Below are 44625 nucleotides of genomic sequence, written 5' to 3'. Positions count from 1 at the left end.
CATTTCGGTCGCGCCCCGGAGGCCGATGGCGGCTTCTCCTGGGAGAAGACCGATCTGGTCGAGGCGCTGAAGAAAGCGGTCTGAGGCGAGAGCTTTCAGGAATTTGCGACGGGCAGGGGGAACCTCTGCCCGTTTGCTTTTGCAGGGATGGTGCTGAGGGTCGGGCGCGGCCTTGGGGCTGGTCGGCCCAAGCGGTTCGTGCGCGCAGACGAGCAGACCGAACGCTTCGCGATCCAGCTTGCGCCTTCCGACCTTCCGCGCCACTCTCCGCCGCAAAACAACAGGAGACAGACCATGCCCGACGCCCTGCGCTATGCCGCCATCATGCTTGCCGCCGGGATCGGGATTCCGGTGCTGGCCGCTCTCAACGCCCAGCTTGGCGCGCGGATCGCATCGCCTGCGGTCGCGGCGGTCGTCCTGTTCTGCGTTGCGCTGTCGGGTGCGGTGATCGTGATGTTCTTCACCGTCGGTCCCGCGCCGCTCGCACGTCTGCCGGGTCAGCCTTGGTATCTGTTTCTCGCGGGACTCCTCGTTGCCTTCTACGTGATCTCGATCACCTTCATCGCGCCGAAATTCGGGGTCGGCAATGCGGTGTTCTTCGTGCTGCTGGGCCAGATGATCGCCGCCGCCGCGATCGACCAGTTCGGACTGTTTGGCGCGTTGGTCCGGCCGATCACTCTGATGCGCGGGGCGGGGATCGGTTTCATGTGCCTGGGGCTCTTCCTCATTCAGAAGGCTTGAACCTTTCGAGAGACGCCGCTAGAGGCCCCTCCCATGAGCGAGAATGACACCCCCGAACAGCCCTGGCGCAACTTCTATGGTCGCCGCCACGGCAAGACGTTGAACAAGGCGCAGAAGGAATATCTGCGCGAGGACCTGCCGGGCCGTCTGCCCGGTCCCGTCGGTTGGGAGGAGAACCCCGACCGCGAGCCGCTCGACATGGAGACGCGGTTCAAGGGCAAGCCGGTCTGGCTTGAAGTGGGTTTCGGCGGGGGCGAACATCTCGCCCACATGGCGCAGACCTATCCGGACGTGGAATTCATCGGCTGCGAGCCTTTCGTCAATGGCGTGGCGATGCTTTTGGGTAAGCTGCGGCGCGAGAAAATACCGAATGTCTCGGTCCATCCCGGCGATGCGCGCGACCTGATGGATGTGCTGCCCGAGGGCTCGATCTCGAAGGCGTTTCTCCTCTATCCAGACCCGTGGCCGAAATCGAAGCACCATCGTCGGCGCTTCGTGACGCAGGAGCATCTCGAACCGCTGCACCGCGCGCTGAAACCGGGATCGGAATTCCGCGTGGCGACCGACATCCCCGACTATGTCCGCCAGACGGTCGAGGAAGTCCCGCAGGCCGGATTCGAGCCGCTGTTCGAGGTGCCCGCCGCCTTCGATTTCGACGATCCGCAGCCGGTTTCCGGCGATTGGGATACACCGTGGGCGGACTGGCTCTCGACGCGCTACGAACAGAAAGCGCTGCGTGAGGGCCGCAAGCCGCATTACCTGACCTATCGGCGGATCTGAGCCCTTCCGCCTCCCGCCAGATCGCGCTAACAGGGGCGCGTTGAAATTAGGGAGGCATCATGTCCGGCCACGGCACACCGATCAAAATGACCTCGCACGCCTGCGGTCCCCTCAAGGGCACGGCGGAGGTTCCCGGCGACAAGTCGATCAGCCATCGCGCGCTGATCCTCGGCGCGCTCTCGGTGGGCGAGACGAAGATCACCGGCCTGCTCGAAGGCGAAGACGTGCTCGACACGGCCAAGGCGATGCGCGCCTTCGGCGCCGAGGTCACGCAGCACGGTCCCGGCAGCTGGTCGGTGCATGGCGTGGGCGTGGGCGGCTTTGCCGAGCCTGAGGATGTCATCGATTGCGGCAATTCCGGCACCGGCGTGCGCCTGATCATGGGCGCGATGGCGACCTCGCCGATCGTGGCGACCTTCACCGGCGACGGGTCTTTGCGCAAACGCCCGATGGGCCGCGTCACCGACCCGATCCGTCTGTTCGGCGCGCAAGCTTTCGGGCGTCATGGCGGTCGTCTGCCGATGACCATACTCGGCGCGCCGAGCCCCGCTCCCGTGCGCTACGCGACGCCGATGGCCTCTGCGCAGGTGAAATCGGCGGTGCTGCTGGCGGGGCTGAACGCGCCGGGTCAGACCGTCGTGATCGAGAAGACCCCGACCCGCGATCATACCGAGCGGATGCTGCGCGGCTTCGGTGCCGAGATCACCACCGAAGTGACCGAGCAGGGCCATGTCATTACGCTGCAGGGCCAGCCGGAACTCAAAGCCCAAGAGGTCGCCGTGCCGCGCGATCCGTCTTCGGCCGCTTTCCCGGTCTGCGCTGCGCTGATCGTGCCGGGCTCGGAGATCGTGGTGCCGGGCGTCAGCCAGAACCCGACCCGCAACGGGATCTTCATCACGTTGCGCGAGATGGGCGCGGACCTGACCTTCGAGAACGAGCGCGAAGAGGGGGGCGAGCCGGTGGCCGATCTGCGCGTGCGCTATTCCAAGCTGCACGGGATCGACGTGCCCGCCGAGCGCGCCTCGGCGCAGATCGACGAATATCCCGTTCTTTCGGTCGTCGCAGCCTTTGCCGAAGGCGTGACGCGCATGCCCGGCGTGCATGAGCTGCGCGTGAAGGAAAGCGACCGGATCGACGCGATGGCGCGCGGGCTGGAAGCCAACGGCGTCAAGATCGAGGAAGACGAGGATACGCTGATCGTGCATGGCTGCGGCCCCGAAGGCGTGCCGGGCGGCGGCACCGCCGTGACCCATCTCGACCACCGCATCGCGATGAGCTTCATGGTACTGGGCATGGCTGCGCAGAAGCCGGTCTCGGTCGATGACGGCTCGCCCATTGCAACCTCCTTCCCGATCTTCGAAGATTTGATGGCGCAGCTGGGTGCGGAGATCGTCCGCGAAGGTTGAGCCGGGCAGGGCGGCTGTCCGCGTCGCTGTGAGAAGAAAGGACCGTTCATGCGCTTTACCGTCGCCATCGATGGCCCCGCCGCGGCTGGCAAGGGCACGATCAGCCGCGCCGTGGCCGAGCGGTTTGGGCTGGCGCATCTCGATACCGGTGCACTCTATCGCGCGGTCGGCATGAAATCCGAGACCGAGGGCCTGGAGCCCATCGCCGCGGCCAAGGCGCTCCGCCCCGAGGATCTGGAGCGCGACGATCTGCGCACGATGGAAGCGGGGCAGGCGGCCTCGATCGTCGCCGCGATCCCCGAGGTGCGCGCGGCTCTGGTGGCGTTTCAGCGCGATTTCGCGGCGCGAGAGGGCGGTGCGGTGCTCGACGGGCGCGACATCGGCACGGTGATCTGCCCGCAGGCCGAGGTGAAGCTGTTCGTCACCGCCTCGCCGGAGGTGCGCGCGCATCGGCGCTGGCTGGAACTGGGTGGCGATGAGGCCGACGTGCTGGAGCAGGTGCGCGAGCGCGACGCTCGCGACATGGGCCGCGCCGACAGTCCGCTGCGCCCGGCCGTGGATGCGCTCGTGATCGACACGTCGGATCTCAGCATCGAAGAGGCGGTCGCCCGCGCCGCCGATCAGATCGAGGCCCGCCGCGCGGGCGATCTGGACTAGGGGGCGGCGATGCTGCGCTGGGGGCTCCTCTTGCTGGTTCTAGCCTCTCAGGCGACCGCCGAGGAGCGCCCGCAGGGCCTGTTATGGAGCGAGACGGACCTGCCGCGCACCATGCCGTTGCAGATCAAATCCGCCCCGGATCGCGATCTCTACATCGTGCTGCGCGATGCCATGACCGGGCAGGACGTGATGGGGGCCTATGCGCAGGGTGGGGAGTTCTTTCGCCTGTTGGTGCCGCCGGGCCGGTTCGAGCTGCAGGTGGCGCTTGGGCCTGCCGGGGATTGGAAAGGCGGTGCGACGCTCTTCGGTCCCGACACCGAGCGCTTGCGCCTCGATCCGCCGCTCGATTTCGGCGTCACGGGCTTCGCGCGAAAGGGCGGGCATCTGGTCGATCTGAGCGATCTGGGGGCGATAGCGCAGAAAAGCCTCGGAATTTGCCAGCGCCTCGCGCTCGATTTCGACAGCGTGACCACCGCACCGGAAGCGGTGCGCCCTGGCGTAAAGCCCCGTGATCCCATGGAAATACCGGAATTCCCGGTGCCGAAATATCGCCGCGTCGATCGCATTTGCGATTGAGGAAAAGAAACATCCGAAATATATAATCACGAAATGGTGAACCTTTTCCCGCCTCGCTGCGTTAGCGGTACGTGGAAACTACATGAGGAAGGTCCGATGCGCTTGCCCCTGGCTTTGGCCTGCATCTGTCTTGGCGCCGCGTCCCTGACCGCTCCGGCGTGGGCCGACAGTCCGCTTCCCGAACCGCTCCGGGTCAAGGCGCACTCCGCGACGCCGGTGCCGGGCGATCTGTCCTTCGATCTGGTCGAAGGCGGAAAAGTGTCGCTCTCCGATTTTCGTGGCAAGGTCCTGCTCGTGGTCAACACCGCATCCAAATGCGGCTTCGCGCCCCAGTTCACCGAGTTGCAGAAACTGTCCGAGACCTACGGACGCGACGGGCTGGTCGTTCTGACCGTGCCGTCGAACGATTTCCATCAGGAACTCTCCACTGCGCAGGAGGCCAAGCGCTATTGCGCGTTGACCTTCGGGGCCGAGTTGCCGATGGCGCAGCTGGCCAAGGTGAAGGGGCCGCAGGCGCATCCGTTCTACCGCTACATGCATGACACCGAGGGGTTCGAGCCGAGCTGGAACTTCAACAAGGTGCTGCTGGGCCGCGACGGATCGGTGATCGCGACCTATCCCGCCAGCGCGGCCCCGCTTTCGTCGTGGATGCTGGGCGACGTCAAGGCCGCTCTCGCCAGTGCGAGCCACGGTTGAGCGAGAGGCCGCCACGGCCTGCTCAGGACGCAATAAATGCTTGCGATAATGGTTGATCGCGCCTATATCGGCGCGGTCTGAGGCAGGTCGGGACTCACCCGGCCTGTGCGCTATTGCAGCACGGACATTCCAACGAAAGACCGGCGGAGCCAACCGCAAGGCCAGAAAACCGAAGATGAAAAGGAAAATCTGAACGCATGTCGCAAAATGCAACCATGGACGAATTCGAAGCCCTTCTGAACGAGAGCCTCGAAATCGACACCCCGAACGAAGGTTCGGTTGTTAAAGGCAAGGTCATCGCCATCGAGGCGGGCCAGGCCATCATCGATGTCGGCTACAAAATGGAAGGCCGCGTCGAACTGAAAGAATTCGCCAACCCCGGCGAGGCTCCGCAGATCGAAGTCGGCGACGAAGTCGAAGTGTATCTTGACCGTGTCGAGAACGCCCGCGGCGAAGCCGTGATCTCGCGTGAGAAAGCCCGCCGCGAAGAGGCATGGGATCGCCTCGAAGCAGCTTACGCCAAGGAAGAGCGCGTCGAAGGCGCCATCTTCGGTCGCGTCAAAGGCGGCTTCACCGTCGATCTGGGCGGCGCTGTCGCGTTCCTGCCCGGCTCGCAAGTTGACGTGCGCCCGGTGCGTGACGCTGGCCCGCTCATGGGTCTCAAGCAGCCGTTCCAAATCCTCAAGATGGACCGTCGTCGTGGCAACATCGTTGTCTCGCGTCGTGCGATCCTCGAAGAGAGCCGCGCCGAACAGCGCGCCGAAGTCATCGCCAACCTCTCCGAAGGTCAGGTCGTCGATGGTGTGGTCAAGAACATCACCGAATACGGTGCGTTCGTTGATCTGGGCGGCGTCGACGGTCTGCTGCACGTCACCGACATGGCATGGCGCCGCGTGAACCACCCGTCCGAGATCCTGTCGATCGGCGAGACCGTCAAGGTCCAGGTCGTCAAGATCAACAAGGAAACCCACCGCATCTCGCTCGGCATGAAGCAGCTGCAGTCGGATCCGTGGGACTCGGTGGAATCGAAGTACGCTCTGGGTTCGGTGCATACCGGCCGCGTGACCAACATCACCGACTACGGCGCGTTCGTCGAGCTGGAGCCGGGTGTCGAAGGTCTCGTGCACGTGTCCGAGATGTCCTGGACCAAGAAGAACGTCCACCCCGGCAAGATCGTTTCGACGAGCCAGGAAGTCGACGTCATGGTCCTCGAGATCGACACCGCGAAGCGCCGCGTCTCGCTGGGTCTCAAGCAGACCATGCGCAACCCGTGGGAAGTCTTCGCAGAGACCCACCCGGTCGGCACCGTCATCGAAGGCGAAGTCAAGAACATCACCGAGTTCGGTCTGTTCGTTGGCCTCGAGAACGACATCGACGGCATGGTTCACCTCTCGGACCTCAGCTGGGAACAGCGTGGCGAGGATGCGATCCAGGACTACCGCAAAGGCGACATGGTCAAGGCCGCTGTCACCGAAGTGGACACCGACAAGGAGCGTATCTCGCTCTCGATCAAGGCGCTCGACGCCGACACGTTCTCGGATGCCGTTGACGGCGTGAAGCGTGGTTCGATCGTGACCGTGACCGTGACCGCGATCGAAGACGGTGGCGTCGAGGTGGAATACAACGGCATGAAGTCGTTCATCCGCCGTTCGGACCTCGCCCGCGATCGTGCCGACCAGCGCCCCGAGCGCTTCCAGGTTGGCGATCACGTCGATGTCCGCGTGACCAACGTCGACTCCAAGACCCGCAAGCTGGGTGTGTCGATCAAGGCGCGCGAGATCGCTGAAGAGAAAGAAGCCGTGGAACAGTACGGCTCGTCGGACTCGGGTGCGTCGCTGGGCGACATCCTGGGCGCCGCGCTCAAGGGCGACAAGTAAGAGATCGGACCGCTCGGTCCATCCGGAGGCCCCGCCGTTTGGCGGGGCCTTTTTCGTTCCTGCAAAGTCTTGGCGATGTGCAACAGCGATTCGCGCACAGGGTGACGCGTGGGCGGGCGATCGGCCGATTTTCTGCGATTGCGAAGGCGGTTCTATCGGCGGCAGACCGCTAGGGGCTCGATTTTACGTGGATTTTCCGGGTCTTTGCTGTTCCGCGCTGACCCGATTGGTCCTATAATTGCACTCTGACGCATGTGAGAGCCGGGAGCTCACCCGGCCAAGCCCGTGGGGGAGATAACAAGATGATCCGCTCTGAGTTGATCACGAAGATTGCCGAGGAGAATCCGCATCTTTACCAGCGGGATGTCGAGAAGATCGTGAACACGATCTTCGACGAGATCACCGAGGCGCTCGCCTCGGGCGACCGCGTCGAGCTGCGCGGCTTCGGGGCTTTTTCCGTCAAGAAGCGCGACGCGCGCACCGGTCGGAACCCGCGCACCGGCGAAGCGGTTGAGGTCGAGGAAAAACATGTACCCTTCTTCAAGACCGGTAAGCTGCTGCGCGACCGGCTGAACGGGAAAGAGGAATAAGAGCTAATGATTCGAGCGCTTCGGCTGCTGTTTCTCGGCCTGCTCGCCGTGGTCCTGATCGGACTGGCGCTGGCCAATCGTCAAATCGTCACGCTGCGGGTGCTGCCGCTCGAGGCGGGCAGCTTCCTTGGCTGGGACTGGGCTGTTCAGGTGCCGCTGTTCCTCGTGATCCTCGCGGGCGTTCTGATCGGCCTGCTGATCGGTTTCGTCTGGGAATGGGCGCGCGAGGCGCGTCTGCGCCGCGATGCCCGCCAGTCGAACCGCAAGGCCCGCAAGCTCGAGGCGGAGGTTCAAACCCTGCGCCACGACAAGACCGGCCCGAAGGACGACGTGCTGGCGCTGCTCGACCAGCCCTCGCGCTGAGATGCCGACCGTCGCCATAGACCGCAACGCGCAGGGTCTCGCCCGGGTCAAGATCTGCGGGCTGCGCAAGGCCGAGGATATCGCCGCCGCCGTCGAGGCGGGGGCGCGCTATGTTGGCTTCGTTTTCTTCCCGAAATCCCCGCGTCATCTGGAGATCGCCGAGGCGCGCGAGTTGGCGCAGGAGGTGGAACCCGGCATCGCCAAGGTTGGCCTGGTTGTGAACCCGAGCGACGAGCTTCTCACCGAGATCACGGAGGCCGTGCCGCTTGACATGATCCAGCTTCACGGCTCCGAGACGCCGGAGCGGGTATCCGAGATCCGCGCCAAGTTCGGTCTGCCCGTAATGAAGGCGGTGGGCGTCGCGGATGCGGCCGATCTGCCGAAGATCGCGGACTATGAGGCGGTGGCCGACCAGATCCTGCTCGACGCAAAGCCGCCGAAAGAGGCGGAGCTTCCGGGCGGTAACGGGCTTTCCTTCGACTGGCGGCTGATCGCCGGGCGCAAATGGGAAAAACCGTGGATGCTGGCCGGAGGGCTGACGCCCGAAAACGTGGCCGAAGCGATCCTGCTGACCGGCGCGCGGCAGGTCGATGTCTCTTCCGGGGTGGAAAGCGCGCCGGGCGTGAAAGACCCCGAGAAAATCCGCGCCTTCGTGCACGCCGCGCGTCAGGGGGCCGACGGGGCGTAGCCGGGCCCGGCGCAATCGAGTATTTTTGGTCTGAGGCCGGGGCAGGGATTTATCTTGCCCCGCTTTGACGCTAGACCCGTCGTCACGAAAAGCGCGAGGTGAGCCATGGCTGACGATCTGATCAATTCCTTCATGAATGTGCCCGACGAGAATGGGCGGTTCGGCATTTTCGGTGGCCGCTTCGTGTCCGAGACGCTGATGCCGCTGATCCTCGCGCTCGAAGAGGAATACGAGAAGGCCAAGACCGATCCCGATTTCTGGGCCGAAATGGACGATCTGTGGAAGCACTATGTCGGCCGTCCGTCGCCGCTGTATTTCGCGCCCCGCATCACCGAAGAGCTGGGCGGCGCGAAGGTCTATCTCAAGCGCGACGAGCTGAATCACACCGGCGCGCATAAGATCAACAACGTGCTGGGGCAGATCCTGCTGGCACGGCGCATGGGCAAAACCCGGATCATCGCCGAGACCGGCGCGGGCCAGCATGGCGTGGCCACCGCGACGGTCTGCGCGAAATTCGGCCTCAAATGCGTGGTTTATATGGGGGCGACCGATGTCGAGCGTCAGGCGCCCAACGTCTTCCGGATGCGCCTGCTGGGCGCCGAGGTCGTGCCCGTCAAATCGGGCCGCGGCACGCTGAAAGACGCGATGAACGATGCGCTGCGCGACTGGGTGACCAATGTGCGCGACACGTTCTACTGCATCGGCACGGTGGCCGGTCCGCACCCCTATCCGGCGATGGTCCGCGATTTCCAGTCGATCATCGGCAAGGAAGTGCGCTGGCAGCTTGAAGAGCAGGAAGGCGAGGGCCGTCTGCCCGACACCGTGATCGCGGCGATCGGCGGTGGCTCGAACGCGATGGGCCTGTTCTACCCGTTCCTCGACGACAAATCCGTGCGCATCATCGGCGTCGAAGCCGGCGGTCACGGCGTGGACGAGAAGATGGAGCATTGCGCCTCGCTCACCGGCGGGCGTCCGGGCGTGTTGCATGGCAACCGGACCTATCTGCTGCAGGACGAGGACGGACAGATCCTCGAAGGGCATTCGATCTCGGCCGGGCTCGACTATCCGGGAATCGGGCCGGAGCATAGCTGGCTGCACGACACGGGTCGCGCGGAATATGTGAACATCACCGACAAGGAAGCGCTGGAGGCGTTCCAGTTCTCCTGCCGTCTCGAAGGGATCATCCCCGCGCTCGAGCCCTCGCACGCGCTGGCCCATGTGATGAAGATCGCTCCCGATCTGCCCAAGGACCATATCATCGTGATGAACATGTGCGGGCGCGGCGATAAGGACATTTTCGCCGTCGCGAAGCATCTCGGCTTCGATATGCAGGCATAAACTCAGGTTTATGTCCTGCAACGGCAGGCCGAATGTGCTGACATAACCCAATTGTCAATGGACCGGCGGGCCCTGTCCGCCGACCCTCTCCCCCGACGTCGCAGCCCGCGGCGCAATTCCCATCGGAGGAGAGAGACGATGAAGATGAAATCTACCCTCGCCGTACTCGCGGCATTCGCGGTCTCAGCGCATATGGCGCAGGCTGAAGTGTCCACGGACGGCATCGCCGCCGATCTTCAGGCCAATGGCTTCACCAGCATCGAGATCAAGGTCGGCCCGACCCAGGTCAAGGCCGAGGGCTACAACCCCGACGGCACCAAGATCGAAGTGGTCTATGACCGCGAGACCGGCAAGATCCAGAAACAGGAAACTTACCGGACGCGCGCGGGCGAGGACATGACGCAGGGCGTCAGCGTCCGTCAGCAATCGGAAGATTTCTACGACGGCAGCGAAGACGACCATAACGGTAGCGACGATCAGGGCATGGATGACAGCAGCGACGGCGATCACACCATGTCGGATTCCGATCACGGTTCGGACGACCACGGCTCGGACGATGGCGGCTCAGATGACAGCGGTTCCGACGACGGCGGCTCGCATGACAGCGGGTCGGATGACGGCGGCTCGCATGATAGCAACGACGATTGATCCGAACGGACTTGCCCGGCGCTCCCTGCGCCGGGCATAATCCCCGCAAGAGCCGCGTATCCGCGCGGGAGGAGGAGCCGATGAGATTGCGCAGAGACTTGGCGATAGCCGCGTTGATCGGCGCGTTGAGCGTGCCTTTCGCGCCCGGCCTCGCCCGTGCCGAGAGCGCCAGCGAGGCGGTCACCCGACAGCTCGAAGATTACGGCTATCATGGCATCGACGTACAGCGGACCCTGTTGGGCCGCGTGCGCATCACCGGCACCCGGGCAGGCGTCGAGCGCGAGATCGTCCTCGATCCGCGCAGCGGCGAGATCCTGCGCGATCTGTCACGCTCCAGCCGCAGGCCGATCCTGAACGACACGCCATTGGGCGGGAACGGATCGAGCTCCTATGCCGGACAGGGCGCCACATCCGGACGAGACGGCTCCGACGACGGGTCGGACGATGGCGGCAACGACTCGGATAGCGGATCCGACAGCGGGTCCAGCGCCGGCAGCGACGATGGCGGAAGCCACGACAGCGGCAGCGACGATGGCGGGGGCAGCGATAGCAGCGATAGCGGCGGAGACAGTGCGGATGATTGAAGCCCCGCAGCGGTCGACGGGAGCGGCGCTATGACGTCGCGGCTGCGCCGGGCGGTGCTTGTGGGGGCGATCCTGCTCTTTCAGGCTGTCTGCGCGCTGTTCTTCATCTCCGACATCCTGCTGTCGATCTTCGGTCTCTACCCGGCGCCGATCAGTTGGCAGAACCGCGAATTCCTCGAAATCGGCGCCGCTCTCGGCCTCGTTCTGGGCCTCGCGCTCGGGGCGTTCGCTCTGGCGGGGGCACTACGCGAGGGGGCGCGGGCGCAGGCGCGCCTGGACCGGGCGACCTCGGCCTTCGAAGACCTTCTGGAAGAACGCTTCTCGGACTGGGGCCTCACGGCGGCAGAGCGCGACGTCGCGCTGTTCGCGATCAAGGGGCTCAGCACGGCGGAAATCGCGGCCCTTCGCGGGACGTCCGAGGGCACCGCCAAGGCGCAGAGCGCGGCAATCTACCGCAAAGCCGGGGTGAACGGACGCGGCGCGCTTCTGAGCCTTTTCGTCGAGGACATGATGGACCAGCGCGCCCAAAGCGCACAGCGGTCCGAGACGGCGGCCACGCGCGGCGTGACGGCGACGGTCAAGGGCTGAGCGCTCAGGTCCGGAAGGGGCGCGTATCCTCGTAGGCGAACTCGATCAACGCGCGCAGCTTGCGCGGCAGGCGCGGCCCGTCGAGATAGACCGCGTGAATCGGGATGCGCAGCAGCATCTCCTCCGGAAAGAGCGAGACCAGCCGCCCCGCTGCGATTTCAGGGCCCAGCACGAAGTCCGGCCCATAGGCGATGCCGTGGCCCGCCAGCGCCAGCTCGCAGGCCGCGCGGGCGCTGTTGACGCGGATTTGCGCGGGAACGGGCAGGGTGGTGATCTCGCCGCTCTCACGATGCCGCCAATGCGGGATCGCGCTGTGATTGCTGTCATGGATGCAGCGGTAATCGGTCAGATCGGCGATCTTCGCAGGACGGCCCACCCGTTCGAGATAGGCCGGAGAGGCCACGACGCGCATCCCGATCTCGCCCAGCTTGCGCGCCCGCAGAGCCTGATCGCGCAGCTGCCCGATCCGGAAAGCGAGGTCGATCCCCTCGGCGGCCAGATCTGTCGGTGCATCCGAGAGCGTCAGATCGATCACCAGATCGGGGTGCGGTGCGGCGAAGCGCGCGAGCATCTCGGCCAGATAGACCTCGCCGAAAGTGACCGGCGCGGAGATCCGCAGCACGCCGGAAAAGCCCCGCGACTGTTCGGACACCGCGCCCAAGAGATCGTCGAGCGCGTCGAGCACGCCCGGCGCATCGGCCAGCAGCCGTTCGCCCGCAGGGGTCAGCCCGATCCGCCGCGTCGTGCGCTGCAGAAGGCGCGTGCCAAGGCGGTCCTCCAGCTCGGCCACGTATTTCGAGGCGAGCCGATTGGAGATGCCCAGTTGCTCCGCCCCCGCGGTGAAAGAGCCGGCGCGGGCGGTCGCGACGAAGGCGCGGAGCTGTTCGGTGATATCCATCGCTATTCAGAACAAAATGGTAAAAGTCATTCCAGATAATATCCATTTTATTCACTAACGGAACGGCTAATTTCCTCGCTGTAACGCGAACACACCGCACACAGAGTGCGGTTGCAGGAGATAGACCATGATCGACACCAAACTCGCCCCCTACGGCGTCCTCGTTTTGCGCCTTCTGACCGGGGCGCTGTTTCTCACCCACGGCCTGACGAAGCTTTTCGTTTTCACTCCGGCCGGCACGATGGGTTTCTTTGAATCGCTGGGTTTGCCCGGCTGGCTCGGCATCGTGACGATGTCGGCGGAAATCCTCGGCGGTATCGCCTTGCTCACCGGCATCTATGCGCGGATCGTCTCTTTCGGGCTCGGGTTCATCCTGCTCGGCGCGGCCTTCACGGCGCACTGGGGCAACGGCTTCGGATTCTCGAACCAAGGCGGCGGCTGGGAATATCCGGTGATGTGGGCCATCGTGCAATTCACGCTCGCTGCTCTGGGTGACGGCGCCTATGCGCTGCGCCCTTTGATCCGGAAATGACAGGAGGAGACGATGGCGACCAGTGATGCAAATGTCGAAATCGGCCATGTGACCCTCGTGGTCCGTGACCTCCCGGCGGTGGGCGCGTTCTACGAGAGCGTGCTCGGGCTGGAGCGGATCGGGGGCGACACTGCCGAGGCGCGTTACGGCGTCGATGGCAAGGTGCTCGTGATCCTGAAAGCCGACCCGGAGGCGCGCAAATCGAGCCGGGCAGAGGCGGGACTGTTTCACACCGCCTTTCTGCTGCCCGACCGCGCCGATCTGGGCGCGTGGCTGAACCACGCCGCCGAGAAAGGCATCCGGCTCGACGGGGCGTCCGATCACCTCGTGAGCGAGGCGGTCTATCTGCACGACCCCGAAGGCAACGGGATCGAGATCTACCGTGACCGTGCCCGCGAAGACTGGCCGCGCAAGGACGGGATGATCGCGATGGTGACCGACCCGCTCGATCTGGCTGACGTGATGGCGCAGGCCCGCGGCCCGTGGCGCGGCGCGCCGAAGGGTTCGGTGATCGGGCACGTTCACCTGCAGGTCGGTGCGCTCGATCCAGCGGAGCCGTTCTATGCCGAGACGCTCGGTGCGGATGTGATGGCCCGCTATCCGGGAGCGAATTTCCACGGCTGGGGCGGCTATCACCACCACCTCGCGACCAATATCTGGAATAGCCGCGGCGCCAAGGAACGTCACCAGCCCGTGACCGGTCTGGCCGAGGTGGGGCTGAAGGCCGATGCCGAGCCGCTCGCCGTCTTCCGCGAGGCCTATGGCGACAGCGTGGCAGACCCGTGGGGCACGCGCTTCACATGGTCCGCGAAGTGATCGTGCGACATAAGTGATCTTGCGATATAAGAGAAAGGCGCCGCGATGGGCGCCTTTCTCTTACAGGATGTGGTTCACATGGCCCATCTTGCGGCCCGGCTTCACCTCGGCCTTGCCATAGAGATGGATCTGATACCGCGCGAGCTTCGCCAGCCGCGGCACGCGGTCCATGTCGTCGCCGATCAGGTTCTCCATCTCGACGTCGCAATGGCGCCCGCCATCGCCGAGCGGCCAGCCGGTCACGGCCCGGATATGTTGCTCGAACTGGTCGACCGCGCAGCCCGCCTGCGTCCAGTGGCCGGAATTATGCACGCGCGGGGCGATCTCGTTCACGATCAGCGCGTCGCGGGTGACGAACAGCTCGACCCCCATCACGCCGACATAATCGAGCTTGTTCAGGATCTTCGCCGCCAGCAGTACCGCATCGGTGCGCTGGCTGTCAGTGATCGCGGCGGGCACCAGCGTGGTGCGCAGGATGCCGCCCTCATGCTTGTTCTGGCCCGGATCGTAGCAGGAGATCGCGCCATCCTCGGCGCGCGCGCCGATCACGGAGATTTCCTTGAAGAACTCCACGAAGCCTTCGAGGATCGCAGGCGCGCCCTTCATGTCCTCCAGCGCGGCGGCAGCCTCTTCGGGCGCGTTGATCACCACCTGTCCCTTGCCGTCATAGCCGAAGCGGCGTGTCTTCAGGATCGCGGGGCAGCCGATCTCGGCGATCGCTTCCTTGAGGTCCTCGATATCGTCCACGGCGGCGAAAGGTGCTGTGGCGAGGCCCAGGTCGTTGAGGAAGGCTTTCTCCACCAGACGGTCCTGGCTGACGGCGAGCGCCTTGCGGTTGGGGCGGATCGGTTTGAGGCTTTCCAGCAGATCGAGCGCCGAAGTCGGGACATTCTCGAACTCGTAGGTGATGACGTCCACGGCTTGGGCGAAAGCGCGCAGCGCGGCCTCGTCCTCATAGGGCGCAGTCGTCACCGCATGGGCCACGTCGCCTGCGGGCGGGTTCGCGCCCGGCTCGAAGATGTGGGTCTTGTAGCCCAGACGCGAGGCCGCGACCGAGAGCATCCGTCCCAGCTGACCGCCGCCCAGGATGCCGATCACCGACCCATAGGGCAGGGGCTCACTCATCTTCCGGCTCCTCCTTGATGGAGGCCGAGAGCTTCTCGCGCCAGTCATCGAGCCGCTTTGCCAGATCCGCATCGGACACGGCCAAGATTCCCGCCGCCATCAGGCCCGCATTGGCGGCACCCGCCGCGCCGATCGCCATCGTCGCGACGGGGAAGCCCTTGGGCATCTGCACGATGGAATAGAGGCTGTCGACGCCCGAGAGCGCCCTGGTCTGCACCGGCACGCCGATCACCGGCACGCGGGTTTTCGAGGCCATCATTCCAGGCAGGTGCGCGGCACCGCCCGCGCCTGCGATGATGACGTGCAGACCACGCTCCACGGCGGTCTTGCCGTAGGACCAGAGCCTGTCGGGGGTGCGATGGGCCGAGACGATCTTCGCCTCGTATTCCACACCGAGTTCGTCGAGGATTTCCGCCGCCTCTTTCATCGTGGTCCAGTCGGACTGACTGCCCATGATGATTCCCACTTTCACGCTCATGACGCCCCCTTTTCAGATGGAGCGCGCACTATAGGAATCTGTGCCGTCGCGGCAAGCCCCGGCAGGGCTGCAGCGCCGATCGGATCGGGATCAATTCGGGGATCAGGCGATGATGTCGGGCGTGAGCTGGTCTTCGATCCGCGCGATCTCGTCTTTCAGGGCCAGCTTCTGCTTTTTCAGTCGCACGAGGCGCAGCTGATCGGAATGCACCGCCTGTGTGAGGGCAGAGATCGCCTCGTCCAGATCGCGGTGTTCACGCCGCAGCACTTCCAGCTTCACCCGCAGCACTTCTTCATGATCCATCTCGAGATGGGCGTTCATATCCGTATCATCCGGTTCTGGTTGCGCGATTTACCCTCCGCCCGACTCGGCTGGGCCCGTCAGGGGGGAGGGTCAATATAACAGGTTTCGAACGACTTAGGAGAAAATTTGCCCTTAGCGTAAATGGACGGCGGGGTCTTGCAGGGGGCTTCCACGCCGCCCATATTTAACTAGTGGGCTGCCGAAGATCGGGGCCCGAACTTGCAACGTCGCTTGATCAAGGGCTTGCCGAATGACGAAACTGAGTTTTGGCGCACATCCCTACCTGCTGGGCTTCGACCAGCTGGAACGGCTGGTGGAACGCACCGCCAAGGGATCGGATGCCTATCCGCCGTATAACATAGAACAACGCGGCGAGGATGCGTTCCGCATCACGCTCGCAGTGGCAGGCTTCCGAGAGGAAGACCTCGCGATCACGCTCGAAGACCGGGCTTTGGTGATCCGCGGCCGTCAAAGCGAGGAGGATGGCGACCGCCTGTTCCTTCATCGCGGGATCGCCGCACGGGCCTTTCAGCGCAGCTTCGTGCTCGCCGAAGGGGTCGAGGTCGCAGCCGCCACGATCGAGAACGGTCTACTGCATGTCGATCTGAACAGGGCGCCGCCCGAAACGATCGTGCAGACCATCCCGATCGAGCGGAAATAATCAGGCAGGAAAGGAAAAGCGCAATGAATACGGAATACGATTTCGGCGATAAGGCCGAACATCCCATCGTCTATGTTCGCGAAGTGGCGGTCGTTGATCTGCCCGAGGAAATCCGGGCCGAACTGGACGATGTCGATCACCTCTATGCTGTCCATGACAGCGATGGCGAACGGCTCGCGCTGGTGAAGGACCGCAAGCTGGCCTTCTCGCTGGCCCGGCAGAACGATCTGGACCCGGTCTCGGTCCATTGATCGGTTGAACGGACGCGAAAGGCGCCCGGGGGATCACCCTCGCGGCGCCTTTTTCATTTCCAGGTGCGAGATCGCGAAAGAGGCCGCGACGCATCCGGTAAACAGGTACAGCCCCCAAGCCGTCTCGAGCCGCCCGACGCCCACGCCCTTCGCCACGACGATATAGATCGCGATCAGGAAGATGTCGGCCATCGCCAGCTTGCCCAAGACGTTCAGCGTCGGCAGCAGGCGCGGCGAGGCCAGATCGAACTGGATCAGCGCAACGCCGATTACCTTCAGGTAGGGGGCAAACAGGGCCAGAAAACTGACGAGCAGGGCGAGAAACACATCGGTCCGCCACAGTGTCTGCAGCCCGCTGAGCACCGAGATTTCCTCCAGCCCGAAGAAGGGCAAGAGCCCCGCGCGCAGAAGCGGCGCGGCCCATGCGAGGGGAAAGAGCAGCAAGAGCGCCAGATTGGCGAATTTCAGCATCGACCGGCGCTCTTCCCGAGGGACGCTTCGGCCCCGTTACGACTTGGATTCTTTCTTCGCGATCGGCACCACGTTGGGCTGCGGGCCGTCTTCGATTTCGTAGCCCAGCAGCGGCAGGATGTCACGCAGGTCGCGCTCCAGCAGGCGAAACTCGGCGTTCACCTCGCGCTCCTCGGTCTCGACATCGGTCAGCCATTCGCGAAGCTGCGTGCAGGTTCCACGGGCGACCGCGATCTGATCGCTCAGCGTCTCCGCCTCCTGTTGGCGCTGTTCGAGGAAGGCGCGGGCGCGTTTGACCTTTTCCTCGGAATAGACCTTCGCGAGGTCGCGCGATTGCAGGCTCATCTGTGCGGCCAGTTCCAGCAGTTCCGGCTCGAGCCCTCCCAGGTCGGGATGCTGGCGCAGATAGCTGATGCGTTCGCGCATGGCGTCGAACTCGCCCGACAGCGCAAAAACGCCTGCGCGGTCCGCATCATGCGCGCTGCGATAGGCGCGGGTCACGTCATCCATGTCGACGTGGAACCGCCGATGACTGCCTTCGAGCTTCGACACGCGCGAGCAGGAGGGCAGATAGAGCAACAGGATCAGCGCCAGAAGCGCTGCGCCAACCTGTAGCCAGGCGCCGAAATCAGGCAGGACGGTGTCGCCGAATTGCGCCTCGAGACTGAGCCACGGCATCAGGCCGAGCGACGCCGCAGCGACCGCGCCGATCGCGGCGAGTGCGGTGATTGCGACGGTGACGGTAAGTGCTTGGCCAATCGCCGCGTTGATACGGTCTAGATTGGCGCTCCCAACGTGTTCGGTTTGCATTGTCTGAACCCCCCGGTCCCCTTGTTGAAGATGTTGGCCGGAACCGGTCCGAGTTTGAGTCTCGTTGGCGGATCAAGCACTTGGGGAGAATGCGCGGAAATTCGCTTGGTTCCGCAGCCTGTATGTTAACGAAGCGTTTCGATCGGTCCGTCCGCACGTCCGTGGATGAACTGCTGGACGTAAGGGTCTGAAGTCGCGTCCATTTCCGAGATCGGACCTTCCCATCGAATTTTGCCCGCGTGGAGCATTGCAACGCGGTCGGCAATCGCGCGGACCGAGGTCATGTCATGGGTGATCGTCATCGCGGTCGCGCCCATCTCGGTGACGATCTCGCGGATCAGCTCGTTGATGACACCCGCCATGATCGGGTCGAGCCCGGTGGTGGGTTCGTCGAAGAAGATGATCTCGGGCTGTGCGGCGATCGCGCGGGCAAGGCCGACGCGTTTCTGCATCCCGCCCGACAGTTCCGCCGGATATAGGTCCGCCACATCCGGCGACAGGCCCACCCGGCGCAGCTTCTCCACCGCGATCTCGCGCGCTTCCGCCTTGGGGCGCTTCAGCGCGCCGCGCAGCAGGCGGAAGGCGACGTTCTCCCAGACGGAAAAGCTGTCGAACAGCGCGCCGCCTTGAAACAGCATCCCGAAGCGGGCGAGGAAGGCGTCGCGCTCCCCGGTGCGGACATCGACCCCGTCGAGTGTGATCGTCCCGCTATCGGGTTTGACCAGCCCGAGGATACACTTCAGCAGTACCGATTTGCCGGTGCCCGAGCCACCGATGATGACCGTCGATTGCCCCGTCGGCACCACTAGATCGACGCCGCGCAGGACGTGGTTCGATCCGAAGCTCTTGGTTATGGCCTCAAGCGTGATCATGCCGAGAAGAACGCCTCCGTCAGCACGTAATTCGCGGCGAGGATCGCGACCGAGGCGGCGACCACCGCCGATTTCGTCGCCCGGCCCACGCCCTGCGCGCCGCGGCCCGAATTCATTCCGTGATAGCAGCCCATCGTCGCCACGATGAAGCCGAAGGCCGCGCCCTTCACGAGGCCCGATCCCACGTCCCAGAACTCGAGGAAATCCCACGTATTCTTGAGGTAGGTGGCGGAGTTGAAGCCGAGGCGGTTCACGCCGACCGCCCAGCCGCCCATGATCCCGATCACGTCGCCCACGCCGACCAGCATCGGCACGCAAAGCGTCGCGGCCAGCACGCGCGGCACGGTGAGATATTTCATCGGGTTGGTCGAGAGCGTGGTGAGCGCGTCGATCTGCTCGGTCACTTTCATCGTGCCGATTTCGGCCGCGATGGATGAGGCCACACGCGCCGCCACCATCAAGCCGCCCAGGACGGGGCCAAGTTCACGCACCATTCCGATCGCGGTGATCGAGGGCACGACCTGCTCTGCCGAGAAGCGCGCGCCGCCCGCGTAGATCTGCAGCGCCAGCGCCGCGCCGGTGAACAGGGCGGTCATCCCCACGACCGGCAGCGACAGCCAGCCGATATTGAGACAAGCGAGCCAGAATTCGCGCAGGTAGAAGGGCGGGCGGAGCAGGTGGCTCAGCGTCTCGCCCACGAAGCGCGACAGCCGCCCCGTCTCCGCCAGAAGCGCGAGCGTGGCCCGCCCGAGCGTGGCCAGCGGTCGGCTGAGCGCCGTTGCGGTCATGCGGCGGGCTCCGCGTAGCGGCGGGCATAGCGTGGACCGAGCGAGGTCAGGATCTCGTAGCCGATCGTGCCCGCGAGATCCGCCAGCGTGTCGACACCCTGATGCGGCCCGAGCAGATCTAGCGTCTCGGGCACCGTATCGAGATCGGTCACATCCACCGTCAACAGGTCCATCGAGACGCGGCCCCGCAGCGGGCAGGGCGTGTCGCCCGCGTAAAGGTTCGTGATGTTCGACAGCACGCGGTGAATTCCGTCGGCATAGCCCGACGAGAGCGTCGCGATCTTCGTCTCGCGCTCGGCGGTCCAGGTGTTGCCGTAGCCCACGGTTTCGCCAGGCTCGACGATCCGGGTCTGGATCACCGGCAGCGAGAGGGTCACGACGTGGCGCGCCTCTTCGAAGGGGCGCCCGCCGTAAAGGCCGATGCCGGGGCGTGTCACGTCGAAATGATAGTCCGGCCCGAGCAGAATGCCGCCCGTCGCCGAAAGCGAGCGTTTCAACCCCATCCCGTCGGTCATGCGTTTGAACTCGGCCAGCTGCTTGGCGTTCATCTCGTGGTCGGGCTCGTCGGAACAGGCGAGATGGCTCATCACCAATTCGATCCCGCGCTCCATCAGCTGCGGGGCGGCGGCCTGCCAGTCGGCAGCCTCCATCCCGAGCCGGTTCATCCCGGTGTCGAGCTGTACGCCCACGGGGCTCTCGGGGATCGCCTGCAGATGCCGCTGCGCCTGTTCGCCGGAGTTCAGCATCGGGATCAGCCGCGCGTCGCGCAGGAAACCCGCATCGCCCGCCATATGACCGCCAAGAACGAAGATCCGCGCGTCTTCGCCCAGATGCGGACGCAGCTTCGCGCCTTCCTCGGCCAGCGCGACGAAGAAGTCCCGCGTACCCGCCCGGTAAAGCGCCGGGGCGATACGCTCTGCGCCCAAGCCGTAGCTGTCGGCTTTCACGACCGCCGCCGTGCGCGTCGCCTCACCCGATTGCGCGTCGAGCGCGCGCCAATTGCTGACCACTGCGTCGAGGTCGATATGAAGATGTGCCTGTGCCATGGCCCCTTTTTCTGCGCACACGCCCTCAGGTCAAGCGCAATCCGCGCACGCCTCGCGCATGGCTGCGTTTCAGGGAAAGCTGCGCCCGTCGTCCAGCCGCGCAAGGATGGCCTCCGGCCCGCCCTGATGCGTCTCCCAGATCAGCACGGCGCAGGCGGCTTCGGCATAAAGTCGGTTGTCGCGCCCGGCCTGCGGTGCCCAGTCGAAGGGCGAGCTGGGCAGGTCGGCGCGCGGCAGCGCCTGACAGCGCCCGATGCCCGAGCCTGGCCCGAGATAGCGCGGATCGTTCGAGACCAGCACCGCTAACCCCTCGTCGAACCACGCAGGCATGCGTCCGCGTACCTGACCCAGCACCCCCAGCCGGGCATGGGTCTCGGTATGGGTCAGCTCATGCGCAAGGATCGTCTCGGTCAGCCCGCGCGGGGCCACGCGCACCACCGCCCAGGCCCCGAGCGAATAGGTCACTGCCGCCGCACCCCGCCCACCAAGTCGGCGGTCGCAGGCGTCGCTCGTGCAGGCGAGAATGCGGGTATGGGCCTCGCGCGTGGGATAAAATTGGGCGACGGTGTCGCGTGCCGCATCGACCGTCTCGACCAGATCGCGGCGCTCTGCGCGGCTCATCTCATGCTCGACGAAAATGCCTGGCGCGGCCCGGTCCAGCCCGAAGCAGCGCGGGCATAGCCCCGCCGCCAGTACCGGATAGAACCACAACAGCGCGATCAGGCCCAGAAGCCCGCCCGCCAGAAGCGCCAATAGAGAGACCCGGATCACTCGCCACATGCCGCCAAGATGGCGCAAGCCACGGTTTTCACCAAGCGTCAGTCGCGCCCGCGGAGGATTTGTCGCAGCGCGCCGTGCAGTGTCTGCACCTCCGAGCGCGTCATCGCGAAGCGCGTCCACATGTTGCGCAGGTTGCGCTTCATCATCGGGGCCTTCGCGGGCGGGTGGAAGAAGCCCGCCTCCTCGAGCCGCTGCTCGAAGTGATCGCCCAGCTTCTCGACCTCGACCGCGCTTGCAGGATCATGGCCCGCAAGCCCCGGATCGATCGGGACGGACTCCAGCGTGTGGCGCGAATACTCATAGGCCGACAGCAGCACCGCCTGCGCGAGGTTGAGCGAAAAGAACTCCGGGTTCACCGGGACCGTGATGATCGCATTGGCGCGCAGGATGTCGTCATTCTCCAGCCCCGTGCGTTCGGGCCCGAAAAGCACGCCGACCTTCTGGCCTGCGACGATGCGTTTGCGCGCCTCGTCCATCGCCGCCTCGGGCGTGTAGATGGGTTTGGGCAACTCACGGCCCCGCGCGGTGGTGGCAAAGACGTAATCGCAATCGGCCACCGCGTCCGCCACGCTGTCATAGACGCCCGCGAAATCGAGCACCTGACCGGCCGCCCCCGAGGCCATCGCCACCGCTTTCGGGTTGGGCCAGCCGTCGCGCGGCTCCACCAGCCGCATCTTGCGCAGCGAGAAGTTGAGCATCGCGCGCGCCGCCGCTCCGATATTCTCGCCCATCTGCGGACGCACGAGGATGAAGGCGGGCTGGGCGGGATCGGGAATTTCAGGCGTATGGGGCATGGGCGGTCCTTTCGCGCCTCTCCTAGTCGCGCAAGCTGGCACTGGCAAGGCCGCGCCGCTTGCGTTAATAGGCGCCCAAGACCCGCAAAGGAGCCTGCCCATGGCCGAAGACCGCCCGCAGATTTACCTGATCACGCCGCCCGCTTTCGACGCCGAGGAATTCGCGCCGAAACTGGCCTCGGTGCTCGATGCGCATGAGATCGCCTGCATCCGCCTGTCGCTCGCCAGCCGCGACGAATACGAGATCGGTCGGATCGCCGACGCGATGCGCGAAGTGGCCCATGCCCGCGACGTGGCTCTGGTCATCGAATCCCATGTCGCCCTCGTTGAACGCCACGGGCTCGACGGGGTGCATTTCATCGATGGCGCGAAGCAGATTCGCTATGGCCGCAAGGAGCTGGGCGACGACGCGATCGTCGGCAGTTTCTGCGGCAATTCCCGCCATGAGGGGATGAACGCGGGCGAGGCGGGGGCCGACTATGTCTGCTTCGGCCCGATCGGCGAGACCAATCTGGGGACGGCCGAACCCGCCGAGCACGAGCTGTTCGCCTGGTGGTCGGAAGTGATCGAAGTCCCGGTGGTGGCCGAAGGCGCGCTGACCGAGGAATTGGTCACGAAATTCGCCCCCGTCACCGACTGGTTCGCCTTCGGCGACGAGGTCTGGCGCGAAGACGACCCGGCCGTAGCTTTGGGACGGTTCATCAAGGCGATGTCGTGATGCCGGATTGGCTCGGCGATAGCGACGGCCCGATGGGCGATTACGGGGCCTTCATGGAGAGCGAGCTGCAGGTGCCGCGCGCCGATCTGGCCTCGCATATCCGCCAGCTTCCGGGCGAGCGGCTGCTGATCGGGCTCGTCGGCGGCCCCGGTGCGGGCAAGTCGCATCTCGCGCATGAACTCGCCGAGGCGCTCGGAGAGCAATCGGCGATTGTCGCGATGGACGGGTTTCACCGCGACAATGACTGGCTCGACGCACGCGGCCTGCGTAACGTGAAGGGCGCACCGGAAACATTTGATACGGAGGGGTTTTCACAACTTCTTGCACGGCTGAAATCGAGCCGTCAGGACGAGGCGGTGCCGACCTTCGACCGCGATCTGGACGCCACCGTTCCGGGCGGTGCAAACGTGCCGGGCTCGGCGAAATACCTGATCGTCGAGGGCAATTACCTGCTGCTGACGCGGCCCGGTTGGAGCGATCTCTATCCGCTCTTCGATCTTACGATCCGCATCGATCTGCCTGAACAGGTGCTGCGCGAGCGGCTGACTCAACGCTGGCGCGATCAGGGCTGCGATCTGGCCGAGACGCGCCGCCGCGTCGAGGAAAACGACTTGCCCAATGGCCGCACCATCACGCGCGAGAGCCGCGCCGCCGATCTGGTCGTGCGGGACTGAGCTTCGCGTCTCAACGCATGGAAATCCTGAGATAAATCCCGTCCTTGCCGCGCACCGTCAGATGCGCGACAGGGACCGGTTCGCGGCCCTCGACAGCCTCGAACCGAAACGCCCGCAGCAGCATCGCGAGCAGAAGCGGCCCCTCTGCCATCGCGAAGCCTGCACCTGGGCAGACCCGCGCGCCCGAGGAGAACGGGATATAGGCGCGGCGCTGGCAGGACTTGCCGTTCTCGGTCTCCCAGCGGCACGGGTCGAACCCGTCGGGATTGTCCCATAGCCGTTCGTGGCGATGCAGGTGCCACGGTGAGATGACCACCTGACTGCCCGGTTTGACGTCGCGCTTGCGGAAGGTTTCCGGGCAGGTCGCCTCGCGCACGAACATCGGCACTGGCGGGTAAAGCCGCATCGCCTCACGGAATGTGGCGCGGTTCAACTTCAGCTTGGAAAGCACGGAAAAGTTGTGACTTTCTGCCAGTGCGGTCGTTGCCTCTTCGGCCACTCGGTCCTGCCATTCCGGATGCGTCGCCAGCAGATAGAGCGCCCATGCCAGCGCCGAAGCCGAAGTCTCGTGGCCCGCAAGAAAGAAGATCGCGACCTGATCGACCATCTCGGCGGTGTCGAAGGTCTCGCCGGTTTCGGGATCGGCGGTGGTCATGATCTTGGTCGCCAGATCGTCGGGCGCGGTGCCGGTGGCGATCCGGGCGGCGCGCTCTGTCGTCAGCCGCTTGATCAGCGCGCGGATATGGGCGGCCGTGCGCTTCGTCTCGCGCGCATGAAAGCGCGGAAACCAGCGCGGCAGCGGCAGCAGCGCGCCAAGATTGACCACCGGAGAGGCGCGCTGATGGCGCTTGAAGGCTGCGAAGACGGCGCTGGCGGTCTCATCCTCGATCGGGATCGAGAATAGGGTGCGAAAGATGATATCGGCCGCGACGTGGGAGGTTTCCGTTTCAATATCAATCGGTTCGGCGTCGGTCTTCATCTTCAGCCGTTCGACGCAAGCCTCGCCCGCTGCCCACATCGCCGGGAATGTCTCGCGCAGCTTGCCGCCCTCGAAGGCCGGGTCGATGATCCGGCGCTGGCGCTGCCATTGTTCGCCATTGGTGATGAAGACGCTCTCGCGGAGAAGCGGTTTCAGCCCCTCGCGCACTCGGTCGGATTTCGGGAAAGCCATCGGGCGTTTGTTGAGCACCAGATCGACCAGATCGGGGTCGTTGCACATGTAGGAGCGGAAGAACGGCGTGCGGAACTCCGCCATCCACGCGCGATAGAGGCGCGCGGGCTGGGCGGAGAGAATGTCGGATTTGAACAGCCGGAAATAACGCCAGAGCGAGACGCGATCCGGGCGCGGGGTCGGTTTCGGGGGTAGGCGGGAGGGCCGGCTCATGTGACGCTCGAGAACCGGTTCGCGGGCGTCGTGATCCGGCTTTTCGATGGCGGGCGACCGTGGAAGCGTTCGGCCAGGGTCAGCGGTCCGGCGGTGATGCGGAAATAGTCGTAATCCCTTGGCCGGTCGAAGGCGCAGAGGTATTGGAAATGCAGCCGGAAGAAGCGCCAGCGGAGGTCTTTCCAACGTGCAGGGCTGAGAGTCTGGGTGAAGGCGGCGGAGATCACCAGCGGGTGGATCTGGCCCTCCGGGGCCACGCCCGAGACCGCAACCGGATCGCAGAGCGCGAAGGCGCAGCCATCGCCCGGCGCGGTGACGTCGAGCCAGAACAGCTCGGGCCGCGTGGCGAGGAACTGCAGATCTGCGCGCAGGCGGGTGGCGCGGGGGAGGTAGCTGACCATCGGGATGACCTGACCGAGCGAGAGGAAGGCGAGCGCCGGGGGCGCTGCCCCAGGACCCCCGGGATATTTCGACAAGCCCGAACTGGGGAGGCGGTTCTCGCGGATCAGGTCGGCGAGGATCGAGACGGCGAGATGGGCGCCCGAGGAATGGCCGACGATCAGGACTTCATCCCAGTCCTCTCGCATGGCGTCTTCGATGCGGGTCGCGAACTCGGCCATGCGCGCTTCCAGCTCTGGCGGGTTCGCGCCGCCCCAGCGTGCGGTGAAGGCGTAGTCATGCATCAGGTAATAGGCGAAGAGCTTGCCGTCTTTGCCTCGGAACCAGCGCAGGGTGAGGGCGAGGATCGCGGCGCCGAGAATGAGGCCTGCGAGCCAGTCGAGCGGGAAGCCGGGAAGGCGCGTCAATGCGAGTGCTGCCGTAGCCCAGCCAAGGCCGAACCCGATCAGCGCCTGCACGATCAGTGCCACGATCGGGTAGAGCGCGGCGATCACCGGGCCTTTGCGCAGCCTCATCAGCCGGAACAGCGCGCCGGAGGCGATATAGGCCCATGCGGTGCGGATCAGTTGCGCGTAGGTCGCGGGGATCGATTTGCCCATCGATGAGCGCACGATATCGGACCAGACGAGCACTTCGACATCGGCCTCGACCTCTGCGCCGTCCTGGGTGGAGGTGACGTGCCAGCCATAGGGGCCGCCTGCGCGCTTGGGCGCCAGCGCGATCTCATAGCCCGAGATGCGGGCCTGGTCTGCGCCTTCCTTGCGGTAGAGCTCGCGGTAGCGGCGGGGGTGAATCGGGTCGTAGCCCGGAATGTAGAACACCCGGCGCCTGTGCACCCGCCCTTTAGACCCGCTTGTCATTCGCTGCCCTTCCTCGCGGGCAGATTAGCGGCCCTGCGCGGCGAAAGTAAGGAAAATCAGCGCTCTGCGCGTGACCAGCGCAACTGGTTCGCCTCGATCGCGGCGATGCGCTTTTCGGTCTTGGGGTGGGTCAGCAGCCAGGCGGGCGTGGTCTGGCCCGCGTTCTTCGTCAGCGCATCGAGCTTGTGGAAAAGCGAGACCTGCGGCGCGGTGCCGAAGCCAGCCTTGATCATCAGTGCGGAGGCGAATTCATCGGCCTCGAACTCGTCGCGCTGGCTGAGGCGGGCGGCGAGTGCGGCGGTGATCAGATTGGCGATCCACGGACCGATGAAGGGGATGAAGCGGCCAAGCACTGTCATCAGCACGGCGCGCAGGGCGTTCTGACCCGAGAAGTCGATCATGCGGCGGCGCGAATGGCCCAAGGCGACATGGCCCAACTCATGCGCGATCACCGAGGTCAGCTCCTCGGCCGAGACTTCGCGGTTGCGATATTTGCGCATGAAGCCTTCGGTGATGAAGACGCGGCCATCGGGGGCGGCGAGGCCGTTGACCGGTTCGATCTGGTAGACATGGACGGGGATTTCCGAGACTTCGAGCGCGGCGGCGAGCCGGTCGAGATAGGGCTCCAGCTTGCTGTCGCGCAACCGGCGCGAATTCCCGTTCAGCTGGCGTTTGAGTTGCCAGGTCGAGAAATGCCACATGGCGAAGCCGTAGAGGACCAGCAGCAGGATCGGGAGAAGGCGGAACAACATGGGATGGATATGGCGGCTCGCGGGCCCGTGATCAAGCGTCGTGATCAGGCGTCGGATGGGGGGCTTTGGGCGCGCGCTTGGCCGCGTGCCAGAGCCACCAGCCGAAGGCGAAGGCGGCCGCACCCGCGCCCAACAGCCCCAGCGCGTTGCCCGCAAGTTCGGCGGCCGCGTCCAGATTGGCCCCGAAAGTGATGCCGAGGCCCACATAGGCGGTGACCCAGACCGCTTCGCCCGCCAGATCGGCCAGCGTGAAACGCCGATGCGCAAAGCCCGAGGCGCCGGCTGCGAGGTTCACCCAAGGGCCGAGCGCGGAGAACATCCAGCGGGTGAAGAACACCGTGACCGCGCCGCGCCTGCGCAGGGCCGCCATCGCCTTGTCCACCAGGGCGCCGCGTCTGGTGCCGGGCTGCGGCAGGAACCGCTCGGCCCGGCGGCCGAGCTGAAAGCCCAGCTGATCGCCGAGGATCGCACCGGTGAAGGCTGCGCCCGCGACCGTCGCGAGGTCCAGATCGCCCGAGGCCACGAAGGCTCCGCTCGCGATCATCATCAGCGAGGAGGGGACCGGGATCGCGAGGCAGCTCAGGAAGGTCGTCAGACCTAACAGCCAAGGCCCATAGAGCGGCACCTGCGCGAGCAGCCAATCTGAGAGGTCGGAGAAACTCATTGCGGCGGTCGCGCTTCTTTGTCGGCGATCGTCTTCGGCAGGCCGAGAGAGAGTTTGCGCATCAGGTTCTGCAGCGGCTCGCCCTTGGCCTTCGCGATACGTTCCAGCGTCGGGCGTCCGTCGCCGACCAGCGCGTGGCCGTCCTCGATGCCGAGGATCGCGTCGACTTCCTCGATCTTCAGATGCCAGCTGCGCGCGATATAGCCAGGCGTCATCCATTCCTCGGGGCTTTGATGCAGATGGGCGGGGTCCGACCAGTAGATCGCGCGCGAGACGAACCTTGCGCCGAAGAACAGCGACAGCGCGACCGCGAGGATAAAGCCCAGCGAGGCGATCTTGTGATGCCCCCAGAGGTAGCGCAGCCGGTTCATCCGAGTTCCTTCATCGCCGCGGTGATCCCTTCGAGGGTCAGCGGATGCATTCGGTTCTCGAAAATCTCGCGGATGATCTCGATCGACGGCGTATAACCCCAGCTGCGTTCCGGGATCGGGTTGAGCCATGTGTGATCGAGCCATTGCTCGCGCGCGCGTGTCAGCCAGACGTGGCCCGCTTCGTCGTTCCAATGTTCGTTTGCGCCGCCGCGATGGGTGATCTCATAGGGCGACATCGAGGCGTCGCCCACGAAGATGCATTTGTAATCGGGCCCGTAGCGATGGAGCACGTCCCAGGTCGGCGTCGCCTCGTTCCAGCGACGCTTGTTCGATTTCCAGACGCCCTCGTAGAGGCAATTGTGGAAATACCAGTGCTCGAGATGCTTGAACTCGGATTTGGCCGCCGAGAACAGCTCTTCGACCAGTTGCACATGGGCGTCCATCGAGCCGCCCACATCGAGGAAAAGAACCACCTTTACCGCATTGTGCCGCTCGGGTCGGGTTTTGACGTCGATATAGCCCGCTTCGGCCGAGGCGCGGATCGTGCCGGGCAGGTCCAGTTCCTCGTTCGCGCCGTGCCGCGCCCATTGGCGCAGGCGCTTGAGCGCCACCTTGATGTTGCGGGTGCCCAGCTCCACCGTGTCGTCGAAATCGCGAAACTCGCGCTTGTCCCAGACCTTCACGGCGCGCTGGTGACGGCTTTCCTTCTGGCCGATGCGGACGCCTTCCGGATTGTAGCCATAAGCGCCGAAGGGCGAGGTGCCCCCCGTGCCGATCCATTTGCTGCCGCCCTGATGGCGGCCTTTCTGCTCCTCGAGCCGCTTTTTCAGCGTTTCCATCAGGTTGTCGAACCCGCCGAGCGCCTCGATCTGCGCTTTTTCTTCGTCTGTTAGGTGTTTCTCAAGCTGCTTGCGCAGCCATTCCTCGGGCAGATCGACGGCGTTGAGCACATCATCCGGCGTGATCGTCTCCAGCCCCGAGAAGGCCTCGGAGAACGCGCGGTCGAACCGGTCGAGGAAGCGTTCGTCCTTCACCATCGCGGCGCGGGCGAAATAGTAGAACCCGTCGATGTCGTAGGTGCAAAGCCCCGCGGCCAGCCCTTCGAGAAAGCTCAGATATTCGCGCAGAGAGACGGGGACACCGCCGCGCCGCAGAGCATCGAAGAATGGCAGGAACATCTCCGCCCTCCGATTATGCCCAGATGCGGTTGATGATCACGGTGACGAAGAGGCCCACCAGCGCCAGCCCGATCGCGTGAACGGCGGCATATTGCGCCCGGTCGAGCTTGTTGCCGCCGCGTTTGCGGGCCTTCCAGTCGCCCCAGATCAGCCCGATCACCACCCCTGCCAGAACATACATGCTGCGCCCCCTTGCGGTCTTGGTCCGGGCGCGCCCGGACCGCCTTTTGCGGTCAGTTCACGCGAGCGCCCGCATTGGCGAGGGCCGCCACCTCTTTCGCGCGGCGTGTCACCGCCGCGTCCGAGCCAAATCCATAGCGCGCCCATTGCTGCATGTCGAGACGAGCCTGATGTTCCTGCGTAGCATCACCAAGCTGGCCATAGGCTTCGGCGCGGATCATGTAGAGCGTGGCCATCAGCGAGGCGTTCTCGGTCGAGACATCGGAGGCCAGCGCGCGGTTCACCAGCGTCACCGCCTCCTGCGCGCGGCCCGTGCCAAGTGCGTAGGCCGCAAGCTGCATATCGATATGGGCGGCCTGAATTTCCGCGCCCGGCGTTGCGCGGTAGATCCGGCCTGCCTTCTTGTAGGCCGCGACGGCTTTCTCGGGATCGGTCTTCATCGTCAGCCGCCCGACCGCGAACCACGCAAACGCCGCGCGGCTGTCATGCCAGCCCCGGCTGGTGGCGATCTTCGTGGCGCGTTCGGCGGCGGCACGACGGCGCTTGTCGCTCGCGCCTTGACCGAGCGCGGTGGTGATCGCCTTCACATAGGTGCGCGGTGTCGGATCGGCGGGCAGGGTGCGCATCTGGCCGCCCGACGGGTGGATCTTCGACAGGATCGCGGGCAGGGCCGCGCGCACTTCGTCGGGGCTCATGCCGGTGTGCAGCGCCGGGTCGTAATAGGCCCGCAGGATCGTCATGTCGAACTTGGTCAGCACGGTGTGGAAATTGTCGTCGTTCCAGACCGTATCGGGCAGGCGGTAGAGATCGTTCACCGGCCCGAGCGCCTGGCTGACCTCCTCATGCAGGCAATCGCGGATCTCCTGCGGGGTCGAGGCGGCGGGGATGAACACGGTGGCGGAATGGCGCTGCGTCAGCTTGGCCCAATCGCTGGCCTCGTCGCCATGCGAGTTGCGGTAATCCGTCCAGCTTTCGACATTGGGCACCACGAAACAGGCGACATTCGGAACCTCGCGCCGCATCTGCCGTTGGGGAACGAATTGCACAGAGATCGTGTTGGCATTGCCCGGTTCGGTCGACACGTTCAGCCCCGCCTCGGTCTGCAGCCGGTGGACCAGATGACCCAGTTCGGTCTGCGCGACGGGCGGGGCGTTGCCGGCGAGCGTGATCGAGACGGGACCTTCGAACCGGGTGAAGCGCGGCAGCGCGCGCCCGGATTCGAGGAAAAAGCTGAGCTCCATGAAGTCGGCGCCCAGATGGCTGTTATCGGGCAGCCGCTCAGACGGGGGAGCGGTCTCGAGCCCTGGCGCCAGATCGGGCGCGGAGAGATCGAGAAGTTGGGCCGTGCCACGGGTCGTCGTCACCTCGGGGCTGTTGGTCGAGCAGGCGGCTAGACCGCCCGCGACGATCAGCGCGGCGAGCATGCCCGCCCGCGCCGCAGCGCGTCCGGGGGACGAGGCTTTCAACAAGCCGGTGCGCGATGCCGTCTCAAGGTGCGCAGGCGCCAGAGAGGCCGCGCTGAGCAGTTTGAATGCTAAGCGCATGGCAGCGTGTTCCCAGTTCGATGCCGCAAGGTACACATACGGGTTTAAGCCCTGCCAGTAAATCTTTGCCTTACAATCGGAATTTTCGAGCCCCAGGGCGCGAAGCGGCGATATCCCGCCGGTCCGCAGCGCGGCTGAGGCTGCAATATGCTGAATGAGACGGCTTCTGTGCGCGGGAGCTCTGATTGATTACGACTCCGCGAATCGCGCCGTGATAACCGCCATTGTCGTGGAACTGCGGACGATTTGTGCCGGTTTGCGCAACAATATCCGCAGGTAAGGCCTCAAATCCGGAGTGGAAGAAACGCGATGCGCAAAATGCGAAACGCCCGGAGCAAGCCCGGGCGTTCGACTGTCTTCGTGGGTCGGATCAGGCGCGGCGACGGCGCCCGCCACGACGCCCACCGGCGGAGGAGGTGGCCGCGGCTGCCGAGGCTTCGGCGAAGCTGATGCCGCCTTCTTTCATCGCGTCGAGCGTCTTCGACAGGCGGATCCACTCCATCCCGTTCGGGTCGTGGTTCATCAGCAGGTTGGCGGCGCGGATCGCCTCCATCTCCTGATTGCGCACCGGGTTCATGATCGCCGAGGTCATGCCGGCGCCGATCGCCATCGGCAGATAGGCCCCGTTGATCCCGTGGCGGTTCGGAAGGCCGAAGGAGATGTTCGACGCGCCGCAGGTGGTGTTCACGCCCAGCTCGTCGCGCAGGCGGTTGACCAGCGTGAAGACCTGACGGCCCGCGGAGGCCATCGCGCCTACCGGCATCACCAGCGGATCGACGACGATGTCATGCGCGGGGATGCCGAAATCGGCGGCGCGCTCGACGATCTTCTTGGCCACGGCGAAACGCACGTCGGGATCTTCGGAAATCCCGGTGTCGTCGTTCGAGATCGCGACGACCGGCACGTTGTATTTCTTCACCAGCGGCAGAACCAGTTCCAGACGCTCTTCCTCGCCCGTCACCGAGTTCAGAAGCGGACGGCCTTCGGCGGCTTCGAGACCCGCCTCCAACGCCGCCGGGACCGAGCTGTCGATGCACAGCGGCACGTCGATCACGCCCTGCACGCAGTTGATCAGGTCGCGCATCAGCGAGGGTTCGACGAAGTTGTTATCCGCATAGCGCGGGTCTTCGGCCATCTTGTTCGAGAACACCGCGCCCGAATTGATGTCCAGAACCGTGGCGCCGCAGGCGACCTGCTCGAGCGCGTCTTTCTCGACGGTCGAGAAATCGCCTTGCTCGAGCTCGGCGGCCAGCTTCTTGCGGCCGGTGGGGTTGATCCGCTCACCGATGACGCAGAAGGGCTCGTCAAAGCCGATCACGACGGTTTTGGTTTTGGACTCAAGGACGGTGCGGGTCATTCATGGCCTCTCTGTTCGGCGATCCAATTGGCTGTGGCAGTGATACCGCCCAGCGGGAAGAAATGCACGGCTTCGATATTCGACGGGCGATCGGCGGCCAGATCGGTCAGCAATTCGGTCGGCTCGAAGGGCAGCAGCAGCTTCGTCACGTCGCGGGCGCGCTTTTGCAGCACTTTCAGCGAGGGGCCGACGCCGCAGGCGATGGCGAACTTCAGCAGCGTCTGCAGTTTCGCGGGGCCCGCGATGCCCAGATGGACCGGCATTTCGATGCCGTTGGCCTCGAGACGCTTGGCCCAGTCGCGGATCGGACCGGCCTCGAAGGCGAATTGCGTGGCGATCGCCATATCCGCATCGGTGCGGTTCGCGAAATCCTGCTTGAGCTTCAGCGCGGCCATCACCTCTGCCTCGCCGCCATTGGGATCGATGTCGCGGTTGCCCTCGGGGTGGCCGGCGACATGAAGACGGGCGAAGCCGTCGAAGGCGCCGGTTTCGATCATCTGCATGGCGCAGTGGAAGTCGCCCTTCGGCTCGGCCACGCCGCCGCCCAGCAGCAGCGCCTGCTCCACACCTGCTTCGCCACGGTAGCGTGAGACCCAGTCATTGAGCTGCGCTTCGTCGCGGATGATGCGCGCCGGGAAGTGCGGCATCGGCTGGAAACCCTCTTCGCGCAGCCGCTTGGCCGTGGCGAGCATTTCCTCGAAGGGCGTGCCGTCGATATGGGCGATATAGACGCGGGAGCCTTTCGCGAACAAAGGCGCGAAGCTTTCCACCTTCGCGGCGGTGCGCGGCATGACCTCGACCGAGGCGCCGTCCAGCAGGGCCACCATATTGGCGTTCACCGGCGGGCGGACCGGTTTCGCAGCCTCGCGGCGGAAATTCACAAGAGCCATGCGCCTATTCTCCCTTACGCGTCGGGCTGGGGGTTCCAGCCGTCATTGGCAATCAACGCGCGCAACCGCGCGTCGTCGTAGTCAGAGAGGATACGCGCCAGCGCGGCCTCGGCCGCCTCGGCATCGTCGCCGGGCTCTTCACCCGAAGCCACCTTGCGCCACTCGGCCAGATAGGCGTCGCTGTCGCGGGCGCCGATCTTCATGGCCGCGCGGTCGATCGCCTGCTCGAACCGTTCGGGCAGTGGTTTCTTGACGCCACGGCGTCCCTTGCCCGCGATGATCTGGGCCGGGATGTCGCGCCAATAGACCAAGGTGATCTGTGCCATGCGAATCTCTCTCCTCGTGGGGCCAGAATTGCCCGAAAGCGACGCCGGGCGCGGTGGATTTTCGACATTCCGTCGCGGGTGAGCGACGTGCCGGTGACTGTGGGGCAGGTGATAGCAGGCGGGCAGGGGCCTGGGCCAGCGCTGCGCATCGGAATAATCCGCGCCAAGATCATGAGCGCGGCTCAATCGACCGCGCTCCATCGCTGACCCAATCGGCCCGCCGCGTCGCGCCGTTCAATCCGACAGGGCGGTGATCCGGGGCAGGAACTCGGCGCGGCTCTTGGAAACCTCTTCGGCGATGAAGCGCATTGCGGCGCGGACGCGGGCGATCTCGTGCAGGTCTTCATGAGTGACCAGCCAGAAGGTGCGGCGAATCTCGATCTCGTCGGGCAGGATCGGCACCAGCTTCGTCGAGTGGCGGGCGAGGAAATCGGGCAGCACCGCGATCCCGCGTCCGGCCTCGGCCACCTGCTTGTGCGCGAAGAGATTGGTCGAGGACAGGCGCGGCGTGTGATCGCCCAGCATGACCGACAGGTAATCCAGCTCCGGCGTGTAGATCAGTTCCGGGATATAGCCGACCAGCGGGTGCTTCAGCAGGTCCTCCTTGCGGTTGATCGCCGAATTGCGGGCGAGGTAGTCGGGGGAGGCGTAGAAATGCAGCGTGTATTCGGTGAGCTTGCGCGACACGAGCCGCCCCTTTTCGGGGCGCGACAGGGTGATCGCGATATCCGCCTCGCGCTTCGAGAGCGAGAACAGGCGCGGCGTGGCGACCAGCTGCGCCTCCAGCTCGGGATTGGCCTTGATGAAATCCGCCAGCCGCGGCGCGAGAAAGAACGCCCCGAACGCATCGGGCGCGCCGATCCGCACCGTGCCGGACAGCGCATAGAGCGTGCCCGACAATTCGTCCTGCACGCGTGCCGCGACATTCTCGATCTGCTCGGCCTTCGCCAGAAGCCGCTCGCCATGTTCCGACAGCGCATAGCCGCGCGGGCTGCGCTCGAACAATTGCGCGCCAAGCTGGGTCTCCAAAGATTTGACCCGGCGTGATACCGTGGCATGATCGGTGCCCATCGCGCGGGCCGCGACGGTCAGGCGCCCGGCCCGGGCCACCGAAAGAAAGAATCGCAGATCGTCCCAATCGAAGCTCATTGCCGGTCCTTTTTGCAGTCGTGTGTCGTAAAAACGGGCTATATGGGTATTCTTGCACATGCGTTTGGCGATACGTGGCATGGCCGCGCGTATTTTCCCACCTAGCCTTTTGCACATGGCCGGTTTCTGCCTATGATGGGAGCGCTGACAATGAATTTATCGGCTTGAAGGGAACTGCGGTGGCGCAAGCACTTGAATGTCCCCTCGTTTCCAAGCTGAATTCGCCAGCGGTCGCGTCGAGGAGCAGGGACGGCCGTGTGAGGAGAAAAACAGGATCGTAATCCGGCAGGGACCAGAGAAGCGTCCCGTCGGCGTGTTCTCTTGGCGCGATGCGCAAGAGAGCCAAATCTATCAACCAATGGGAGGAATGTTGATGAAATCAGCTATTTACGCAGGTGTAAGTGCCGCGGCGCTTAGCATTGCCGCAGGCGGCGCGATGGCGCAGGATGCGATTTCGAACGGCTCGGTGAAGATCGGTGTGCTCGGCGATATGTCCGGCGTCTACTCGACCGGCTTCTCGGGTAAGGGCGCGGTCGACGCGGTGAAAATGGCCGTACGCGACTTCGGCGGCGAAGTTCTCGGCAAGCCGATCGAAGTGATCTCGGCTGACCACCAGAACAAGGCGGATGTCGGTTCGGCCACCGCACGCGAGTGGATCGACCAAGAGCATGTCGACATGATCGCCGACCTGACCAACTCGGCCGTGGCGCTTGCCGTGCAGCAACTCGCTTCCGAGAAGAAGACCATCACCTTCGCAACCGGCGCTGCCACCGCGGCGCTGACCGGCGAGAACTGCTCGAAATATGGCATCCACTACGGCTACGACACCCACGCGCTGCCGGTTGGCACCGCGACGGCGGTCGTGAAGAACGGCGGCGACAGCTGGTACTTCATCACCGCTGACTACGCCTTCGGCCATGCGCTGCAGGACAACACCTCGGAAGTCGTGAAGAACCTCGGCGGTTCGGTCGTGGGCAGCTCGGACGTGCCGCTGGCATCGACCGACTTCTCCTCGTACCTGCTGCAGGCGCAAAGCTCGGGCGCGAAAGTGATCGGTCTGGCCAATGCCGGTCAGGACACCGTGAACTCGATCAAGCAGGCGCATGAATTCGGCATCGTCGCCGGTGGCCAGCAGCTCGCTGGTATGCTGGTGCTGATCTCGGACGTGAAGTCGCTCGGCACCGACGTCGCCAAGGGCCTCCAGTTCACCACCGGTTGGTACTGGAACATGGACGACGAGAGCCGCAAGTGGAAGGAAGAGTACGAGAAGTTCTCGGGCGGCGAAGCGCCGACCTTCGTCCACGCTGCGGACTACTCGCTGACCATGGCCTATCTCGAGGCGATCAAGGCGGCTGGCACCGACGATTCCGACAAGGTGCGTGAGCAGCTCGGCAAGATGAAGATCGACGACTTCTTCGCCAAGGGCGGCACCATCCGTCCCGACGGCCTGCTGGAGCACGACATGTATCTGCTGAAGGTCAAGGAAGGCGGCGAAGATCCGTGGGACGTGGCCGACGTGGCGCGCACCATTCCGGGCAAAGAGGCCTATGCCTCGCTCGAAGCGGGCGGCTGCAAGCTGGTCAACAAGTGATCTGAACAAATCCTTGGCGCAGGGCGGCATCGCGACCGCCCTGCGCCTGCGTATCAGTCCGAAAGCGAGACCATGAGCGACGATATCATTCTCGAGGCCAAGAACCTGACCAAGAGTTTCGGCGGCTTCGTGGCCGTCAATGACGTGAACCTGCGCATCAAGCGCGGCGCCATTCACGCGATCATCGGCCCGAACGGCGCGGGCAAGACCACGATGTTCAACCTGCTGACGAAATTCATCACGCCCACGTCGGGCAAGATCCTCTTCAACGACCGCGATATCACCAATCGCAAACCCGCCGAGATCGCCAATATGGGCATCGTTCGGTCGTTCCAGATTTCCGCGGTCTTTCCGCACCTGACGGCGCTGGAAAACGTGCGCCTCGCGCTGCAACGCTCGCTGGGCGTGAGCTACCAGTTTTGGCGCTCCAAATCGGTGCTGCACGACCTCGACGCGAAAGCCGTCGCGGCACTCGATCAGGTGGGGCTGAAGGACTTCGCCCATCTCAAAGCGGTGGAGCTGCCCTACGGCCGCAAACGCGCGCTCGAGATCGCGACGACGCTGGGGCTGGAGCCCGAGCTGATGCTGCTCGACGAGCCGACCCAGGGCATGGGCACCGAGGACGTGGGCGCCGTGACCGAGCTGATCGGTCGTGTCCGCGAGGGGCGTACCATCGTGATGGTGGAGCACAACCTCGGCGTCGTGGCGGAACTGGCCGACACGATCACCGTGCTGGCGCGCGGCGAAGTGCTGGCCGAAGGGCCCTATTCCGAAGTGTCGAAGAACCCGCAAGTCATGGAGGCCTACATGGGCGTCTCCGCCGACGAGCAGGAGGAGGTCGCATGAGTACCGCAACCATGACCAAACCGATGCTCAAGATCGAGAATCTGCACGCATGGTATGGCGAGAGCCACGTCCTGCACGGGATCAATCTCGAACTGGGCGAGGGGCAGCTGATTACCCTTCTGGGCCGCAACGGCGCGGGCCGTTCGACCACGCTGCGTTCGATCATGGGTATGGTCGATCGCCGCGAAGGCTCGATCAAGATCAATGGCGAAGAGTTTCTGACGAAGCCCACGCACAAGATCTCGCCCGATGCACGGATCGGCTATTGCCCCGAAGAGCGCGGCATCTTCGCCTCGCTCAATGTCGAGGAAAACCTGATGCTGCCGCCGAGCGTGGGCGAGGGCGGCATGTCGGTGGAGGAACTCTTCGAGATGTTCCCGAACCTCGCCAATGTCCGCAAGCGGATGGGCACGCGGCTTTCGGGCGGCGAACAGCAGATGCTGGCCATCGCGCGTATCCTGCGCACCGGCTCGCGGCTGCTGCTGCTCGATGAGATCACCGAAGGGCTTGCGCCCGTGATCGTGAAAACGCTGGGTCGCGTGATCCGCGATCTGAAATCGCGCGGCTACACGATCGTTCTGGTGGAGCAGAACTTCCGCTTCGCAGCCCCGCTCGCCGACCGCCATTATGTCATCGAACATGGCGAGGTGATCGACGTGATCGAAGCCGATCAGGTCGAAGCCTCGATGGACCGGCTGAACCATTACCTGAGCGTGTAACGAGAAACCGGGCCGGGCACAGGCGCCCGAGACCCGACAGGGAGGACAACCCCGATGGATCCGATGATCCGACTTATTCTTGCCCAGGGGATGCTGGGCCTAAACAACGGCGTGTTCTACGCGATGCTGAGCCTCGGGCTCGCGGTGATCTTCGGCCTCTTGAACGTGGTCAATTTCGCGCATGGCGCGCTCTACATGCTGGGCGCGTTCCTCGCGCTGATCCTGTATTCCTATGTCGGTCAGTGGATCGGCATGGCGGACCTGCATATCGGCTTCTGGCCGGCGCTGATCCTCGCGCCGCTCCTGGTGGCCTGCTTCGGGATGCTGATCGAGCGCTTCCTGCTGCGCAGGCTCTACAAGCTCGACCCGATCTACTCGCTGCTGCTGACCTTCGGGATCACGCTGGTGCTGCAGGGCCTGTTCATCAATTACTTCAACGCCTCCGGCACGCCCTATCCGGGGATGCCCGAGAGCATGAAGGGCGTGACCAATCTCGGCTTCATGATGTTCCCGAAATACCGCCTCTTCGTGATCATCTTCTCGATCGTGGTCTGCTTCGTGACCTGGTACGTGATCGAACGGACCCGGATCGGCGCACGGCTGCGCGCGGGCACCGAGAACCCCGAGCTGGTGAAAGCCTTCGGGATCAACGTGCCGCTGATGGTGATGCTGACTTTCGGCTTCGGCACCGGCCTCGCGGGGCTCGCCGGCGTGCTGGCCGCGCCGATCTACTCGGTCAGCCCGCTGATGGGCGCGAACCTGATCATCGTGATCTTCGCGGTCGTCGTGATCGGCGGCATGGGCTCGATTGCGGGGGCGGTGATCACCGGCTTCTCTCTGGGGCTGATCGAGGGCGTGACCAAGGTCTTCTACGCGCCTGCCGCGAATACGGTGATCTTCCTGCTGATGGTGATCGTGCTTCTGGTGCGCCCGTCGGGCCTCTTCGGACGTCAAGGGTGAGGGTGAAGATATGAGCAATACGACAAGCACGACGAGCGAAATCGGCGAATTCGAACAGGAAGACGTCAGCCCCCAGACCCACAAGCGCGGCCGCATGGTGCAGGCTGTGTTCTGGGTGGTGTTGCTGGGCTTCCTCGCGATCGCACCCTTCTTCCTCTACCCGGTCTTCGTGATGCAGCTGCTGTGCTTCGCGCTGTTCGCGGCCGCCTTCAACCTGCTGATCGGCTTCACCGGCCTTCTGAGCTTCGGCCATGCCGCCTTCTTCGGCGGTGCGGCCTATGTCGCGGGCCATGTCCTCAAGGTCTGGGGCTTCCCGCCGATCCTGGGCATCATCGCTGGCACGCTCGCAGCGGCTGCGATGGGCTGGGTCGTGGGCTCGCTCGCCATTCGCCGGCAGGGCATCTACTTCGCGATGATCACGCTCGCGCTCGCGCAGATCGTGTATTTCTTCGCGCTGCAAATGCCCTTCACCGGCGGCGAGGACGGCCTGCAAGGCATCCCGCGCGGCAACCTGCTGGGGATTTTCAATCTCAGCGATCCGATTACGATGTACTATTTCGTCGCCGTGATCTTCTTGGTCGGCTTCCTCGCGATCTACCGCATCGTGCATTCGCCCTTCGGGCAGGTGCTGCAGGCGATCCGCGAGAACGAGCCGCGCGCGCTGTCGCTGGGCTACAACGTCGACCGGTTCAAGCTGCTGGCCTTCGTGCTGTCTGCGGGTCTGGCAGGGCTTGCGGGCTCGACCAAGGCGCTGGTGTTCCAGTTTGCCTCGCTGACCGACGCGCATTGGCAGATGTCGGGCGAGGTGATCCTGATGACGCTTCTGGGCGGCATGGGCACGATCTTCGGCCCGGTCGTGGGCGCGTTCATCGTGGTCACGCTGCAGCACTTCCTGTCGGGCATCGGCTCGTGGGTGCAGGTGGTGATCGGCGCGACCTTCATCGCCTGCGTGCTGCTGTTCCGCCGCGGCATCGTCGGCGAGATCGCGCGCCTGCTGCGCATTTCGTCGCTGTAAAACTGGCGTGGCGGGGGCGCTGCCCCCGCGCGTCACGGCCCGTCGCTTGCGCGTCGGGCGTTCGGCGGGCGTTCTTCCACTGGAAGGCCGCCTTTCCCGCCTCACCCCTCGGGATATTTCACAAGCCCGAAGAGGGACCGCGGCCTCAGGGTCTGGGAGCGCGCAAGGCGCGCGGGTTCACCGTCGCCCAGTCCGGCCAATATCCAAGCTTTTCAATGACAACGATCGCGATCACGGCGAGCGCCACGACCGCCACGATCTTCACCTGCGTCATCGACGGAGGGCGCCGTGCCCACCGCGCCATGCGCAGCAGCCACGTGTAATTCACGAAGCTTCCCCGGTGAAGCGCACCTTGCCGATATAGGGCAGGTTGCGGTTGCGCTGCGCGAAGTCGATCCCGTAGCCCACGACGAATTCATCGGGGATCTCGAACCCGGTCCAGGTGGCGCGCACATCGACCTCGCGCCGCGACGGCTTGTCGAGCAGCGCGCAGGATTCGATCCGCCCCGGTTCGCGCGCCCGCAGCATTCCCATCACGTGGTGCAGAGTGAAGCCAGTGTCGACGATATCCTCGACCACCAGCACGTCGCGGCCTTCGATGCCCGCGCGCAGATCTTTCAGGATGCGGACCTCGCGCGAACTGGTCATCGCGTCGCCGTAGCTCGAAGCCTCGAGGAAGTCGACTTCGACGGGCAGGTCGATCTCGCGCACCAGATCGGCGATGAACACGAAGGAACCGCGCAGCAGCCCCACCACGACCAGCTTGTCGGTGCCCTTGAAGGTCCGGGTGATCTCGGCCGCCAATTCCTCGACTCGGGCCGCGATCTGCTTGGCCGAAATCATCTGGTCGATCACATAGGGGCGCTGCGTCATGATGTCGGGCCTCGAAACGGGTTGTAGGGCTTGAACTCGGGCTTAGCTTTAGCGCATCAAGAGGCGCAAGAAAACGGGAGAGACATGCCTAAGCATCACGAGAACAGGGTCATGCCCTATAGCGCGCAGCAGATCTACGATCTTGTGGCCGATGTGGAGAGCTATCCGAAATTCCTGCCGTGGAATTCCGCCGCCCGCGTGCGCTCGCGCGAGGAGCGTCCGGACGGCTCGATCCTGATGCTGGCCGATCTGGTGATCTCGTTCAAAGTGTTCCGCGAGAAGTTCGGCTCGCGCGTGGTGCTTCATCCCGAGGAGCATCATATCGAGACCGAATATATCGACGGGCCGTTCAAATACATGCACAGCCACTGGCGGATGACCGATCGCGAGGACGGCTCCTGCGAAGTGGATTTCCACGTCGATTTCGAGTTCAAGAACGCGATCCTGCAGGGCGTGATCGGGGTCGTCTTCAACGAGGCGATGCAGCGGATCGTGCGTGCCTTCGAGAAGCGCGCAGAGGAGTTGTACGGGCCGAAGGGCTGAGCGCCGCGCCGTTCGTTCCGCGCCACGAAAAAGGCCGCCTCTCGGGGCGGCCTTTTTGCGTTCCCGTTCGAAGCCCCGCGATCAGGAATTCATGTCGTAGGCGCGTTCGCCATGGGTGGAAAGGTCCAGCCCGTTGGTCTCGTGCTCCTCGCTCACGCGCAGCGGGAAGACGAGCCGCACCAGCATCGCCAGCGCCCAGCTGCCTGCGACGGTGAAGACGCCCACCACCGCCAGCGCGCCAAGCTGGGCAACAAAGCTGCCATGGCCGAAGACCGCGATCATGATCGTGCCGAAGATGCCGCCCACGCCATGGACCGCGAAGACGTCGAGACTGTCATCGACATGAAGTCTCTCGCGGATCAGCACGACGAATTCCTGACAGATGATCCCGGCGGCGAAGCCGATCACCAGCGCCTCGATCGGACCCACGAAGCCCGAGGCCGGGGTGATCGAGGCGAGGCCCGCGATCGTGCCGGTCACAAGGCCCACCATCGAGGCGCGGCCGAACTTGATGCGCTCCCACAGCGCCCAGCTGAGCGAGGCGGCGGCAGCGGAGATATGAGTGACGGTAATCGCCATGCCGGCAACGCCATCGGCCGCCAGCTCCGAGCCGCCGTTGAAGCCGAACCAGCCGACCCACAGGAGCCCTGCGCCCATCGCGACCATGCCGGGGTTGTGCGGCGGGGTGGTGCGCTTGGCGCGCGGCCCGATCATCAGCGCCAGCACGAGGGCTGCAAGACCCGCGGTTTCATGCACCACGATGCCGCCCGCGAAATCCCGGGTGCCGACCGCGCCCCAGATGCCGCCATCCGACATCATGCCGCCCCCCCAGATCCAATGCGTGACCGGGGCGTAGATCAGCAGCATCCAGAGCCCGGTGAAGGCCATCACGAAGGCATAGTTGATGCGCTCCACGAAGGCGCCGACGATCAGGGCGGGCGTGATGATCGCGAAGGTCATCTGGAAAGCGAAGAAGACGATCTCGGGGATCGAGCCCGACAGCGTGTCGGGCGTCACGCCCAGCAGCGCAAATTTGCCCAGACCGCCCCAGTAGCCATTGGCGTCCCCGAAGGCGATCGAATAGCCGAACAGCAGCCACAGCACGCTCATCAGCGCGGCGATCGAGAAACACTGCATGAAGATCGACAGCACGTTGCGCGCCCGCACCAGCCCGCCGTAGAACAGCGCCAGCCCCGGCAGCGTCATCAGCAAGACCAGCGCCGTCGCCACCATGATCCACGCGGTATCGGCCGCGTTCATCCCCGCTTCCATTTGCTCACATCCTCCTCGGAAATCCCTCTGGAGGGGCAGGGGCCATAAGCGCCGCGCGCAATAAAGGGACAATTTCCGCGCAGGCCGCTCAAATGCGCGTCACTTTGGAAACTGCGCGCAAATTGGGCAGATTTTTCCCGGTATGCGCGATTGATGGGCGGAAGTGAGTCAGCTTTCGGCGGCTTGAAGCAGCAGGCTCAGCGCATGATCGCGGGCCGCTTCGCGCACGGTGTCGCGGCCGAGCGCGCCGAATTCGACTGTCTCGACCTGCGTTTCGGCGCCGTTTCGGGCGAGGCCGAAGCAGACGCGGCCCTCGGGTTTGAACTCCGACCCGCCGGGGCCTGCGATCCCGGTGATCGCGACCGCGAGCTGGGCGTGGGAGTGGCGCAGCGCGCCCTCGGCCATCTCGCGCGCGACCTCCTCGGAGACCGCGCCATGGGCGTCGAGGCTTTCCGCGCTGACGCCCAGCATCTCGCGTTTGGCGTCATTGGTGTAGGTGACGAAGCCGCGCTCCACCACCGCCGACGATCCCGGAATATCGGTAAGGGCTGCGGCGACCATGCCGCCGGTGCAGCTCTCGGCGGTGGCGACCATAAGACCGCGCGCCTTGCAGGCGTCGAGAACGTCGGAGGCGCGGCTCATCCCATCATGCCCAGAAAGACGATGTGATAGAGCCCTGCGAGGATGATCGACACGATCCCGGCAAAGACCCCCGCCCAGATATCGTCCAGCATCACGCCCGTCGCGTCATGGCGGCGATCGGCGCGGCCCACGAGCCACGGCTTCCAGATGTCGAACAGCCGGAACAGCAGGAAGGCCGCGACCGGGCCGGGCCAGACCATATGCAGATCGACGCCGGTGGAGAGGCCGCGCTGCCAGAAGCCGAAGGCCGGGAACAGGAGCCCCACCCATTGGCCCGCCACCTCGTCGATGACGATCTCGGAGGGGTCGTCGCTGCTGTCGCCCAGTTGCGCGCGCACCGACCAGAAGCCGAGTGCGGTGACCGCGACCGTGGCGATCACCAGCGGGATAAAGCCCAGCCAATGCTCGATCGCCCAACCGACCAGCACCGCCACCAGCGAGCCCCAGGTGCCCGGCGCGGGTTTCAGCAAGCCGACAAATCCGACCGTGTTGATGGCGCGCAGCATGGCGTTACTCCTTGATCAGCGTGGCAGTGGCGATGGCGGCGATGCCTTCCTCGCGCCCGGTGAAGCCCAGACGTTCGGAGGTGGTGGCCTTGACCGAGATCCGGCCCGGCTCGATCCCGATGATGCGCGCCAGAACCTGTGCCATTTCAGTGGCATGCGGGCCGATCTTGGGACGCTCGCAGATCAGCGTGACATCGGCATTGCCCAGACGGAAGCCTCGTGCTTCGGCCAGTTTCACCGCGTGGTCGAGGAAAATCTCGGACGCCGCGCCCTTCCACCGCGCGTCCGATGGCGGGAAATGCCGCCCGATATCGCCCTCGGCCAGCGCGCCATAGATCGCATCGGTCAGCGCGTGCATGCCGACATCGGCATCGGAATGACCCTTGAGCTTCTTGTCATGCGGCACCTCGAGCCCACAGAGCGTCACGTGATCGCCCGGCTCGAACGCGTGCACGTCGTAACCATGACCCAAACGGATATCCATCTTGTCTCCCAACAGTCTCTCGGCCCGGGCGAAATCCTCCGGGTAGGTGATCTTCAGATTGTCCTCCGAGCCGCGCGTGATCGCAACCGATAGACCCGCCGCCCGGGCCACTTCCACGTCATCGGCGGACCCGCCGGGATGGGCGCGGTGCGCGCTGAGGATCGCGTCGAAATCGAAGCCCTGCGGGGTCTGCGCGCGGTAGAGCCCGTTGCGGTCCTGCGTGCCGGTGACCTCACCGTTCTCGCCGGTCCAGAGTGCATCCGACACGGGCAGGGCGGGAGCTGCCGCCTGTGTGCTGTCCAGCGCCTCGAGCACGCCGTTGATCACTGCGCGGCTCACCAGCGGGCGTGCCCCGTCATGGATCAGCACCTTCTCGACGCCCGAGCCTTCCAGCATCTCAAGCGCATTGCGCACCGAGGCGTCGCGGCTGGCACCGCCCGCACACAGTGCGACCTTGCCCTGAAACAGCGCGACGCCGCGCGCCATGTCTTCGGGATGCAGCACCACGACGATCCGCCCGATGCCTTCGAAAGCGGCGACGGTATGGGCCAGCACCGGCTGCCCCGCGAGG

At 64.8% G+C, this 44625-nt stretch carries 56 protein-coding genes (1 of these 56 only partly in view); 26 read left to right on the top strand and 30 right to left on the bottom strand.

Annotation, left to right across the window (positions count from 1 at the left end):
• The coding region (locus B6V74_RS19070) for a hypothetical protein (protein ID WP_206185199.1) at positions 1-264 on the bottom strand (264 nt) is incomplete at its 3' end.
• A gap of 30 nt (positions 265-294) precedes the next feature.
• Between B6V74_RS19070 and B6V74_RS11575 the strand changes: the two genes are divergently transcribed.
• From B6V74_RS11575 to B6V74_RS11510, 14 genes are all read left to right on the top strand, one after another.
• Positions 295-741 (top strand): DMT family transporter, encoded by a 447-nt coding sequence (locus tag B6V74_RS11575; RefSeq protein WP_088722852.1) that lies wholly within the window; start codon positions 295-297, stop codon positions 739-741.
• 33 nt (positions 742-774) lie between these two features.
• A complete protein-coding gene (locus B6V74_RS11570; protein ID WP_075774958.1) occupies positions 775-1521 on the top strand; it encodes a tRNA (guanine(46)-N(7))-methyltransferase TrmB in 747 nt (248 codons plus the stop codon).
• Positions 1522-1580: 59 nt separating this feature from the next.
• Positions 1581-2927 carry a 3-phosphoshikimate 1-carboxyvinyltransferase gene (gene aroA, locus B6V74_RS11565; protein ID WP_088722851.1) on the top strand — a complete coding sequence of 449 codons (1347 nt, stop codon included), beginning with the start codon at positions 1581-1583 and terminating at the stop codon, positions 2925-2927.
• Positions 2928-2975: 48 nt separating this feature from the next.
• Positions 2976-3584 (top strand): d(CMP) kinase, encoded by a 609-nt coding sequence (locus tag B6V74_RS11560; RefSeq protein ID WP_088722850.1) that lies wholly within the window; start codon positions 2976-2978, stop codon positions 3582-3584.
• A gap of 9 nt (positions 3585-3593) precedes the next feature.
• Entirely contained in the window at positions 3594-4160 is a 567-nt protein-coding gene (locus B6V74_RS11555; protein ID WP_088722849.1) for a hypothetical protein, read from the top strand.
• A 96-nt stretch (positions 4161-4256) separates the two neighbouring features.
• The gene (locus B6V74_RS11550) at positions 4257-4856 is read left to right on the top strand and encodes a glutathione peroxidase (RefSeq protein WP_088722848.1); all 600 of its coding nucleotides are present in this window, start codon (positions 4257-4259) and stop codon (positions 4854-4856) included.
• Positions 4857-5053: 197 nt separating this feature from the next.
• Positions 5054-6733, top strand: a complete 1680-nt coding sequence (gene rpsA, locus B6V74_RS11545) for a 30S ribosomal protein S1 (protein WP_075774954.1) — start codon at positions 5054-5056, stop codon at positions 6731-6733.
• A 302-nt stretch (positions 6734-7035) separates the two neighbouring features.
• Complete coding sequence (gene ihfB, locus B6V74_RS11540) at positions 7036-7323, top strand: integration host factor subunit beta (RefSeq protein ID WP_075774953.1); 288 nt, start codon at positions 7036-7038, stop codon at positions 7321-7323.
• A gap of 6 nt (positions 7324-7329) precedes the next feature.
• Positions 7330-7686, top strand: coding sequence for a LapA family protein (locus B6V74_RS11535; protein WP_240497095.1), 357 nt, complete (start codon positions 7330-7332; stop codon positions 7684-7686).
• 1 nt (position 7687) lies between these two features.
• Positions 7688-8374 carry a phosphoribosylanthranilate isomerase gene (locus B6V74_RS11530; protein ID WP_088722847.1) on the top strand — a complete coding sequence of 229 codons (687 nt, stop codon included), beginning with the start codon at positions 7688-7690 and terminating at the stop codon, positions 8372-8374.
• A 105-nt stretch (positions 8375-8479) separates the two neighbouring features.
• The gene (gene trpB, locus B6V74_RS11525) at positions 8480-9712 is read left to right on the top strand and encodes a tryptophan synthase subunit beta (protein WP_088718523.1); all 1233 of its coding nucleotides are present in this window, start codon (positions 8480-8482) and stop codon (positions 9710-9712) included.
• 138 nt (positions 9713-9850) lie between these two features.
• Complete coding sequence (locus B6V74_RS11520; protein ID WP_075774950.1) at positions 9851-10360, top strand: PepSY domain-containing protein; 510 nt, start codon at positions 9851-9853, stop codon at positions 10358-10360.
• Positions 10361-10440: 80 nt separating this feature from the next.
• The gene (locus B6V74_RS11515; RefSeq protein WP_146694546.1) at positions 10441-10944 is read left to right on the top strand and encodes a hypothetical protein; all 504 of its coding nucleotides are present in this window, start codon (positions 10441-10443) and stop codon (positions 10942-10944) included.
• A 30-nt stretch (positions 10945-10974) separates the two neighbouring features.
• Positions 10975-11532: a helix-turn-helix transcriptional regulator gene (locus B6V74_RS11510; protein ID WP_088722845.1), complete on the top strand. Its 558-nt coding sequence runs from the start codon at positions 10975-10977 to the stop codon at positions 11530-11532.
• 4 nt (positions 11533-11536) lie between these two features.
• Here the strand turns inward: B6V74_RS11510 and B6V74_RS11505 are convergent, their stop codons facing one another.
• Positions 11537-12430: a LysR family transcriptional regulator gene (locus B6V74_RS11505; protein WP_088722844.1), complete on the bottom strand. Its 894-nt coding sequence runs from the start codon at positions 12428-12430 to the stop codon at positions 11537-11539.
• Between the two features lie 127 nt (positions 12431-12557).
• On the opposite strand from B6V74_RS11505, the gene B6V74_RS11500 reads away from it, so the two are divergent.
• Complete coding sequence (locus B6V74_RS11500) at positions 12558-12962, top strand: DoxX family protein (RefSeq protein WP_088722843.1); 405 nt, start codon at positions 12558-12560, stop codon at positions 12960-12962.
• A 12-nt stretch (positions 12963-12974) separates the two neighbouring features.
• On the top strand, positions 12975-13778 hold the full coding sequence (locus B6V74_RS11495; protein WP_088722842.1) for a VOC family protein: 804 nt from the start codon (positions 12975-12977) through the stop codon (positions 13776-13778).
• A 60-nt stretch (positions 13779-13838) separates the two neighbouring features.
• Here the strand turns inward: B6V74_RS11495 and B6V74_RS11490 are convergent, their stop codons facing one another.
• The 3 genes from B6V74_RS11490 to B6V74_RS11480 form a co-directional block, all read right to left on the bottom strand.
• A complete protein-coding gene (locus B6V74_RS11490) occupies positions 13839-14903 on the bottom strand; it encodes a 5-(carboxyamino)imidazole ribonucleotide synthase (RefSeq protein WP_088718528.1) in 1065 nt (354 codons plus the stop codon).
• Positions 14896-15381, bottom strand: coding sequence for a 5-(carboxyamino)imidazole ribonucleotide mutase (gene purE, locus B6V74_RS11485; protein WP_075774943.1), 486 nt, complete (start codon positions 15379-15381; stop codon positions 14896-14898). Before purE ends, B6V74_RS11490 begins: the two co-directional genes overlap by 8 nt.
• A gap of 102 nt (positions 15382-15483) precedes the next feature.
• Positions 15484-15702, bottom strand: a complete 219-nt coding sequence (locus B6V74_RS11480; protein ID WP_075774942.1) for a DUF465 domain-containing protein — start codon at positions 15700-15702, stop codon at positions 15484-15486.
• A 232-nt stretch (positions 15703-15934) separates the two neighbouring features.
• Between B6V74_RS11480 and B6V74_RS11475 the strand changes: the two genes are divergently transcribed.
• A complete protein-coding gene (locus B6V74_RS11475; RefSeq protein WP_075774941.1) occupies positions 15935-16345 on the top strand; it encodes an Hsp20 family protein in 411 nt (136 codons plus the stop codon).
• Positions 16346-16368: 23 nt separating this feature from the next.
• Positions 16369-16596, top strand: a complete 228-nt coding sequence (locus tag B6V74_RS11470; protein WP_075774940.1) for a DUF1150 family protein — start codon at positions 16369-16371, stop codon at positions 16594-16596.
• Positions 16597-16629: 33 nt separating this feature from the next.
• Here B6V74_RS11470 and B6V74_RS11465 read toward each other — a convergent pair whose 3' ends face one another.
• The 7 genes from B6V74_RS11465 to B6V74_RS11435 all read right to left on the bottom strand — a co-directional run bounded on the left by B6V74_RS11465 (position 16630) and on the right by B6V74_RS11435 (position 22157).
• Positions 16630-17067 (bottom strand): paraquat-inducible protein A, encoded by a 438-nt coding sequence (locus tag B6V74_RS11465; protein ID WP_088718531.1) that lies wholly within the window; start codon positions 17065-17067, stop codon positions 16630-16632.
• Positions 17068-17103: 36 nt separating this feature from the next.
• Positions 17104-17877 carry a DNA repair protein gene (locus B6V74_RS11460; RefSeq protein WP_233243040.1) on the bottom strand — a complete coding sequence of 258 codons (774 nt, stop codon included), beginning with the start codon at positions 17875-17877 and terminating at the stop codon, positions 17104-17106.
• Positions 17878-18002: 125 nt separating this feature from the next.
• Complete coding sequence (locus B6V74_RS11455; protein ID WP_088722841.1) at positions 18003-18749, bottom strand: ATP-binding cassette domain-containing protein; 747 nt, start codon at positions 18747-18749, stop codon at positions 18003-18005.
• The gene (locus B6V74_RS11450) at positions 18746-19537 is read right to left on the bottom strand and encodes an ABC transporter permease (RefSeq protein ID WP_088722840.1); all 792 of its coding nucleotides are present in this window, start codon (positions 19535-19537) and stop codon (positions 18746-18748) included. The genes B6V74_RS11455 and B6V74_RS11450 overlap by 4 nt, the downstream gene beginning before the upstream one ends.
• Complete coding sequence (gene alr / locus B6V74_RS11445; RefSeq protein WP_088722839.1) at positions 19534-20583, bottom strand: alanine racemase; 1050 nt, start codon at positions 20581-20583, stop codon at positions 19534-19536. Before alr ends, B6V74_RS11450 begins: the two co-directional genes overlap by 4 nt.
• A 69-nt stretch (positions 20584-20652) precedes the next feature.
• Positions 20653-21354: a hypothetical protein gene (locus B6V74_RS11440; protein WP_146694545.1), complete on the bottom strand. Its 702-nt coding sequence runs from the start codon at positions 21352-21354 to the stop codon at positions 20653-20655.
• Between the two features lie 47 nt (positions 21355-21401).
• The gene (locus tag B6V74_RS11435) at positions 21402-22157 is read right to left on the bottom strand and encodes an RNA methyltransferase (protein ID WP_088718535.1); all 756 of its coding nucleotides are present in this window, start codon (positions 22155-22157) and stop codon (positions 21402-21404) included.
• Between the two features lie 100 nt (positions 22158-22257).
• Between B6V74_RS11435 and B6V74_RS11430 the strand changes: the two genes are divergently transcribed.
• Positions 22258-22875 carry a thiamine phosphate synthase gene (locus B6V74_RS11430; protein WP_088722837.1) on the top strand — a complete coding sequence of 206 codons (618 nt, stop codon included), beginning with the start codon at positions 22258-22260 and terminating at the stop codon, positions 22873-22875.
• A complete protein-coding gene (locus B6V74_RS11425) occupies positions 22875-23549 on the top strand; it encodes an AAA family ATPase (RefSeq protein WP_233243039.1) in 675 nt (224 codons plus the stop codon). Before B6V74_RS11430 ends, B6V74_RS11425 begins: the two co-directional genes overlap by 1 nt.
• A 10-nt stretch (positions 23550-23559) precedes the next feature.
• Here B6V74_RS11425 and B6V74_RS11420 read toward each other — a convergent pair whose 3' ends face one another.
• The 12 genes from B6V74_RS11420 to B6V74_RS11375 all read right to left on the bottom strand — a co-directional run bounded on the left by B6V74_RS11420 (position 23560) and on the right by B6V74_RS11375 (position 34603).
• Positions 23560-24933 (bottom strand): cytochrome P450, encoded by a 1374-nt coding sequence (locus B6V74_RS11420; RefSeq protein ID WP_088722836.1) that lies wholly within the window; start codon positions 24931-24933, stop codon positions 23560-23562.
• A complete protein-coding gene (locus tag B6V74_RS11415) occupies positions 24930-26192 on the bottom strand; it encodes a hypothetical protein (RefSeq protein WP_088722835.1) in 1263 nt (420 codons plus the stop codon). The genes B6V74_RS11420 and B6V74_RS11415 overlap by 4 nt, the downstream gene beginning before the upstream one ends.
• Positions 26193-26248: 56 nt before the next feature.
• On the bottom strand, positions 26249-26941 hold the full coding sequence (locus tag B6V74_RS11410; RefSeq protein ID WP_088722870.1) for a M48 family metallopeptidase: 693 nt from the start codon (positions 26939-26941) through the stop codon (positions 26249-26251).
• 34 nt (positions 26942-26975) lie between these two features.
• Positions 26976-27608: a DedA family protein gene (locus B6V74_RS11405; RefSeq protein WP_075774929.1), complete on the bottom strand. Its 633-nt coding sequence runs from the start codon at positions 27606-27608 to the stop codon at positions 26976-26978.
• Positions 27605-27979 (bottom strand): hypothetical protein, encoded by a 375-nt coding sequence (locus B6V74_RS18990; RefSeq protein ID WP_168184217.1) that lies wholly within the window; start codon positions 27977-27979, stop codon positions 27605-27607. Before B6V74_RS18990 ends, B6V74_RS11405 begins: the two co-directional genes overlap by 4 nt.
• Entirely contained in the window at positions 27976-29157 is a 1182-nt protein-coding gene (locus B6V74_RS11400) for a VWA domain-containing protein (protein ID WP_088722833.1), read from the bottom strand. Before B6V74_RS11400 ends, B6V74_RS18990 begins: the two co-directional genes overlap by 4 nt.
• Before the next feature lie 13 nt (positions 29158-29170).
• A complete protein-coding gene (locus B6V74_RS18985) occupies positions 29171-29338 on the bottom strand; it encodes a hypothetical protein (RefSeq protein WP_165756950.1) in 168 nt (55 codons plus the stop codon).
• A gap of 52 nt (positions 29339-29390) precedes the next feature.
• Positions 29391-30881, bottom strand: coding sequence for a DUF2927 domain-containing protein (locus tag B6V74_RS11395; RefSeq protein ID WP_240497094.1), 1491 nt, complete (start codon positions 30879-30881; stop codon positions 29391-29393).
• Between the two features lie 370 nt (positions 30882-31251).
• The gene (locus tag B6V74_RS11390) at positions 31252-32238 is read right to left on the bottom strand and encodes a methyltetrahydrofolate cobalamin methyltransferase (RefSeq protein WP_075774926.1); all 987 of its coding nucleotides are present in this window, start codon (positions 32236-32238) and stop codon (positions 31252-31254) included.
• Positions 32235-33128, bottom strand: a complete 894-nt coding sequence (locus B6V74_RS11385; protein ID WP_088722832.1) for a 5,10-methylenetetrahydrofolate reductase — start codon at positions 33126-33128, stop codon at positions 32235-32237. Before B6V74_RS11385 ends, B6V74_RS11390 begins: the two co-directional genes overlap by 4 nt.
• A 14-nt stretch (positions 33129-33142) precedes the next feature.
• Entirely contained in the window at positions 33143-33454 is a 312-nt protein-coding gene (locus tag B6V74_RS11380) for a virulence factor (protein ID WP_088722831.1), read from the bottom strand.
• Positions 33455-33688: 234 nt separating this feature from the next.
• Positions 33689-34603, bottom strand: a complete 915-nt coding sequence (locus B6V74_RS11375; RefSeq protein ID WP_075774923.1) for a LysR family transcriptional regulator — start codon at positions 34601-34603, stop codon at positions 33689-33691.
• A gap of 373 nt (positions 34604-34976) precedes the next feature.
• On the opposite strand from B6V74_RS11375, the gene B6V74_RS11370 reads away from it, so the two are divergent.
• The 5 genes from B6V74_RS11370 (at position 34977) to B6V74_RS11350 (ending at position 39734) form a co-directional block, all read left to right on the top strand.
• Positions 34977-36194: an ABC transporter substrate-binding protein gene (locus tag B6V74_RS11370; protein WP_075774922.1), complete on the top strand. Its 1218-nt coding sequence runs from the start codon at positions 34977-34979 to the stop codon at positions 36192-36194.
• Positions 36195-36266: 72 nt separating this feature from the next.
• A complete protein-coding gene (locus B6V74_RS11365) occupies positions 36267-37040 on the top strand; it encodes an ABC transporter ATP-binding protein (protein ID WP_075774921.1) in 774 nt (257 codons plus the stop codon).
• A gap of 11 nt (positions 37041-37051) precedes the next feature.
• Positions 37052-37759, top strand: a complete 708-nt coding sequence (locus B6V74_RS11360) for an ABC transporter ATP-binding protein (RefSeq protein WP_199224642.1) — start codon at positions 37052-37054, stop codon at positions 37757-37759.
• A 63-nt stretch (positions 37760-37822) separates the two neighbouring features.
• A complete protein-coding gene (locus B6V74_RS11355; RefSeq protein WP_088719360.1) occupies positions 37823-38719 on the top strand; it encodes a branched-chain amino acid ABC transporter permease in 897 nt (298 codons plus the stop codon).
• Positions 38720-38813: 94 nt separating this feature from the next.
• Entirely contained in the window at positions 38814-39734 is a 921-nt protein-coding gene (locus B6V74_RS11350) for a branched-chain amino acid ABC transporter permease (protein ID WP_088719361.1), read from the top strand.
• 145 nt (positions 39735-39879) lie between these two features.
• Here the strand turns inward: B6V74_RS11350 and B6V74_RS11345 are convergent, their stop codons facing one another.
• Together B6V74_RS11345 and hpt are read right to left on the bottom strand one after the other, a co-directional pair.
• Positions 39880-40062 (bottom strand): hypothetical protein, encoded by a 183-nt coding sequence (locus B6V74_RS11345; RefSeq protein WP_078550189.1) that lies wholly within the window; start codon positions 40060-40062, stop codon positions 39880-39882.
• Positions 40059-40607, bottom strand: a complete 549-nt coding sequence (hpt, locus tag B6V74_RS11340; protein WP_088722830.1) for a hypoxanthine phosphoribosyltransferase — start codon at positions 40605-40607, stop codon at positions 40059-40061. Before hpt ends, B6V74_RS11345 begins: the two co-directional genes overlap by 4 nt.
• 84 nt (positions 40608-40691) lie before the next feature.
• Here hpt and B6V74_RS11335 point away from each other — a divergent pair, with 84 nt between their 5' ends.
• Complete coding sequence (locus B6V74_RS11335) at positions 40692-41150, top strand: type II toxin-antitoxin system RatA family toxin (protein ID WP_088718543.1); 459 nt, start codon at positions 40692-40694, stop codon at positions 41148-41150.
• Positions 41151-41231: 81 nt separating this feature from the next.
• Here the strand turns inward: B6V74_RS11335 and B6V74_RS11330 are convergent, their stop codons facing one another.
• The 4 genes from B6V74_RS11330 to B6V74_RS11315 all read right to left on the bottom strand — a co-directional run.
• A complete protein-coding gene (locus tag B6V74_RS11330; RefSeq protein WP_075775123.1) occupies positions 41232-42410 on the bottom strand; it encodes an ammonium transporter in 1179 nt (392 codons plus the stop codon).
• A 180-nt stretch (positions 42411-42590) separates the two neighbouring features.
• The gene (locus tag B6V74_RS11325; RefSeq protein ID WP_088718544.1) at positions 42591-43064 is read right to left on the bottom strand and encodes a CinA family protein; all 474 of its coding nucleotides are present in this window, start codon (positions 43062-43064) and stop codon (positions 42591-42593) included.
• A complete protein-coding gene (locus B6V74_RS11320; protein WP_088722829.1) occupies positions 43061-43570 on the bottom strand; it encodes a phosphatidylglycerophosphatase A in 510 nt (169 codons plus the stop codon). Before B6V74_RS11320 ends, B6V74_RS11325 begins: the two co-directional genes overlap by 4 nt.
• A 4-nt stretch (positions 43571-43574) precedes the next feature.
• Positions 43575-44625: the 3' portion of a bifunctional 2-C-methyl-D-erythritol 4-phosphate cytidylyltransferase/2-C-methyl-D-erythritol 2,4-cyclodiphosphate synthase gene (locus B6V74_RS11315; protein WP_088722828.1), read on the bottom strand. The gene runs 77 nt beyond the window's last position; the window shows 1051 of its 1128 coding nt (coding positions 78-1128); its start codon lies beyond the right edge, outside the window; its stop codon occupies positions 43575-43577.

The organism is Thioclava sp. F42-5 (assembly GCF_002213195.1).
Classification (GTDB): domain Bacteria; phylum Pseudomonadota; class Alphaproteobacteria; order Rhodobacterales; family Rhodobacteraceae; genus Thioclava; species Thioclava nitratireducens.
The sequence above is the reverse complement of the archived record's forward strand: the minus strand, read 5'-3'. Positions and strand labels throughout refer to the sequence as shown.

Coding starts and splice junctions, on each gene's coding strand:
- B6V74_RS11350 (WP_088719361.1), top strand. CDS start 38,814: ATGGTGCAGGCTGTGTTCTGGGTGGTGTTGCTGGGCTTCCTCGCGATC.
- B6V74_RS11470 (WP_075774940.1), top strand. CDS start 16,369: ATGAATACGGAATACGATTTCGGCGATAAGGCCGAACATCCCATCGTC.
- B6V74_RS11460 (WP_233243040.1), bottom strand. CDS start 17,877: ATGCAAACCGAACACGTTGGGAGCGCCAATCTAGACCGTATCAACGCG.
- ihfB (WP_075774953.1), top strand. CDS start 7,036: ATGATCCGCTCTGAGTTGATCACGAAGATTGCCGAGGAGAATCCGCAT.
- rpsA (WP_075774954.1), top strand. CDS start 5,054: ATGTCGCAAAATGCAACCATGGACGAATTCGAAGCCCTTCTGAACGAG.
- B6V74_RS11500 (WP_088722843.1), top strand. CDS start 12,558: ATGATCGACACCAAACTCGCCCCCTACGGCGTCCTCGTTTTGCGCCTT.
- B6V74_RS11400 (WP_088722833.1), bottom strand. CDS start 29,157: ATGTTCCTGCCATTCTTCGATGCTCTGCGGCGCGGCGGTGTCCCCGTC.
- B6V74_RS11530 (WP_088722847.1), top strand. CDS start 7,688: ATGCCGACCGTCGCCATAGACCGCAACGCGCAGGGTCTCGCCCGGGTC.
- B6V74_RS11435 (WP_088718535.1), bottom strand. CDS start 22,157: ATGCCCCATACGCCTGAAATTCCCGATCCCGCCCAGCCCGCCTTCATC.
- B6V74_RS11475 (WP_075774941.1), top strand. CDS start 15,935: ATGACGAAACTGAGTTTTGGCGCACATCCCTACCTGCTGGGCTTCGAC.
- B6V74_RS11430 (WP_088722837.1), top strand. CDS start 22,258: ATGGCCGAAGACCGCCCGCAGATTTACCTGATCACGCCGCCCGCTTTC.
- B6V74_RS11520 (WP_075774950.1), top strand. CDS start 9,851: ATGAAGATGAAATCTACCCTCGCCGTACTCGCGGCATTCGCGGTCTCA.
- B6V74_RS11385 (WP_088722832.1), bottom strand. CDS start 33,128: ATGGCTCTTGTGAATTTCCGCCGCGAGGCTGCGAAACCGGTCCGCCCG.
- B6V74_RS11490 (WP_088718528.1), bottom strand. CDS start 14,903: ATGAGTGAGCCCCTGCCCTATGGGTCGGTGATCGGCATCCTGGGCGGC.
- B6V74_RS11570 (WP_075774958.1), top strand. CDS start 775: ATGAGCGAGAATGACACCCCCGAACAGCCCTGGCGCAACTTCTATGGT.
- B6V74_RS11455 (WP_088722841.1), bottom strand. CDS start 18,749: ATGATCACGCTTGAGGCCATAACCAAGAGCTTCGGATCGAACCACGTC.
- B6V74_RS11465 (WP_088718531.1), bottom strand. CDS start 17,067: ATGCTGAAATTCGCCAATCTGGCGCTCTTGCTGCTCTTTCCCCTCGCA.
- B6V74_RS11560 (WP_088722850.1), top strand. CDS start 2,976: ATGCGCTTTACCGTCGCCATCGATGGCCCCGCCGCGGCTGGCAAGGGC.
- B6V74_RS11555 (WP_088722849.1), top strand. CDS start 3,594: ATGCTGCGCTGGGGGCTCCTCTTGCTGGTTCTAGCCTCTCAGGCGACC.
- trpB (WP_088718523.1), top strand. CDS start 8,480: ATGGCTGACGATCTGATCAATTCCTTCATGAATGTGCCCGACGAGAAT.
- B6V74_RS11550 (WP_088722848.1), top strand. CDS start 4,257: ATGCGCTTGCCCCTGGCTTTGGCCTGCATCTGTCTTGGCGCCGCGTCC.
- B6V74_RS11325 (WP_088718544.1), bottom strand. CDS start 43,064: ATGAGCCGCGCCTCCGACGTTCTCGACGCCTGCAAGGCGCGCGGTCTT.
- B6V74_RS11375 (WP_075774923.1), bottom strand. CDS start 34,603: ATGAGCTTCGATTGGGACGATCTGCGATTCTTTCTTTCGGTGGCCCGG.
- B6V74_RS11505 (WP_088722844.1), bottom strand. CDS start 12,430: ATGGATATCACCGAACAGCTCCGCGCCTTCGTCGCGACCGCCCGCGCC.
- B6V74_RS11495 (WP_088722842.1), top strand. CDS start 12,975: ATGGCGACCAGTGATGCAAATGTCGAAATCGGCCATGTGACCCTCGTG.
- B6V74_RS11330 (WP_075775123.1), bottom strand. CDS start 42,410: ATGAACGCGGCCGATACCGCGTGGATCATGGTGGCGACGGCGCTGGTC.
- B6V74_RS18985 (WP_165756950.1), bottom strand. CDS start 29,338: ATGTATGTTCTGGCAGGGGTGGTGATCGGGCTGATCTGGGGCGACTGG.
- B6V74_RS11370 (WP_075774922.1), top strand. CDS start 34,977: ATGAAATCAGCTATTTACGCAGGTGTAAGTGCCGCGGCGCTTAGCATT.
- B6V74_RS11480 (WP_075774942.1), bottom strand. CDS start 15,702: ATGAACGCCCATCTCGAGATGGATCATGAAGAAGTGCTGCGGGTGAAG.
- B6V74_RS11355 (WP_088719360.1), top strand. CDS start 37,823: ATGATCCGACTTATTCTTGCCCAGGGGATGCTGGGCCTAAACAACGGC.
- B6V74_RS18990 (WP_168184217.1), bottom strand. CDS start 27,979: ATGAACCGGCTGCGCTACCTCTGGGGGCATCACAAGATCGCCTCGCTG.
- B6V74_RS11395 (WP_240497094.1), bottom strand. CDS start 30,881: ATGCGCTTAGCATTCAAACTGCTCAGCGCGGCCTCTCTGGCGCCTGCG.
- B6V74_RS11320 (WP_088722829.1), bottom strand. CDS start 43,570: ATGCTGCGCGCCATCAACACGGTCGGATTTGTCGGCTTGCTGAAACCC.
- alr (WP_088722839.1), bottom strand. CDS start 20,583: ATGGCACAGGCACATCTTCATATCGACCTCGACGCAGTGGTCAGCAAT.
- B6V74_RS11335 (WP_088718543.1), top strand. CDS start 40,692: ATGCCTAAGCATCACGAGAACAGGGTCATGCCCTATAGCGCGCAGCAG.
- B6V74_RS11515 (WP_146694546.1), top strand. CDS start 10,441: ATGAGATTGCGCAGAGACTTGGCGATAGCCGCGTTGATCGGCGCGTTG.
- aroA (WP_088722851.1), top strand. CDS start 1,581: ATGTCCGGCCACGGCACACCGATCAAAATGACCTCGCACGCCTGCGGT.
- B6V74_RS11535 (WP_240497095.1), top strand. CDS start 7,330: ATGATTCGAGCGCTTCGGCTGCTGTTTCTCGGCCTGCTCGCCGTGGTC.
- B6V74_RS11405 (WP_075774929.1), bottom strand. CDS start 27,608: ATGAGTTTCTCCGACCTCTCAGATTGGCTGCTCGCGCAGGTGCCGCTC.
- B6V74_RS11390 (WP_075774926.1), bottom strand. CDS start 32,238: ATGACCCGCACCGTCCTTGAGTCCAAAACCAAAACCGTCGTGATCGGC.
- B6V74_RS11510 (WP_088722845.1), top strand. CDS start 10,975: ATGACGTCGCGGCTGCGCCGGGCGGTGCTTGTGGGGGCGATCCTGCTC.
- B6V74_RS11575 (WP_088722852.1), top strand. CDS start 295: ATGCCCGACGCCCTGCGCTATGCCGCCATCATGCTTGCCGCCGGGATC.
- B6V74_RS11380 (WP_088722831.1), bottom strand. CDS start 33,454: ATGGCACAGATCACCTTGGTCTATTGGCGCGACATCCCGGCCCAGATC.
- B6V74_RS11450 (WP_088722840.1), bottom strand. CDS start 19,537: ATGACCGCAACGGCGCTCAGCCGACCGCTGGCCACGCTCGGGCGGGCC.
- B6V74_RS11425 (WP_233243039.1), top strand. CDS start 22,875: ATGCCGGATTGGCTCGGCGATAGCGACGGCCCGATGGGCGATTACGGG.
- hpt (WP_088722830.1), bottom strand. CDS start 40,607: ATGACGCAGCGCCCCTATGTGATCGACCAGATGATTTCGGCCAAGCAG.
- purE (WP_075774943.1), bottom strand. CDS start 15,381: ATGAGCGTGAAAGTGGGAATCATCATGGGCAGTCAGTCCGACTGGACC.
- B6V74_RS11415 (WP_088722835.1), bottom strand. CDS start 26,192: ATGACAAGCGGGTCTAAAGGGCGGGTGCACAGGCGCCGGGTGTTCTAC.
- B6V74_RS11420 (WP_088722836.1), bottom strand. CDS start 24,933: ATGAGCCGGCCCTCCCGCCTACCCCCGAAACCGACCCCGCGCCCGGAT.
- B6V74_RS11365 (WP_075774921.1), top strand. CDS start 36,267: ATGAGCGACGATATCATTCTCGAGGCCAAGAACCTGACCAAGAGTTTC.
- B6V74_RS11360 (WP_199224642.1), top strand. CDS start 37,052: ATGACCAAACCGATGCTCAAGATCGAGAATCTGCACGCATGGTATGGC.